Genomic DNA, 56,682 nt, shown 5'->3' with positions numbered 1-56,682 from the left:
CCCGTGACATGCCGCGTGCGGATATCGACAACCGGCTGATAGTGCAATTCGAACTCATCGGCCGCCAGCGCCTGCCGCAGATCGACTTCCAGCAGTCGCCGCGCCTGCGCCTTTTCCTGCATAGCGGGTTCAAAAAACCGGTATTGCAGGCGGCCGTCCTGCTTCGCCTGATACAAGGCGAGATCAGCGCAGCGCAGCAGATAGTCGGCGTCCTTGCCGTCACCCGGTCCCATCGCGATGCCGATGCTGACGCCGACATAGACCGTCTGCCCGTCGATCCGGTAGGGCTCGGTGATTTCCTGAATGATCCGTTCCGCGAGCCTGGCGGCATCGTCGCGACGGCGCAGGCCGGTCTGGACGATGACGAATTCATCGCCGCCGTGGCGCGAGACGATATCCCTCTCGCGCACCAGCCGGCTGAGCCGCTCGGCCACAAGCCGCAGCAACTGGTCCCCGGCCGGATGGCCCAGCGTATCGTTCACTTCCTTGAAATGGTCGAGATCGAGAATCTGAATGGCGCATGACCCGGCAGAGCCGCGGCGGCGCAAAGTATCGTTCAGCCGCTCCTGCAGCGCATTCCGGTTGACGAGCCCCGTTAAAGCATCGTGCCGCGCCATATATAGGACGCGCGCTTCGTAGCTGCGCCGCTCCGTCACATCCTGGGTAACGCCCGCCATGCGCAGCGGCTTGCCTGTCTCATCCAGTTCCGCCCTTCCGGTTATGCGCAGCCATCTTGTGCCGCCGTCCGGCAGCATCACCCTTATTTCGTTGACGAATCTTCCATCGTCTTCGCCGCGCATCACCCTGGCCGAAGACGCCATGACAGTTGCCAGATCATCCGGATGGATCGTCTTGTGGATCGTCGGCCTGTCAACGTGCGACCCGAGAGGCCGGCCGTACAATTGCTCGAAGCCGGGCGAAACATGCAGATGATCGGTTGCGATATCCCAATCCCAGGTGCCCATGGCGGCCGCAGCGATGGCGCGCGCGAAGCGCGCCTCGCTCTGGCGCAGACGCTCCTCCGACCGCCGCTGCTCCGTCACGTCGCGCTGCACGGAAATCCAGTGACGGATGGTCCCCGCATCGTCGCGGTAGGGTGTAATCAGCCAGGAGACGATATATTCGCTGCCGTCCTTGCGGTAGTTGACGGCCTCCGCCTCGAAAGGCTGGCCCGCCGTCAGGGCCGCGCGCAGCCGGTCCAGCATCGGCCGGGGCGTTTTAGGGCCTTGCAAGATGCGTGGCGACCGGCCGAGCAATTCGGCCGGCTCATAGCCACTCATGCGGGCGAAATGAGGATTGACGTATTCGATGACCGGGCCAGGGCTATCGAGTGCGGCCGCCGTGACAAGGATGGCTTCGCCGGCGGTCTCCACCACCGCCCGAAAGAAGTCATCTGACAAGCCGGACAAAATCCGTCACCCTCTCGCATAGCGCAGGCCGGCGGCGGTATCAGGCAACCGCCAGCGCACGTCACCGGCTAAAGAGATAGTATGCGCTGCAAGCCGCCTTCTGTCACATGCCCCAAGGATCCTGGCCCGAAGGCGGAGTGGCTTAATCTTGCGGCGCGCGGCCGCCCCTGCATCCCGGGCAGCGGCTCCGTAAAAGGCCGCTGCCGGGTCTCGCGGACCGTGTTACGGCTTGGTGATCAGGCCCTTGATCTCAGGATATTTGGCGGTGATCGCGTCCCAGGTGCCGTCGGCCGCGACGGCCATGATGGCGTCGGACACCTTCTTGTTCAGCGCGTCGTCGCCCTTGCGCAGGCCGCCGCCGACGCCATAGCCCAGGATGTCATTGCCCGGGCAGGTCGTCTTCACAACATAATCCGGGTTCTTGGCCAAGAAGGTCGCGAAGGTACTGATGCCTTCCTGCACATAGTCAAGCCGGCCGCTGGACAGATCGGCCAGCGCATTGTCGATCGTGTCATAGGTCTTGATCTGCACGGAAGCCGGCGCGGCCTTCATATAGGATGCGAAGATCGTCCCGGCCTGAACACCCACAACCTTGCCGTTGAAACTGGCCAGATCGCCGCAATCCACCTTGGTCGAATCGTCCTTCGACCCGATCATGACGATGGCCGAGTTATAGTAGAAATGGGTGAAGTCGATGACCTTGCGGCGTTCGCCATTGATGGTCAGCGACGCCCAGATCATATCGATCTGCTTCTGCTGCAATGCGGGAATAAGCCCATCCCAGGCGATTTCCTTCGTATTGCAGGTCGTCCCCATCTTGGCGCAGACAGCCGCCAGCATGTCGAGTTCCCAGCCGTGCCACTTGCCGTCGGCGCCCTTGGAGTAGAAGGGCGGATAGGATTCATCATCAAGCCCGACGGTGATGGAATCGGCATGGGCCTTGGACGGCATGAAGGGAATCATGGCCGTGCCGAGCAGCGGCGCAGAGAGCAGAAGAAGTCGCAGAAACCGTTTCATTCAGGAGCAACCTTGATCGTGATGAAGAAGCCGACGGGCTCATGAGGCCCACGTGAAATCGCGATGACAATCGAAAAAAGCTAGGAGCCCACTCACAAGGTAAAGCCGCAAAAAACCTCGAAAAATGACTTTTTTCCGCGCAAGAACCCGCCAATCGCCGTCTTTTCAACCGATATCGGTTGTTCGGTAGGCTTTTCGGCTTGCCGATTTAGAACGGCGGAACAGGATGATGCGGCGCGCACCCAGGCAGCCAGATCACGCGTCAATGACGGGCGCTTCACGGCCGCCGAGGCATCATGCCTGACGCGATTGATGGGTTTGACCGCCGGATTCTGCGCGTAGTCCAGCAGGATTGCCACGTTACGGCCGAGACGATGGCCGAGGCGGTCGGCCTCTCCGCCTCCGCAGTGCAGCGCCGCCTGAAACGTTTGCGGAGCGACAAGGTGATTGCCGCCGAAGTCGCGGTTCTCGATCGCAGCCAGGCGGGCCCGATGATGACCTTCATCGCGGGCGTGGAAATTGCGCGCGACAACTATGATGCGCTGCCGAAGCTGCGGCTATGGATCGGTCAGCAGGATGCGATCCAGCAGGCCTATTACGTCACCGGCCCGGTCGACGTCATCCTCATCGTGCTGGCGCAGGATATGGACAGTTTCGATTCCGTCTGCGTGCGCATGATAGAACACAACCCGCAGATCCGCCGGATCAATACGAATGTCGTGCTTAATATTGTAAAACTCGGCCTGTGCCTGCCGATCGATACGTCGGCCTGACTTTGACCGCGATCTATGCGCGTCACACCTGATTTGTGACCGACATTTTCATACCAGATCGACCCTCATATCCAATGCGATATCGATCCATGATGTCCCAAAACATTCATGGAAAAATGTTTCATTCATGAAACCTCGATTATGCCGAAAAGTTGAAGATCGGTGCCGGCTTCCCCTCATTTGGGTCCGGCCGCTCCCGGCCCCTTGGTTTTGACCCAAATCAAGGCAAATCGTGCATCTTCATGCAGACTCCGGGACGTCGACAATGCGGCTGCGTCCGTGGTTGAGTGACGTCGGCCGTTAAGGGCGCGCAAGGCGCCTGGACGCGAAGGACGTGGACAAGGCTACCAGAAACATCGGCAGACGTTCGTTCAACAGATTGCCTCAGAAATTTTGGTCTTGGAGATATGCATGCCCCCCGACACGCAATCTATCACCGCTTACGGACCGGCCCGTTCCACCATCGACGGCGCGCCTTTGTCACCTGACGAGGTGAGGCGGACGCAACGCTACTGGGATGCATCGCTTTATTTGTCCGCAGGTATGATCTACCTGCGTGAGAATGCGCTGCTCCGCGAGCCCCTGAAGTCGGAGCATATTAAAAAGCGCCTGCTCGGCCATTGGGGATCGGATGCAGGCATGAGCCTGATCTATATCCATATGAACCGGCTCATCAAAAAATACGATCTAGACACGATTTTCATTGCAGGTCCGGGACATGGCGCGCCGGCCATCATCTCCAATACCTATCTGGAAGGCTCCTATTCCGAGATCTATACGGATATCGGCCGGGATGGAGAGGGCTTGCAGCGCCTGTTTAAGCAATTCTCCTTCCCCGGCGGCATCGGCAGCCATTGCACACCGGAAACCCCCGGCTCGATCCATGAAGGCGGCGAACTCGGCTATTCCATCTCCCATGCCTATGGCGCGGCCTTCGATAACCCTGATCTGATCGTCACCGTCATGGTCGGTGACGGCGAGTCCGAGACCGGGCCGCTGGCGACCGCCTGGCATTCCAACAAATTCCTCAATCCCGTGCGCGACGGCGCGGTGCTGCCGATCCTGCATCTGAACGGCTATAAGATCGCCAATCCGACGATCCTGGCGCGCATTCCGCATGAGGAGGTCGAGCATCTGTTTCGCGGCTACGGCTATGAGCCTTATTTCATCGAGGGGTCGGACCCCGAGACCATGCATCAGGCGGTTGCCGCCACGCTGGAACATTGCGTGCAGGAAATCCGCCGCATCCAGACGGAAGCCCGCGCCAGCAGCGGTCCGCTCGAACGCCCGCGCTGGCCGATGATCGTGCTGCGCAGCCCCAAGGGCTGGACCGGTCCCAAGGAGGTCGACGGCCATAAGGTGGAAGGCTTCTGGCGCGCCCATCAGGTGCCGCTCGCGGAAGTGCATGAAAAGCCGGAACATCTGGCGCAATTGGAAGCCTGGCTGCGCAGCTACAAGCTGGAAGAGCTGTTCGACGACAACGGCAGCTTCGTCGCCGAGCTGGCCGAACTGGCGCCGGAAGGCACCCGCCGCATGGGCGCCAATCTGCATGCCAATGGCGGATTGCTACGCAAATCGCTGAAGATGCCGGATTTCCGCGACTATGCCGTCGCCGTCGAGACGCCGGGTCAGACCGAGGTCGGCCCGACCGCCGTTCTGGCAACCTTCCTGCGCGATATCGCCCGCAGCAATCCGCATAACTTCCGCGTCTTCAGCCCGGACGAAAATGCCTCAAACCGCCTGACCGCGATCTATGAGGCGACCAAGAAGGTCTGGATGGGCGAATATTTCCCGGAAGACGCCGACGGCACCGAAATCACGCAGGACGGCCGCGTGATGGAAATGCTCAGCGAACATACGCTGGAAGGCTGGCTGGAAGGCTATCTTCTCACCGGACGCCATGGCTTCTTCTCAACCTACGAAGCCTTCGTCCATGTCATCGATTCCATGTTCAACCAGCACGCCAAATGGCTGGAAAAATCGAGCGAATTGTCCTGGCGGGCGGATGTCTCCTCCCTCAATCTGCTGATCACCTCCACCGTCTGGCGGCAGGACCATAACGGCTTCACCCATCAGGATCCCGGCTTCCTGGATGTGGTGGCCAATAAAAGCCCCAGCGTGACGCGCATCTATCTGCCGCCGGATGCCAATACCCTGCTCTCGGTCGGAGACCACTGCCTGCGCAGCAAGAACTACGTCAACGTCATCGTTGCCGACAAACAGCCGCATCTCTCCTATCTCGATATCGACGCGGCCGAAAAGCATTGCACGAAGGGTGCGGGCATCTGGGAATGGGCCAGCACGGACAAGGACCATGAGCCCGATATCGTCATGGCCAGCTGCGGTGACGTGGCAACCATGGAATCCCTGGCCGCGACGGAACTGCTGCTGGGGCATTTCCCGGACCTCAAAATCCGCTTCGTCAATGTCGTCGATCTGTTCCGGCTGGTGCCCGACACCGAACATCCGCACGGCTTCTCGGACCGGGAATTCGATGCGCTGTTCACGCCGAACAAGCCGGTTATCTTCAACTTCCACGCCTATCCGTGGCTGATCCACCGGCTGACCTATCGCCGCAACAATCACGTCAATTTCCACGTGCGCGGCTATAAAGAGAAGGGCAATATCAACACGCCGATGGAACTCGCGATCCAGAATCAGGTCGACCGCTTCACGCTCGCGATCGACGCGATCGACCGTATTCCGTCGCTGAAACTGCGCGGATCGCATGCGCGCGAGACCTTGAAGGAGCAGCAGATCGACTGCCGCCGCTATGCCTATGCGGAAGGTATCGACCCGCCGGACATCGTTCACTGGACCTGGAAGGGTCAGGGCTGAACGAGCGCAAACCCAAAAAAGGCGGCCTCCGGGCCGCCTTTTTCATGCGCCTCACGCATGGCTTCTTCCAGTGGACGCCCTGACAGTGATGGTCGAGACTGCCGCCACGTTTCGGCCCTTGCCGCCCTCGTTCGAAAGGTTCCCTGATGCCCTCCTATCCCGATACCCAGCTTTTCATCGACGGTAACTGGGGCCCGGCGGCGGCCGGTGGCGTGCTGCCGGTGCTGAATCCCGCAACCGGGGAGCAGATCGGCACGCTGGCCCGCGCCGAAATCGCTGATCTCGACAAGGCCTTGGCTGCGGCGAAGCGCGGCTTTGCGGTCTGGCGTAATACCTCGGCCTATGAGCGCGCGAAGATCATGCGCAAGGCCGCCGCCCTGCTGCGCGAGCGCTCGGAAGCCATCGCGCCGCTGATGACCCTGGAACAGGGCAAGCCGGTGGCCGAAGCCCGCGTCGAAATCGCGACGGCAGCCGATATCATCGACTGGTTCGCGGGCGAAGCGCAGCGCACCTATGGCTGGACCATTCCGGCCCGCGCCGGCCATATCGCGCAGACGGCGGTGAAGGAGCCGGTCGGCATCGTCGCCGCCTTCGCGCCCTGGAACTTCCCAATCAACCAGATCGTGCGCAAAATGTCGGCCGCCCTCGCCGCCGGCTGCGCCATCCTGGCCAAAGGGCCGGAGGAAACCCCGGCCTCCCCCGCCGCACTGATCGAGGTCTTCCACGATGCCGGCGTGCCGGCAGGCGCCATCGGCCTCGTCTACGGCGACCCGGCGACCATTTCGTCCTATCTCATCCCGCACCCGCTGATCGCCAAGGTGACCTTCACGGGCTCGACCCCGGTCGGCAAGAAACTGGCGGCGATGGCGGGCGAACACATGAAGCGCGCGACCATGGAGCTCGGCGGTCATGCGCCGGCCATCGTCTTCGACGACGCCGATCTGGGAACGGCGGCAAAGCTGCTGGCGGGTGCCAAATTCCGCAATGCCGGCCAGGTCTGCATCTCCCCCACCCGCTTCCTGGTGCAGGAAACGGTCTATGACCAGTTCGTGGAGAATTTCGCCGCCGCCGCCCGCACCATCAAAGTGGGTGACGGTCTGGCCGAAGGCACCACCATGGGTCCGCTGGCCAATGCCCGCCGCGTGCAGGCCATGGAAGCCCTGGTGCAGGATGCCGTGCAGAAGGGCGCCAAGCTGGTTCTGGGCGGCGAGCGTATCGGCAATGCCGGCAATTTCTTCCAGCCGACGGTGCTGAAGGATGTGCCGCTGCACGCCCGCGCCATGACCGAGGAGCCTTTCGGCCCGGTGGCGCTGTTCCGTCCCTTCAAGGCGCTGGATGACGTGCTCGCCGAAGCGAACCGCCTGCCCTACGGCCTCGCGGCCTATGCCTATACCAGTTCGGCCGCGACCGTTCAGGCGCTGTCCACGGGGGTTGAGAGCGGCATGCTCTCCATCAACCATCACGGTCTTGGCGTGCCGGAAACCCCCTTCGGCGGCATCAAGGATTCCGGCTACGGCACGGAAGGCGGCGCGGAAGCCATTGAAGCCTATCTCAATACGAAGTTTGTCACCGTCGCCTGATCAAAACGGAGGCCGCAATTCCGATTGCGGCCTCCGTTTTGTCGCTGGAACCGGTTCCGGCTTTTGGGCCAAGCTTGGGCTGGTCACCATGAGCCCGAGCCCTTGATGTCTGATACTCCGTCTGCCTTGCCTATCGCGGCTGACCGGGGAACGGCCGGCGAGGTGTTTCGTGCCTTCTTGCGCCTCGGCATTTCGGCCTTCGGCGGGCCTGTCGCCCATCTCGGCTATTTCCGGACCGAATTCGTCATCCGCCGACGATGGATCGACGAGGACAGCTATGCTGATCTTCTCGCCCTCTGCCATTTCCTGCCCGGCCCCGCTTCATCACAGCTCGGCTTTCTGCTTGGCGTTCAGCGCGCGGGCCTGAGCGGCGGCATCGCCGCCTGGCTCGGCTTCACCCTACCTTCCGCGCTGCTCATGGTGCTTTTCGCCTTCAGCGTGACGGGACTGCACGGACCAGTTGCGTCTGGCCTGCTGCATGGACTCAAACTCACCGCCGTCGCCGTGGTGGCGCAGGCGGTCTGGGGCATGGCCCACAACCTGGCGCCGGACCGGCCACGAGCGGCCATCGCTTTGGCCGCGATGGTCTTGAGCCTGGTCGGTGGAGCGTTCAGCCTGCCGCTCATCGCCATCCTGGTCGGCGGCTTGCTCGGCATCATGATGCGACTCTCACCCGGACTGCCTTCCGCCACCCTTGGGCGCCTTCCGGTCAGGCCAGGCGGCGGAATTTTTGCCCTTATCCTCTTCGCCCTGATCTTCGCGGCAACCTGGCTGCCGCAAAGCGGACAAACCCGTTTGGCGCTATTCGGCCTGTTCTACCATGCGGGCGCGCTGGTTTTCGGCGGCGGCCATGTAGTGCTGCCGCTGTTGCAGAAGACGCTGGTACTGCCAGGATGGATCGGTAATCAGGCGTTTCTGGCGGGCTATGGCTTCGCGCAAGCGGTGCCGGGGCCACTTTTCACCTTCGCGGCCTATCTGGGCGCCGTCATCGCACCCGGTGGCGCGCGATTGGCGGGAGCTGCGATCGCGCTCATCGGGATATTCCTGCCGGGCCTGCTTCTGGTTTACGGTGTGCTGCCCTTCTGGGAAGGGCTGCGCCGCCACAACAGCACGCGTGCGGCCATGGCCGGGGCCAATGCCGCTGTGGTCGGCATCCTGGGCGCTGCGCTCTACACGCCGGTCTGGACAAGCGCGGTGCTGTCACCTGCTGATGCCGCCTGCGCCGCAGCAGGGTTTATGGCACTGGTGCGCTGGCGGATGCCGCCCTGGACGCTGGTTCTTCTACTACCCCTTGTCGGGGCAGTAGAAGGCGGATGGTCTCACCTCTAGCTCGGTCAGCCACGCTTGCTGAAATGCAAGGCATAGCGGCCGGGGCCGGTGACATAAAGCAGCAGGAAGCCGCCGGCGATGCTGACATTCTTGAAGAAATTGATTTCGTTTTCGTATCGCGCCATGCCGGTCATCGACCAGTATTTATGGCCGATAAAGCCGGTGGCCAGCGTATAGACGGCCATCAGCACGGCCAGAGGCTGGGTGAAAATACCCACGAGCACGGCAATCGAGACGAAGAATTCGATGAAGATCGCGATCAGGGCGCCGAGCGTCGGCGCCGGCATGCCGGTCGAGGCCATATAGCTGACGGTGCCTGCGAAATTCGTGATCTTGCCCCAGCCGAAAATCAGAAAAAGCAAAACCAGCATGATCCGCGCGACGAGGACGACTTCGTCCCGAAACTGATTATGTCCAGAACTGTTCATAGGGGCCGTCCTTGCGAAAAGATTGATTCGATATGATATCGATGCGGCTGGCGGCAGCATCGGCTATGCTGCCGCCTCTATGGACGGTCACGAAACGGTTGCAAAGGGATCGCATCGCCGATCCCTGTCACGCATTCCTCAGCTCTGGCCGGAAAACAGGGTGCGCGTGGCGCCCCCGACCCAGATTGTACCATCGGCGTCGCGCTCTATCTGCACGCGCCCCGTCCGGCCCAGCACGGTTCCCTGTGCTGCAATGTAGGGACCATCGACGCGGCCCGACGCGTAGAGCCATTGCGCCACAGAAGCGTTCAGGCTGCCGGTGACAGGGTCTTCGATCACCGAGCCCTGGGCATCCGTGAATAGGGCGCGCAGCTCATAGGCCGCTTCCTGGCCGATGGAATGCGGGCCGACCACACCCACGTCGATCTGCCGGGGGTGGCTGCGCTTGGGCTGCAAGGCCAGAACCGCACCGGCCGATTCCAGCATGATGCCGAGCCAGCCGGGGCCGTTGTCGATCCATGCGGCGTCCATGATGGACGCGCGGGAGATGTTGAGGAAATCCGCAGCCTCCTCCAAGTCTTGCTGGCTCGGCGGGCCGGAGCGCAGCAAGGGCGGCGCGGCAAAGGCGAGACCCCTGTCCGATTGGCGAATGGGGATCAATCCGGCCCCGCATTCCTGCACGATGCGCCCAGGCATGCGCGGCTGGCCGCCGGCTTCAAGCCAAGCGTGGCAGGTGCCGAGCGTCGGGTGGCCGGCGAAAGGCAATTCGCGCGTCAGCGTGAAAATCCGCACGCGATAGTCCGCCTCTGGCGTCGTCGGCGGCAGCAGAAACGTCGTCTCGGACAGGTTGAGCCAGCGCGTGATGCGCTGCATCGTTTCCGTATCCAGCCCTTCGGCGTCTGCAATCACGGCGAGCGGATTGCCTGAAAAATCGTCGCGGCCGAAAACGTCGACCAGGCGGAAGGGGCGGTGCATGGCGGCTCTCATAATTATCAGGTCGCCAATCTAGACGGCCGGCATCTTGCATTCCAGCCGAGGTATCGGGGACGCTGCCGTTCCCGTCCGCCAATTGCATCGGCCAAACTATCGGAGTCTCTGCGCGATGACTGAAAGCCCTGTCCCCTCGCCCGCCGTCGATCTGGTCGAACTCACGGTCGAAACGGCTCAGGCGGCCATGGCCGCCGGCACGACGACCTCGGAAGCGCTGACCCAGGCGTTTCTGGATCGCATCGCGACATACAACCCGAAATACAACGCCATCCTGTTCATGAACCCGAATGCGCTGGAAACGGCGCGCGCCATCGACCGCCGCCGCGCGGCCGGCGAAACGCTGGGGCCGCTGGCCGGCATTCCCGTCGTCGTAAAAGACCCCATGGATATGGTCGGGATCCCGACCACGGCCGGCTGGGCGCAGCTTTACAGCAAGACGGGCGGCGTCGATCTGATGCCGGCGACAGACAGCCCGGTTGTGGCCCGCATGAAGGCGGCCGATACCGTCATTCTCGGCAAGACGAATGTCCCGATCCTGAGCCATACCGGCGCGGACGCGAATGACAGTTTCGCCGGCCCGACGCTGAATGTCGCGGCCCCTGCTTTGCTGCCCGGCGGCAGCAGCACCGGGACAGCCGCCTGCGTCGCCGCCAGCCTGGCCGTGCTGGGCCTGGCCGAGGAGACCGGCGGGTCGATCCAGAACCCGGCCTCGGCCCAGGGGCTGGTCGGCATCAAGCCGAGCCATGCGCTGGTGCCCAATGCCGGCGTGGTGCCTTTGTCCGCCCATCGCGATGTCGTCGGTCCTATCGCCCGCTGCGTGCGGGACGCGGCTTTGTGCCTGGATGTGCTGGCCGGCTTCACGGCGGAAGACCCCAAGACCATCGCCGGCGTCGGCCATAAGCCGAAGGGCGGCTATACGTCGAAACTCTCCAAGGATGCTTTGCAGGGCAAGCGCATCGGTCTTTACGGCGCCGGCTGGCGCAACCAGCCGCTGTCAGACGAGGCCGCCAGCCTTTATGTCCGCGCGCAGGAGGAACTCGCCGCCCAGGGCGCCGTTCTGGTGCCCGATCCCTTCGCCGGCAGCGGCTTCGCCGAACTGCGCCGCCAGACCGTGCCGGGACAGGATTTCGACGCGCGCGGCATGGAATCCGTGCCTTACGACGTCGAGCAGTATCTGAAGCGCCTCGGCCCCGATGCCGCGCTGAAGACCTTCGCGGAATTCGCCGAAGCCACCAAGGCGGATGACGCCTTCGCCCCCGGCGGCGCGCTGCATTACATGACCTATGCGCGGCAATTCGCGGCCTGCCTCGCCAACCCCAGCCTGCCGCCCGACCTGTCGGACTTCGTGGAGGCGCGCGAAGCCTATATGGAGATTTTCACGGCGGTCTTCGCCGCCGAAAAGCTCGACGGTCTGTGCTTCCCGCAGATGCGGACGGACCTGGCCGGGCTGCATAGCGGCGGCCGGATTGATGAGACGACGGTCAGCGAAATCAATATCGCCGGCCTGCCGGGCGTCACCGTGCCGGCCGGCTTCTATGCCTCCGGCGCGCCCTTCAACCTCATCTTCGTCGGACCGAAATGGAGCGAGGCCGAACTACTGGCCCAGGCCTATGCCTATGAGCAGGCGACGCATCACCGCCGCGCGCCAACCCTGCTCTAATCTCGACCGCGGCCCCCGGCTCGCCTAAACAGGGGCCGGGGGCCCGCCATGACATCATCCGCAACCGATACCGTTCTGCGCACCATCCGCACGGAAATGCAGGGCCTGGCCGCCCTGGAAGCGGCCCTGCCGGGCGGCCTGGGGGACAGTTTCGCGGATGTCGCCAGCCTGATCGAGCAAAGCGGCTGCGTCATCGTCACCGGCATGGGCAAGTCCGGGCTCATCGGCCGTAAGATCGCGGCCACACTGGCCAGCACCGGCACGCCCAGCCATTTCGTCCATCCCGCCGAGGCCAGCCACGGCGATCTGGGCATGATCGCGCCGAATGACGTGGTTCTGGCGCTGTCCTGGTCGGGCGAGACGCCGGAACTGGCCGATATCGTGGCCTATACGCGCCGTTTCGGCATCAAGCTGATCGCCATGACCTCGCGTCCCGACAGTGCGCTCGGCCGCGCCGCCGATATTCGCCTGCTGCTGCCGGTTTCTGAGGAGGCCTGCCCGAACGGTCTGGCGCCCACCACCAGCACCACGATGCAGCTTGTGGCGGGCGACGCGCTGGCCATTCTGCTGCTGGAGCGCAGCGGTTTCACGGCGCATGACTTCCAGCGCTATCACCCGGGCGGCAAGCTCGGCGCCCGCCTGCTGACGGTGGGGCAGTTGATGCATACCGGCGACCAGCTGCCGCTGATCGCCGCCGGAGCCAGCCTCTCCGCCGGCATTGTGGAAATGACGTCCAAGCGGTTCGGCATCGCGGCCGTGGTGGACGGCGACGGCCACCTGGCCGGCGCGCTGACCGACGGCGATCTGCGCCGCGCCTTTCGGGCCGGGTTTGTCGATATGCCGGTGGAACAGGCCATGGGCCGCCGGCCGCAGATCATGCAGCCTGGCGATCTCGCCGCCCTGGCCTTGGCGCGCATGAACGAGCTGCGCATTACCTGCATTTTCGTGGTGCAGGACGAGAAGCCCATCGGGCTGGTCCATATCCACGACCTGCTCCGCGCCGGAGTCGCCTAAGGCGCAAAACTGAAAACCCGCGCGGCCTAGGCTTAGTGGGGTCGCCACCTTGCATTAGCAATTGCGACCATCGTGTAGGATATCAGCATCAGCAAAAACCAAGACGTCAGCTTTGCTGGCGACACGATGACCCATGTTTTGACCTGATCCGGATAAAGCCAGATATGCCCCGCAGTTCCGATGTTCTCACCCAGCCAGATGAACAAAGTGACCAGGGCGAAGCCTAGAAGCAGCGGCATATGTCGCTGGGTTTTCGCGATCGTAAAATAGATGGTCGTGCGCCCGAACAGCACTATCGCTGCGGCGATCAGACCATATCGAAAATCCAGAGCCCAGTGATCGGCGTAAAAATTTGCGTAACTCAGCCCAGACAGCGGAATGATCCACCCAAGCCTCGGATGCTTCGCGAAATCAAAATCGAATATGCGCCAGATTCGAAAGAGATAACTGCCGACTGCCGCATACATAAAGCCGGTGAATAGCGGGACATGGGCAACCCTGATGTAATTCACTTCGGGATAGTGCCATGAGCCGACAGAAGTCTTGAACAGCTCCATCAGCGTGCCCACGAGATGGAAGGCAAGAATGACGCCGGCCTCTTCCAGACTTTCAAGCCCACAAACCAAAAACACGATCTGGATGGCTAAGGCCGCGACGAATAATGCGTCGTAGCGTGGTAAAGCTGCCGCTGCGGGGTAGCAAAGCCGGGTCAGGACGATCAGGACAAGAAGCGCCCCGCCGAACAGGCAAGCCCAGGCTTGCTTGAGACCAAAAATCAGAAACTCATGGGCGGCAGACAAAACCATACTGTGTTCTGTGCCGTTAGCCGAGGAATAGGGCGTCGGCGCATCACCAACGCCGCTCCGATATACTGGCCCGGCCTCAGTCATGTCTCATCCCGGCTCATCCAAGCCTACATACAACCACGAAAACCCCGCACGGCCAGTGGCCGCAGCGGGGTTTTTCATCGCAACCGTGTCAGCGCCCGCGACGGGGCGCCACGACAGCCTGATTACTTAATTTTGGCTTCGCGGAACACGACATGCTTGCGGGCAACCGGATCATACTTCTTGAATTCCAGCTTGCCCGTCTGCGCGCGCGTGTTCTTCTTGGTCACATAGAAATAGCCCGTCTCCGCGGTGGAGAGGAGCTTGATCTGAACGGTGTTCGACTTCGCCATAGGTCCACTTCCCGTCGCCGCCCTTCAGACCGCCTCAACCGCCCCTGCGATATCGGTGCCCGCGACCAGCGCGTTAATTCCAAAACAGGGGCGGGACATGACCCATCGGCTCAGCGCGGTCAAGTCCAGTGTGCGCAGAGCGGACCCTATTCGCCCGAAAGTTCCCGCCGCCGCCTGTCCAATTCCTCAGTATAGCGCCGCAAAGCATGCTGTTCCGTCAGCAGGCCGATGACATGCCGATGGTCGCTGTTATCGACCACGGCCAGCGCATCGCTCTCCGACTCCTCGAAGAGCGCGATGGCGGTCTTCACGGTCATGGCCGGAGTCAGCACCGTATCCGGCACATGCAGAAGCTCGCCCACACGCTCGGCGGTGATATCGGGGCTGAAGGCTTCCGAGGTCTGCACGATGCCGGCATAGCGCCCGCTTTCATCCACCACGATGACGCGATGGGTGGAGCCCAGCGGGAAGTCGCGCCGGAAGGTATCCAGCGTGGTCGTGGTCGGGATGGTCCGCTGGTCGCGCCGCATCATGCGCCCGACGCTCAGGCTATTGACCCAGCCGATATCGACGGCGCTGCGGATGGCCTCGCCGCGCAGATGAAAGCGCCAGGTGGCGAAGGAATAGCCGAAGGTGCGGCGAGCGGTGAGCGAGGAGACGATGACGGCCGCCAGTACCGCGACGGTCAGCGGAAAGCTCTGCGTGCTTTCCAGCGCCAGGAAGCACATGGTCAGCGGCCCGCCGATGACGGCGACCGCCATGGCGCTCATGCCGATCAGCCCATAGACCACGGGCGGCAGAACCGGCCCCACGGCCAGCAGCGCCAGAACCCCGGCGAAGACCTTGCCGACCAGTGACCCCAGGAACAGGGACGCGAAGAACAAGCCGCCGCGAAAGCCGGACCCGATGGACACGGCGGAGGCGATGGATTTCAGCACCAGTCCGGTCAGGATCAGCAGCAGCGGATAGTCCATGCCCAGGCCGTCGCGCAGCGCCCCATGGCCCGAGGACAGAACCATGGGTGTCACCATGCCGCACAGACCGACGATGAGGCCGCCGACCATGGGGCGGGACCAGACTGGCAGCGGGCTGCGGCGGAACCAGCCTTCCGCGACCGTGACGCCACGCATGACGGCGATCGCGACCAGGGCGCAGATAATGCCCAGCGCCAGGATCGGCACGAATTGGACGACCGGAAAACTATCCGGCAGCAGCAGGCTGAACCCGTCGATGCCGCCATGCAGGCCGCGCTCGACGAAGACAGCGCTGAGCGACGCCACCACGACCGGCGCCAGATTGCCGATCGTGTAGGTGCCGATGACCAGTTCGATACCGTAGAAGGCGCCGGCCAGCGGCGCATTGAAGGCGGCGCCGATGGCCCCGGCCGCGCCGCAGCCGACCATCAGCCGCAAATCTGTGCGCCGCAGGCGGAAGCTGCGCCCAAGCCAGGAGGCGATGGCCGATCCCATCTGGGTATAGCCCGCTTCCAGGCCGACCGAGGCGCCGACCCCGCAGGAGAGCAGCGTCTGCGCGCAGACGATGATGCTGTCGATGACCGACATGCGGCCGCCATACAGCGCATTGGCCTCGATCGGATCGATGGCGCGATGCGGGCGCCAGCGCGCCAGCGCCAGCCCGAAGAGACCAAGAAGAAGCCCGCCCAGGCTGGGCACCAGCAATAGCCGGGGCAAGGCGATTTCGGAGGCTGAACTCAGCCGGCCGCCGCTGGGAATTTGGAATAGCGTTTCATGCAGAAGCTGGATGGTGCCGTTCATGGTGACGACGATGATGCCGGCGCCGATGCCAACGACGGCGGCCAGCACGGTCAGCCAGATTTCGTCCGCGCGGACCAGGGCCCGCAAGGTCTGCGGGGCGTGGAGAACCCAGTCTCCCCATTGTTGGCGGCGGCTGCGGCCTGGCCAGGTGCGCGTCGACATCGTCCGAAGTCCCGGGGCTCAACCATCCGCCCCGTGGGGCGGTGCCTGCCGTCATGCAAATAGAATTCCAGACCGCGGCCCGGATCGGCCGCCGCCCATTCCGCCTGCTGCCGCGGGTGACCGCGACATGCCTTCTTTGCTCATAAGTCTATGGAGGAAGTAAGACAGGGGAAGGCAATTCCGGCTGAAAATCGTCTCTAAACCGATCACGACAGAGCAAAGATTCGCAATACACGGTGCGCACAACAAAAAAGCGCAGTCGCTGGCAGCGACTGCGCTTTTCCTATTCAGGCGTTAGGAATTAGCTTTCTATAATTGCCGTGCTGCCGTGATCGACAGGACCAGGAAGACAAGAAAGATAACCAGGAAGACGAAGAACAATAGCTTCGCGATGGCAGCCGCCGCGCCTGCAACGCCGGTAAAGCCCAGCGCTGCGGCGATGATGGCAACGATCGCGAAAATGATCGCCCATTTCAGCATGACGAACACCCCTGTTTGTGATGAACAGCAGCTAGGGATTTCGCCGCTTTTCCAACGCCATCGGGGGCCTGCACGCGCCGCATTTCAGCGAAACGTGATGCCGACCGATCGCCGGTTAGACCCTCAGACGGAAGCGGCCCGAGGCACCGTCCTTGGGCAGCAGCGAGACGAGCCGCCCATTCTGCCATTGCGCCAGCGAGGTGAAGGCGCGCAGATTCTGGCCACCTGGCCCGAACAGAGCGCCCCAGCCGTTGGCGAGCGTGCCCTCAGCCAGACCCAGCCCCTGCACGACGGCCAGCACCTTGTCCTTGTCCGTCGTCTTGGCCAGGCGCAGCGTATCGAAACACAGCCCCGCCCCGGCAAAATGCGACAGGCTGAGGCCGGAACGCGGCGCGGCCCCGAATTGCTGCTCATACAGCGTCGCGACCATCGCCGCATCCGGGGCCAGGCGCGCGTCGATGCTGTACGGCGCGACGCCAATGGCGAGCGTGCCTTCCATCGCCGGCCCCACCATCATGGCGGTATCGCGTGACCCATAGGGCGAGGATGCGCCGATCATGGCGCGCGGACGCCAGCGCCGGTTTGCCAGCGCCGCATGCAGCAGAACCACGTCCTCGCTGGAGCCGAAATGGATCAGCACATCCGGCTGCATGGCGGCAAGGCGCGCGGTGACGGCGGTAAAATCGGCGTCTTCGGACTGATAGGCAATCGTCATGGGCGCGGCCATGCCGCGCCGCTGGGCGGCGGCGGCGATCAGCGGCAGCAGCGCCATGCCGCTGGCGCCATCGGAATAGAGCAGGGTTACAGACAGGGTTTCGGTGGTTCGGCCAAGGGCGGGCGCGATCAGATGTTGCGCCGCTTCCAGCGCGCGGTCGGCGGTGCCGTTCTCGGTGTCGCAGATACGCAGCAGATAGTGGAAGCCGCGCGTGGTGACCGAAGGCATGGTCGCGCTGAGTTCCCAATAGGGTACGCCCGACCCTTCGCTCGCTTCACTGGCACCGAGGCTGAGCGCGCTGTCGCCGGTGCCGAAGATCAGAACCGGCTGCTGGTCGGAAATCATACTGCGCGCGGCGGCGACGGCACGGTCCGGGTCGGCAGCATCGCCCTGCACGAGATTGATCTGCTTGCCGAAGAGCCCGCCGCCGGCATTGCAGAGGTCGGTCGCCAGTTGCACGCCGCGCAAGCATTCATTGCCGAGCGTCGCCAGCGGCCCGGTCAAGGGAAACAGCGCACCCATGACGATACGGTCGTCCGCCTTGCGCTGCGGCGTCGCGGCGCGCGTAACCTCCGGGATCGCCGTCGCGGCAAGACCGGCGGCCAATCCGCCCAAAAGACTGCGCCGCCCAGCGGCCATCAGCAAAAGCTCCCGAAACCCATCATGCGATCCATAGCGCAATGCCGCATGACTGATAGGTTGGCCTTACTACTGCCCTGGCCTTGGCGGCGGAAGGGCAGCGCTTTAACTAAATTGACCTGATCCGAAGGCATTTGCCTGCCCGACAGGTCCAATCCCGGCCGGCCCCACCCTCAGACGGACGAGACCCACTCCATGACCCTTCCGCAAACCATGCGCGCGATCCTGACCCAAGGCGCCGGCGGCCCCGAGGTGATGCAGCTGGCCGAAGCGCCGCTGCCCGCCTTGCGCCCCGGCGATATCCTGATCCGTGTCGAAGCCGCCGGCATCAACCGGCCGGACGTATTGCAGCGCCAGGGCGCCTATCCGCCGCCGGCCGATGCCAGCCCGATCCTGGGCCTGGAAGTGGCCGGCACCGTCGTGGCTCTCGGGGAAGGCACGACCGGCTTCGCGGTCGGCGACCGCGTCTGCGCGCTGGCCAATGGCGGCGGCTATGCGGAATACTGCGCCGTGCCGGCGACCCAGGCCCTGCCCTGGCCAGAAGGCTATAACGCCGTGCAGGCTGCGGCTCTGCCGGAGAATTATTTCACGGTCTGGGCCAATCTGTTCCAGATGGGCGGCCTGCATGCCGGCGAAAGCGTGCTGATCCATGGCGGATCGGGCGGCATCGGCATCACCGCCATCCAGCTCGCCGCCGAATTCGGCGCCGTGGTCTTCACGACGGTCGGCAGTGCCGACAAGGCCCGTGCGGTGGAACGCCTGGGCGCGCATGCCGCCATCGACTATCACACGGCCGATTTCGCGGATGAAATCAAACGCCTGACAGCCTATCGCGGCGTCGATGTCATTCTGGACATCGTCGGTGCCCCCTATTTCGAACGCAATATCGCCTCCCTCAAGCGTGGCGGGCGGCTGGTCTTCATCGCCTTCCTGCAAGGCGCCAAAATGGCCGAGGTCGATCTACAGCCGATCATGGTCAAGCGACTGACGGTCACCGGCTCCACCCTGCGCCCGCGTACGGTGGCCGAGAAAGCCGCCATCGCCCGCGGCCTCGCCGAGCGCGTCTGGCCGGTGCTGAACGAGGGCCGCTGCGCCCCGGTGATCGAGACCGTGTTTCCGCTGGCCGACGTCGCCCGCGCCCATGCGCTGATGGAAGGCCGCAGCCATATCGGCAAAGTTATGCTGAAAGTGGCGGACTGACCCGGCCATGCTGCTCAAAACGATTGTTCTGGGTGAAGCGGCCGACGGCCGCCCGCCCGTGATCCTGCTGCACGGATTGTTCGGTTCGGCCCGAAACTGGGGCCAGCATCAGAAGACCCTGGCGGCCGCCGGCCGTCAGGTGATTGCCATGGACCTGCGCAATCATGGCGAGAGCCCGCATGGGCCGGTCCCCTCCTACGGCACCATGGCCGAGGATGTGGCCGAGACGCTGGCCGCTATAGGCATCAACCGCTGCCGGCTGCTGGGTCATTCCATGGGCGGCAAGGTCGCCATGCGCTTGGCCCTGTCGCAGCCTGACCTGCTGGAAAGCGTGATCGTCGCCGATATCGCGCCCCGCCTTTATGTCCATGGCAATGCCGATCTGGCTGCCGCCATGCTGGCGCTACCGATTACGCCGGGCATGACGCGAGCGGAGGCGAGTGCGGCACTCGCCGACCGCATTCCGGACGCGATGATCCGGTCCTTCCTTCTTCTCAACCTGAAGCTGGGCGCAGCCCAGCCCAATGGCTGGCGTATCGGCCTGTCGGAACTGGCCGAGGCCATGCCGGTGATAGAAGGCTGGGAGCCGGTTGCCGGTCAGTATCCGGGGCCGGCGCTATTCATCACCGGCGGCCGGTCCCATTACGTGCCGGAGGATGCCAGGCCCGAGATTCGCGCGCTGTTCCCCGCCGCGCGCTTCACCGTGCTGGAGAATGCCGGCCATTGGCTGCATGTCGATGACCCGGCCGGGTTCATCGCCGCCATTTCGCCGTTTCTGGATGCAGTCTAAGGCCGGCCGAATAATGCGGCGCGCGTGACAGCAAAACGGTCGCCAAAACCACGCGGTCCCGGCGCCTGATCCAGCGGGCGCTTCAGGTCACGCGCGGCGAGGACCGCCGGCAGGCCAGCCGCGCGGGCAGCGCGCGGCACCGGCGGCGCCAGCCGCGCGTCCTTCAGCCAGGCATGGGCCTCGGCCTTCAGCGCCGACAGCACCGGCACCAGGGCGGCATCGGTCGGGCGCGCGGCCGCGTCCTCCGGGATCAGTCCCTGCTCTGCCAGCAAGTCCATCGGCCAGGGCGCAAAACTCTGCCGGGCCAAAGCGAAACGGCTGCGCAGCAGGCCGGCGGCGCCATAGGCCGCCCCGCGCAGGCGCAAGCCGTGCAGCATCTGCGGATCCGTCACCCCGAGCGCCTGCCCGGCCGCGACCGCGAGGCCCCCGGCACCGCCCAGCAGCCAATCCCGCCAGGCCTGCAAGCTCTCGAAATTGCCGTCGACCTCCGCCTCCCGCGCATCGATCATGCCGAGCAGCGTGTCGCGCTGCACCGTTCCGGCCGCGACCAAATCGAAGAGCGGCGTCGAGATTTCGCCCGGCTTGGCGTCGCCCTCCACCACTTCCCGCCACCATTGCAGGCGAATCAGCGCCAGCAGGCTCTGGCTGGTCACTTCCCGCGCACGGGCCAGTTCATGGTTGAAGGCGAAGAGGGTGATCAGCGCCTCCCGCCGCTCGGCGGGCGCGAAAAGCGTGGTCAGAAAACGGTCCGGGTCATGCCGGCGCAGCGCGGAGCCAAGGGGAGAGAGCATCGCGGCCTGATGGACCGCCGCTCGGCGAATGGCAACCGGTAGAAAGCAAGAAGCAGTGAAAGCGCGGCATCTGCGAGGCCACAACGGGTTGACGCTGCCCGGGCGCGGCATAAGGTGTGGCCCGTGTCGCAGGGCCTTCAGGCTCACCCCTCAGGCCCTCAACCCGATCAAAAAACCGAATGGAGCGCATCATGGCTTTCGAGCTTCCCGCACTGCCCTATGACGTCTCGGCCCTCGCCGGGGCCGGCATGTGCCAAGAAACCCTGGAGCTGCATCACGGCAAGCACCACCAGGCCTATGTCACCGCGCTGAACGGCTTCGTTGAGAAGAACGCCGACCTTCAGGGCAAGTCCCTAGAAGAGATCGTCGCCTTCGCCAATGGCAAGGCCGATCTGGCTCCGGTCTTCAACAATGCCGGCCAGCATTGGAACCACATCCTGTTCTGGAAGAACCTGTCCCCCAAGGGCGGCGCCCTGCCGGGCAAGCTGGAAGCCAAGATCACGACTGATTTCGGCTCGGTTCAGGCCTTCAAGGACGCTTTCAAGACCGCCGCCACCACGCAGTTCGGCTCCGGCTGGGCCTGGCTGGTTCTGGCCGCCGACGGCAAGCTGAAGGTGACGAAGACCCCGAACGGTTCCAGCCCGCTCGCCACCGGCGAAGGCAAGGTTCTGCTCGGCCTCGATGTCTGGGAGCACAGCTACTACCTAGATTTCCGCAACCGCCGCCCGGATTACGTCACCAACTACCTGGACAAGCTGGCGAATTACGAATTCGCCGAAGCCGAACTCGGCTAAGCTTTCCCTTTGGGAAACAAAAAAGCCCGGGGCGCAAACCCCGGGCTTTTTTAATGGCGAAGCGGTGAAGGGCCTCAGGAAGCCTGGGTCACGGCCGGCTTGACGTCATTGGCGGCCACCGGCTTGATGATGGCAGAAATGGTGGAGCGCATCACCATGACGCGAACATTCGGCGCAATCTCGACCTCGACCTCGTCCGAACCTTCCTTGATCTTCTGCACGACGGCCAGAATGCCGCCGGCGGTCAGAACGCGGTCGCCGCGCTTGATGGCGTTGAGGCTGGCCTTGAGCGCCTTCTGCTTCTGCTGCTGCGGGCGGATCAGGATGAAATAGAAAACGCCGAAGATCAGGACCAGCGGCGCGAACTGGGCCAGGCCCGCGAGCGAGGTGCCGCCACCGAGAGACTGGGCGAAGGCCGGGGAAATCAGGTGCATTGGGGCATCCGGTTCGGTTACTGCGTGAAGGCGATAGGCTGCGTGACGGGCTCTGGAAGGATCGCCGCAAGCGGCCTCAGGCCCAAGTGCGCGGGACCATAGGGCGCGCAGACCCGCCGTCAAGCCTTGTCACGAGCCGGGGTCTGCCCTGTTCGAAATTACCTATCTCTTTCAAGGCAGAAGCGTTGGGCTGGCGATCACGCACCCGCGCCCTGCCCCTGTTTCGTTTCGGACGGATACCCCATGGATGTTTCGCTCACCGACCTCTTGACCCGCATCGCCGATGCGCTGGACCGGCTGGCCCCAGCCGCCCCCGCGCCGCTCGACCTGTCCGTCGCCGAGGGTTTCATTTGGCAGCCGGCAGAGCGGCGGCTGGTGCCGGTGCCGCATATCGCGCGCCTGCCCATCGGGCTCATTCAGGGCGTCGATCATCAGAAGCGCATCATTCTGGAGAATACGGCCCGCTTCGCGCGCGGCCTGCCGGCCAATAACGCCATGCTGTGGGGGGCGCGCGGCATGGGCAAATCCTCCCTCGTCAAAGCCGCCCATGCCGCCGTCGCGGCACAGAGCCGCGCGGGTGGCGTCAGTCCCTTCAAGCTCATCGAAATTCACCGTGATGATTTGAAGACATTGCCGGACCTGCTGAACCTGCTGCGCGGCCGCCCCGAGCGCTCGGTCGTGCTCTGCGACGACCTCTCCTTCGAAAAGGAAGACGCGGACTACAAGGCGCTGAAATCCGTGCTGGACGGCGGCATCGAAGGCCGGCCGGACAATGTTTTGTTCTATGCCACCAGCAATCGCCGGCATCTGATGGCGCGCGACATGATCGACAATGAGCGGGCGACGGCCATCAACCCTGGCGAAGCGGTTGAGGAGAAGGTCTCGCTCTCTGACCGTTTCGGCCTCTGGATCGGCTTCCACAACTGCGACCAGCCGACCTTCTTCGCCATGATCGAGGGCTATGCGGCCGCCCTGAAACTGCCGATCGAGACCGAGGCGCTGCGCGCCGGGGCGGTGGAATGGTCCGTCACGCGCGGCGGCCGGTCCGGCCGCGTCGCCTGGCAGTATATTCAGGAAACCGCAGGCCGCCTGGGCGTGACCATTCCCGGAAATTTGGACTGACGCGTTTCAAAATTAGGCGGAATCGCGCTTCACTGGGTAGGCCCCCGGAACAAGTCCGGGGGCGACGATAAAGAGCGCTCCAGCCTTAACCTGAAACGTTTTAATGCCGAAGCAGTCTCTTAGCTCCGCTCGTCTATCGTGACGCCAAGCTGCTTCAGCTTCCGATGCAGCGCGCTGCGCTCCATGCCCACGAAGGCGGCGGTTTTGCTGATATTGCCGCCGAGGCGCAGAAGCTGGGCCTGGAGATACTGGATTTCGAACAGGTCACGCGCTTCACGCAGGGTCAGCCCCATCATATCCGCGCCCGAATCCATGCTCAGCAGCTTGGGCGCGTGCGCGCCGACTTCCGCCGGCAGCACATCCGCGCGGATCGGATCGGCCGGGCTGCCCGGCGCCATGATCAGCAGCCAGTCCATCAGATTGCGCAGCTGGCGGACATTGCCGGGCCAGTCATAGGCCTGCAAAGCCGTCACCGCGTCGGGCGCCAGCTCACGCGGCGCCATGCCCGCGTTTTCCGCTGCGCGAGCCAGGAAATACTCGGCCAGCATCGGCACGTCCTCGCGCCGCTGTCGCAAGGCCGGTACCTGCAAGGGCACCACGGCCAGCCGGTAATAGAGGTCTTCGCGAAACCGCCCGGACGCAATCTCAGCCTGCAAATCGCGATTGGTGGTCGCGATCACCCGCACGTCGACGCTGACGCGGGACGACCCGCCGACCCGCTGAAAGGCCTGATCCTGCAAGGCGCGGACGATCTTGCCCTGGGTTTCCAGCGGCATGTCGGCGACTTCATCCAGCAGCAGCGTGCCGCCATGGGCGCGTTCCAGCACGCCGGCCCGGCGCGGCTCGCGGTCCGGTCCGGTCGTCGCTTCGACGCCGAAGAGCTCATCCTCGAACCGCGCGGGATTGAGGGTCGCGCAGTTCAGCGCCACGAAGGGCTGATCCGACCGGCGGGACAGCGCATGAACCATGCGCGCGGCCACTTCCTTGCCGACGCCGGCCGGCCCGCTGATCAGCACGCGGCTGCCTGTCGGCGCCACCCGCTCGATCGCGCCGCGCAAGGCCTGCATGGGCGCGCTTTCGCCCAGCAGGCTGTTCTCGGCGCCGATGCGCAGCTTCAGCTCGGCATTTTCGGCCGCCAGACGCGCCGCTTCCAGCGCACGGCGGACCATCAGCAGCAAGCGGTCGGACTTGAAGGGCTTTTCGATGAAGTCATAGGCGCCCTTCTGGATCGCCGTGACCGCCGTCTCGATCGTGCCATGGCCGGAGATCATCATCACCGGTACGCGGGGCTCTTCGCGGCACAGCACGTCCAGAATGCCCAGACCGTCGAGGCGGGAATTGCGCAGCCAGATGTCCAGAATGACCATGCTGGGGCGACGCCCCTGGAAAGACGCTATCGCCTCGTCAGCATTCGATGCCTGGCGGGTATTATAGCCCTCGTCACGCAAAATGCCGTCGATGAGCATCCGGATGTCCGGCTCATCATCGACGATCAGAATATCAGCCGCCATTATCCCTCGCCACGATCAGCGCGCGCTACGATCAGCTCGGCTGCATCTTGTCTGGTATCCGCCGGAAGAACCAGGGTTGCCACGGCACCAGGACCGGGCTTCCGGTCCTCTAAAATAAGCTTGCCGTCGTGATCTTCCATCACCTTCTTGACGATGGCGAGACCGAGGCCGGTCCCCTTCTCCTTCGTCGTCACGTAAGGTTCGGTCAATTGGTTGCGCTCGGCCTCCGGCAGGCCGATGCCGTCGTCCGCGACGCTGATATGAACCTCGGTCCCCTGCTGCGCCACCGTCAGAATGATTTCCCCGGCGCCCTCGCGGGTTGCGATGGCATCCGCCGCATTCTGCAAAAGATTGGTGAGAGCCTGGCCGATCAGCCGCTGGTCCAGGCGCGCGGTCAGGCCGCCGGCCGGAATGTCAGCCGTGAAGCGGATATCGGGCCGCGCATGCTGTTGCAGCATCAGTGCGTCACGCGCGACCTGACCCACATCCTCGGTCCGAATCACGGGCTGCGGCATCCGCGCAAAAGCTGAGAACTCGTCCACCATCCGTCCGATATCGCCGACCTGACGCACGATAGTGTCGGCGCATTGCTGGAATGTTTCCGGGTCCGAGTGGATTTCCTTCAGGAAGCGCCGCTTCAGCCGCTCGGCCGAAAGCTGAATGGGCGTCAGCGGATTCTTGATCTCATGCGCGATGCGCCGCGCGACGTCGGACCAGGCGGCTTTGCGCTGGGCGGAGGCCAGTTCGGTGATGTCATCGAAGGTGATGACGAAACCGTCGACGCGGTCTTCCGTCATTTCGGCGCCGAGGCGCGCATTCAGCAGCCGGCGCTGGGCCGGGCCGCCGATGGCCACTTCCGCTCGGCGCGGACGGTCCGGTGTTGCCCGCACCGTCTCGATCAGATCCGCGAATTCCGGCACCACCTCTTCCAGCGGACGGCCGAGGGCCGCCATCAAATCCGTATCCAGCAGGGTGGAGGCGGCCCGGTTGGGCAATTCGATCCGGCAATTGCGGTCAAGCCCGATGACGCCGGCGGAAACCCCGCCCAGCACCGCTTCGGTAAAGCGCCGCCGCTCGTCGATCTGGCTATAGGCGCGCATCAGTTCCGTACGCTGGGCATCCAGCTGTCCGGTCATGCGGTTGAAGGCGCGGGTCAGACCGGCGACTTCATCTTCGCGCCGGCTTTCCGGCAGGCGGACGGCCAGATCGCCCGAGCGGATGCGCTCGGCCGCGCGGATCAGACGGCCGACGGGCCGCGCGATCTGATTGGCGAAGACGAGGCCGACCAGGATGGAGGCGGACAGCACCAGCAGCGCCACCATGGCGAAGATGACGACGAAGGTGATTTGCAGGCTGTGGCGGTTCGATTGCAGCCGGTGATAGGCCTGCACGGCCGCCGCCGTATTCGCCATATGCGCCAGGATCGAGGGATCGACCGGCTTCTGGATCAGCAGCATCAGCGGCGGGGTGGAGGCCAGCTGCACCAGCCCGCTGACGGTCGTGCCGTCCTTGGAGCCCAGCACCACGACATCGCCGTTATGGGCGGTGGCGATGGCCCAGGCCGGCGGCAGGCCTGTCGCGATGCCGTTCATAAAACCGGCCGAGGCGACAACCTGCCCGGTCGAGGGCTCGAAAACCACGGCCTCCGTCAGACCGCGCAGCGAGACCTGGGTTTCCAGGAACTGGCCGAAATTGGAAGCGTCACTGGTCAGGAAGGGGCCGGCACGGGCCATGTCATCCGCCATGGCGAAAGCGTCGGTGCGGATTTCGTCCTTGTGCTCGGTCAGATAGCCTTGGGCCACCTGCATGCTTTCATCGAGCGCCGTGCTGACGCGTTCGTTGAACCAGGCCTGAATGCCGAGCTGAAAAAAGATGGTCGCGAAAATCGCGACGACGATGGTGGGCGTGACGGCCACCACGCTGAACAGCAGCACCAGTTGCGCCTGCATGCGCGCGCCTGCCAGGCCGCGACGGCGATCCAGATAGACATGCACGACTCGCACCGAGACCGCGATGACGAGCAGCAGCAGAACGATGAAATTGGCCGGAACGAGCGAGATGATGGCGCGGTGGCTGAGGCCCAGCGAGGATCCGCCCGACAGCACGACGAAGGAGCCGATCGCCAGCAGAACCGCCACCATCGCCAGAAGCAGAGTGACCGTCTTGCCGAAGACGACGCGCAAAACCAGCCGCAGGCGCGGCCATCTTTTGCTTACGGGCCCCTCGTCGCCGACGAGAGGCATGGTAGCAGGCGTATTGCTGATCAGCATGGGCGGAGTTTAGCCCAATTCCTGCCGCTTGGACAAAGCGGCCGTCCCCTGCCGTTCAGGCGACGCCGCGCACGACCGGCACTTCCAGATCGCGGATCTTCTTGCGCAGCGTATTGCGATTCAGACCGAGCATGGCGGCAGCCTTGATCTGATTGCCGCGTGTCGCCAGCAAGGTCAGCTGGATCAGCGGGCGTTCCACTTCCGCGATCACGCGGTCATAGATATCGTTGCCGACCAGGCCTTCCTCATGCGCCGCCAGAAACTGCTTGATATGGCGTTCCATGGCGCGGGCCAGCGGTTCGGCGGTCTCGCCGCTGGCATCCTCGACCGTGGCAGCCGTTTCGGTCAGTTCCCGGTCCAGCGCATCCGCCGTGATCGTCTCCTCGGCATGCAGCGCCGCCAGACGGCGCATCATATTCTCAAGCTCGCGGACATTGCCTGGCCAGCGATAGGCGCGCAGGCGGTCGACCGCGCCGCTGTCCAGCGACTTGAAGGGCAGGCCGTCGCCCCGCGCTTTGTCCAGGAAATGGCGGGCCAGCAGAGGAATATCCTCCACCCGCTCGCGCAGCGGCGGCAGGCGAATGGGGACGACGTTCAGGCGATAGAACAGATCCTCGCGGAACAGGCCCTGGCGGATGGCGGCGCGCAGATCGCGATGGGTGGCCGCGATGATGCGGACATTGGCGCGCACCGGCTGGCGGCCGCCGACGGCCGTGAATTCGCCTTCCTGCAGCACCCGCAGCAGGCGGGTCTGCGCCTCCTGCGGCATGTCGCCGATTTCATCCAGAAACAGCGTGCCGCCGGCGGCCTGCTCGAAACGGCCCTGGTTGCGGCTGGTGGCGCCGGTGAAGGCGCCGCGCTCATGGCCGAAGAGCTCGCTTTCGATCAGCTCGCGTGGAATCGCCGCCATATTGATGGCGACGAAAGGCCCGCCGCGACGACGCCCATAATCATGCAGTGCGCGGGCGACCAGCTCCTTGCCAGTGCCTGATTCGCCATTGATCATGACGGTGAGGTCGGTGGTCGTGAGCCGCGCCACGGTGCGATAGATTTCCTGCATCGCGGCGCTGCGGCCGATCAGCGGCAGGCGCTCGTCCGCGTCCTTGGGCTCAGCGGGCGGCTGCTCGCCAACGGGTGCCGTCGGCGCCGCCAGCGCCCGATCCACCACCGCCAGCAATTCACGCAGGTCGAAGGGCTTGGGCAGATATTCGAAAGCCCCGCGCTGGGTCGCCTTCACCGCCGTCATCAGCGTCGATTGCGCGCTCATGACGACGACGCGCAGGTCAGGCCGCACGCGGCGGATGCGGGGGATCAGGTCCAGCCCGTTCTCATCCGGCATCATGACGTCGGTGATGACGAGATCGCCTTCCCCGTCCTCCACCCAGCGCCACAGGGTCGCGGCATTGCCGGTGGTGCGGACCTGATAGCCCGAGCGGCCAAGCGCCTGGGTCAGCACAGTCCGGATCGACCGGTCATCGTCAGCAATCAGAACGGTCGGCGTCATTACTGGGCATCCTCCTCGGCGAGCATCGGCAGATGCAGCCGGAATTCCGTGCGTCCGGGGCGGCTTTCGACTTCGATCAGACCGCCATGGTCAGCGATGATCTTCGCGACAAGGGCGAGGCCCAGGCCTTGGCCGGATGGTTTCGAGCTGACGAAGGGTTCGAACAGATGCGGGCGGATATCCTCGGGGATTCCCGGCCCGTTGTCGCGCACGACCACCAGCAGCGGCAGCTCCACGCGATTATCCGATTCAGAGGTGGGGTTCGCGAGCCGCAGCCCGTGCTGGTAGCGGGTGATGAGGGTGATTTCGCTTTCCGCCGCCCCACCCGCGATCAGCGCGTCCGCCGCGTTCTTCACCAGATTGAGCAGAACCTGCACCAATTGGTCGCGATTGCCCCAGACCGAAGGCAGCGAGGGGTCGTAGCTTTCCGAAAAACGCAGCCCATCGCCGAAGCCGCTGCGGGCCAGACGCCGCACATGCTCCAGCACGCGATGGATATTCACGGCTTCCATGGCGACCGGCTTTTCGCCGAAGACTTCCATGCGGTCGACAAGGGCGCGGATGCGGTCGGCCTCGTCGCGGATCAGCACCGCCAATTCCTGATCCGCCTCGGCGACGCTGCTTTCCAGCAGCTGCGCCGCGCCGCGAATGCCGGAGAGCGGGTTCTTGATTTCATGCGCCAGGATCGCCGCCATGCCGGTGATGCTGCGGGCCGCATTGCGCGCCGCAATCTGGCGGTCCAGCGAGCGGACGGTATTGCCATCCTGAAGCACCAGCAGAACGCTGCCGGTTTCCTCCAGCGTCGTGCCCTGAACGCTGATGCCCTTCTTGTTCAGCCGGGGGCCGTCGAAGGACAGATCGTGATCCGCGATGGAACTGGCGCCGGTGCGCAGCTGGTTCACCATCAGGAACAGCGGGCTGTCCTCGGGCAGGATATCGTCCAGAGACATCTGGGCGAGCTGCGGAAACGAAATGCCCAGAAACTGCTCGGCGGCGGAATTGGCATAGGTGAAGCGGTTGTCTTCCGACAGAACCACAACCGCGACCGGCATCGCGGCCAGAACGGAAACCGCTTCCGGCAATTGGGTCGTCGGCACGGGGTTGCGCCGCACGACCGAAAGGACCGTGCGGCGGACAGCTTTGGTGACACCGCTCATATCAGGCTGCCTCGGCAAGCATCACGGATTTATCGGGGGCCGGCGCTTCCACCCCGCGTTCGATCAGCGGGTCAAGGAAGCCGTGAATGAGGCCAATTGCGGTCACGCGGTCGGCCGCGCGCATGATCTGGGACCGGAATTCGGCCGAGCCCGGCAGGCCGCGCGAATACCAGGCGACATGCTTGCGGGCCAGGCGCAGGCCCGGAATCTCGCCGAAATGGCTGAGCATCAGCTCGTAATGGGTGAGCAATATCTGCTTCCGCTCGGCCAATCCCGGCTCGGGGATTTTCTCGCCGGTCGCCAGATATTCCGCGACATTATGCAGGAACCAGGGCCGGCCGTAGCAGCCACGGCCGATCATCACGCCGTCCGCGCCGGACTGGCGCAGGGCTTCCGCCGCGTCTTCCTCGACGACGATATCGCCATTGGCGATGACGGGCAGTTTTACCGCGTCCTTCACCTGCCGGATGAAGGCCCAATCGGCCGTTCCGGTATAGAACATCTGCCGCGTGCGGCCGTGGACGGTCAGCATGCGGATGCCGCTTTCCTCCGCGATCTTGGCCAGGCGCGGCGCATTCAGGCTGTTATGGTCCCAGCCCATGCGCATCTTCAGCGTCACCGGCACATCAACGGCGCGGGCCGTCGCTTCCAGGATGCGGGCGGCCCCGATCTCGTCCTTCATGAGCGCCGAGCCGGCCATCTGGCCGACCGCGACCTTTTTCACCGGACAGCCGAAATTGATGTCGACGATATTGGCGCCCAGCCCGACCGCGATACGCGCCGCCTCGGCCATGGCCTGCGGGTCGCAGCCCGCGAGCTGGATGGAATTGGGCGCGCCGCCCGTGCCGCCGCCATCGGCGATCTTGGCCATGCGCAAAGTTGCCTGATTTTCCCGCACCATGGCCCAGGAGGCGATCATCTCGGAGACCACCAGGCCGGCGCCGAGGTCGCGCGCCATCGTGCGGAACGGCAGGTCCGTCACGCCCGAAAGCGGTGCCAGGATAACAGGCGTCTCGATCACCGGATTGCCACGACCGCCAAGGGCAATCGGGGACAGCGTCGGGATCGGCGTTGATTGATCTGGAATCGTTCGATTGCCCATAGATTGTGCAGATACAGCACGAGCGGGTTGACGCGCAATCGGTCAGAGACGAGTTTGCGCCCTCAGCAGCCCCGCCTCCGCAATCCAAGGTGATCTATGACGACGACTTCTGGCCTTCCTTCGCTCGCAACCCGTGTCGGCACGGGTTTTGACGTGCATGTGCTGGAAACCGGGCGGCCGCTGGTGCTGTGCGGCGTCACCGTGCCGCATGAACAGGGTCTAGCCGGACATTCGGACGCCGATGTCGGCATCCACGCGCTGTGCGACGCCATCTATGGTGCGCTGGCCGAGGGCGATATCGGCCGCCACTTCCCGCCGTCGGAAATGAAGTGGAAGGACGCCGACAGCGCCCGCTTCCTGCGCCACGCCGCCGAGCGCATCGCCGCCCGTGGCGGTATTCTGGTCAATGCCGATGTCACGCTGATCTGCGAGCAGCCGAAAATCACGCCCCATGCGCCGGCCATGATCGCGCGTCTGGCGGATCTGTTGGGCGTTCCCGCCTCCCGCATGTCGGTCAAGGCGACGACGACGGAAAAACTCGGCTTCGCCGGCCGGCGCGAGGGCATCGCGGCCCAGGCCGCCGTGTCCATCCTGGTACCGTTAAGCGAGTAAGGCGGCCATCATTCCATGGGTGCCGAGACGATCCGCGATATCGACGGGCTGATCCGCGCGGGTTTCGCGACGGAAGCGGATCGCCCGGCGCTGACCGAAGTCGGCGCCCGCTACGCGATCACCCTACCCGCGCATGTCGCGGCGCTGATCGAAAGCCCGGACGACGCCATCGGCCGGCAATTCGTGCCGCATGGCGATGAGCGCATCACCGCCGCCCATGAAGACCCCGACCCGATCGGTGATGACGCGCTGTCGCCACTGCCCGGCATCGTCCACCGCTATGCCGACCGCGTGCTGCTGAAGCCGCTCCTGATCTGCCCGGTCTATTGCCGCTTCTGCTTCCGGCGCGAGCATGTAGGGCCGGATGGCGGCCTGCTGACGGAAGCGCAGCTCGACGCCGCCTTTGGTTACATCGCGGCGCATCCGGAACTGCGGGAAGTCATCCTGACCGGCGGCGACCCGTTGATGCTGTCGCCCCGCCGGATGGCGGCGATCATGCGGCGGCTGGCCGCGATCCCGCATGTGGAGACGATCCGCATCCATTCCCGCCTGCCGTTGGCCACACCCGACCGGCTGACGGAGGCGATGGCCGAGGCGCTGGATGTGGACCGCGCCGTCTGGCTGGTGGTCCACGCCAATCACGCGCGGGAATTCACCCCCGCAGGCCGCGCGGCGCTCAGGCGGGTGCAGACCCGTGGCATCCCGGTGCTCGGCCAGTCCGTGCTGTTGCGCGGCGTCAATGACAGCTCAGAGGCGCTGGAAGGCCTGTTCCGGGCCATGATCGCATCCCGCGTCAAACCCTATTACCTGCATCAGCTGGACCCCGCGCCCGGCACGGCGCGCTTCCATGTGCCGATCAGCGAGGGCCAGGCTTTGCTGCGGTCCCTGCGCGGCCGCGTCACCGGCCTCGCCTGGCCCACCTATGTGCTGGATATTCCCCGCGGCCAAGGCAAGGTGCCGATCGGCCCCGGCTATCTGGACGACGAAAACACGGTGCGCGACCCCGCGGGTATCACCCATAGGCTGGGCGCAGCCCGCGCAAGCTTGCCCGGAGATGGCGGAGCGGTTACAAGCCCCGCCTCTAATCCCGACGATATTGAGAAGTCCGATGAAGCAGCAGGCGAACCTTATCCGCGCCGGCCAGGTGATCGAGCATGAAGGCCGTCGTTGGACGGTTCTGAAGCAGCAGATCATTACCCCTGGCAAAGGCGGCGCTTTTATTCAGGTCGAAATGCGCGACCTGAAGACCGGCAACAAGACGAACGAGCGCTGGCGCACCGCCGATACGGTCGAACGCCTGATGACCGATAACAAAGATTACATCTACTCCTATACCGATGGGGACAATCTTGTTCTCATGGACAAGGAGACCTACGAGCAGACGATGATCCCGGCCGAGCTGCTGGGCGATGCGGTCGCCTTCCTGCAGGACAATATGCAGGTCGAGCTTGATCTGGTCGAAGGCGAGGCCGTCGGCATTCATCTGCCGTCCTCCGTCATTCTCGAAATCGTCGAAGCCGATCCCGTCGTGAAGGGCCAGACCGCCGCCAGCTCCTACAAGCCGGCGATCCTGTCCAACGGCGTGAAGACCATGGTTCCGCCCTTCATTGAGACCGGGGAGCGCATCGTGGTGCGCACCGACGACGCGTCCTATGTCGAGCGGGCGAAAAGCTGACGGTCTGACAATCCCATGGCCGCACGCCTCTCAGCCCATCTGACCATTATGGCCAATGCCGCCCAAAAGGCGGCCAAGCAGCTTCTGCGCGACTTCAGCGAAGTCGAGCAGTTGCAGGTCAGCATCAAGGGTCCGTCCGACTTCGTCACCCAGGCCGATATCCGGGCCGAAGCGACGATCAAGCAGGAGCTGACCAAAGCCCGCCCCGGCTATGCCTTCCTCATGGAAGAATCCGGCGCCTCGGGCGGCGACAACTGGACCTGGCGCTGGGTGGTGGACCCCTTGGACGGCACCACCAACTTCCTGCACGGCATGCCGCATTGGGCGATTTCGATCGCGCTGGAGCGCCGCCTGCCGGATGGCACGATCGAGATCAATGCCGGTCTCATCTACGCGCCCTGCACGGACGAGATGTTCTGGGCCGAAAAGGGCTCGGGCGCTTTCGTGAACGAGCGCCGCCTGCGCGTGGCCGCCCGTCGCGACTTCTCCCAGGCGGTCTTCGCGACCGGCATTCCCTTCGCGGTGACCAGTCCGCGACAGCGCCTGTCCTTCGCCCGCACGCTCAGCACCCTGATGCCGCAGGTGGCGGGTATCCGCCGCTTCGGCGCCGCCTCGCTCGACCTCGCCTGGGTCGCGGCCGGCCGTTTCGACGGCTACTGGGAAATCGGCGTGAAGCCCTGGGATATCGCGGCGGGCATTCTGATCGTGCGCGAGGCCGGCGGCTATGTGACGACGCCGAGCGGCGGCGACCAGATCGCCGACGACCTGGTGGCCGCCAATCCGACGCTGCATCCGAAGCTGCTGGAAGCCGTGGCCGACGGGGTCAGCGCCGCCGGCGGCTGAATTTTCCCGAAGTTTTGTTTCGCCTGATACAACGGCCGCCCCTCACCGGGCGGCCGTTGTCGTTTCAGGCCGCCACGGCCCGGCGATGGGCGCTGGTCGCCAGCACCGTCGCGACCAGGCCGAAGACCGCCGCGAAGGACAACCACAGGCCGGGCATGGCGCGATCGCCGGTCGCATGAATCAGGATCGTGCATGTGGCCGGCGTGAAGCCGCCGAAAATGGCCGTCGCCAGGCTATAGGCGATCGAGAAGCCCGATGTGCGGACCTTTTCCGGCATGATCTCCACCAGAAACGGCACCGCCGCTCCGTTATACATACCGAAAATGAAGGAGAACCACAGCTCCGCCACCAGCAGATGGCTGAAGCTGGTGGAATGGGTCAGCCACAGCATGATGGGATAGGCCGTTACGATGGCCAGGACCGTGACCGCGATCAAAGGCCGCCGCCGCCCAAAGATATCCGAAATATAGCCGCCAATCGGCAGCCAGATGAAATTGGAGACGGCGATGCAGAGCGTGACGATCATGACGTCCAGCTCGTTCAGATGCAGCTCGCGCTTGCCGAAGGTCGGGGTATAGGCGGTGATCAAGTAGAAGCTGACCGTCGTCATGGTGATCAGCATCATGCCGACCAGGATCATCGGCCATTGCGCCGCGACCGATGTCCAGATCTCGCCCATGCTGGGGCGGTGACGGCGCCGGGCGAAGGCCTCCGTCTCCTGCAACGAGCTGCGCAGGAAGAATAGGAAGGGAATGATGGCGCAGCCGAGCAGCAGCGGTATCCGCCATGCCCAGGCGGACAAGGCGCCCAGAGGCAAAGCCAGGCTCAGCACGACGCCGATAATGGCCGCAACGGCCACCGCCACCTGCTGGCTGCCGGACTGCCAGGCGCAGAAAAACCCTTTCCGGTTCGGCGGCGCGATTTCGGCCAGGTAGACGGAGACGCCGCCGAGCTCGACCCCGGCCGACAGGCCCTGGACGAGCCTGCCCAGGATGACGATCAGGGGGGCGGCGATGCCGATCGTTTCAAAACTGGGCGTTACCGCCACCATCAGCAGACCGATCGCCATCAGAAACAGGGTCAGGATCAAACCCTTCCGCCGCCCGTGATGGTCGATATAGGCGCCGAGGATGATGGCCCCCAAGGGGCGCATGAGGAAGCCGACGCCGAAGGTTCCCAGCGTCAGCATCAGGGATGCAAAATCGCTTTTCGCTGGAAAAAACGCCCGGCCGATATAGGGCGCGTAATAGGCGAAGATCATGAAATCATACATTTCGAGGAAATTGCCGCTGGTGACGCGGATGACCGCACCCAGCTTCGAGCCGGACTGCACGGCCAAGGCCTGATCGGCTTCCCGATTGAGTGTCACCATGTTCGGCAGTCCTCCCTCGAACGTCCCACGACTCATTTCCGCCCCGGTGTGACTCGGGGCGGATGTGGACTTTCATCATCAACCTATGCCGAAATCGAACGCAGCGCCACGCACCCCCCTCCCCGTCAGGATGAAACTACCGTAGACCGCTGGGGACATGCGCCGCACACGCCCTTTCCTGTTCGCCACTCTCGTCCTGGCCGCACCCTTGCCGGCAGCCGTTCAGGCGGCTGCACAGGTGACGGTCGACCCTAACGCGTTGAACAAGCTGGGTAGCCCCAGCCTGCCTGCGCCGCCGCCGGCCCAAGGCGCCTCGCCCGCGACGCCGAGCCATCGCGTCTGGCATCGGCCGCGCCATCACACGGCCAGTACGGGCCATAAAACCCATTCGGCGCCCGAAGGCACGGCCGCCGGCACAACGCCGCCTTTGCCGGCCACACCGCCCCCCGCCCCGGCCAAGCCCGAGGCTGGCGCCAAGCCGGCCGTCATTCTGCCGCCGGCCGCGACCAAGACCGAGAACCGCGCGAATCTCGGCAGTTCGTTCGAAGCCGTACCGGTTCTGCCGGGGGCCATCCCGGCCATGCCGGCCCCGCCCAAGATCACCGTCGAAACGCCCGCACCCAAAAAACCCAAGCCGCCGAAGGTTGCACCGAGCGCCGCTTCGCCTGCCGCACCCGTGCCCGTCCCGCCTCCGCCGAGCGAAGCACCGCCACCGGCCGACCTTTCCCCCGCGACACCGGCACCGGTAGCAGCTGCCCCTCAGCCTGCCGCACCTCCGGTCACGGCACCAAAACCGCCAGTCGCGCCCGCCGCCCCCGCGCCGGCCCCGATCAAGACGCCGGCCTCCAGCCAGAATAGTCTGCCGCCGGGCGCTGACCTGCTGACGCTGCCCTATACGGGCCAGGACACCGACGCTTCCGGCGCCGTTCCGGCCCTGATCCGGGATTTCGTGACCCGTCACGGCACCAGCGTGCTGTATGTCGTGCGTGCCTATGCCAGCCAGCCGAAGGGCGACGATGACCCGTCCACCCCGCGCCGCCTGGCGCTGATGCGGGCCCAGGGCGTGGCAGCCGCCCTACAGGACGCCGGCGTCGACCCGATCCATATCCGCCTGCTGGCGCTGGGCAATTCTGGCGGCAATGCCGGCAATGCGCCCACCGAGCGCGTCGATCTCATCGCCATGCCGCCCGCCACCGGGCATAGTGCTTCCCCATCCTCACCGTGAGCAGGTCCTCGCCTCCATGACACGGCCGACCACCTACCTCATTCGCATGCTGATCTTCCTGGCCGCCGTCATCGCGGTCGGGATCTTCCTGATCCCGAAGATCAAGATCTTCTTCGCCAGCAATCCGGCGCTGAACAGCTTCATCTTTTTCGTGATGCTGCTGGGCGTGATCTGGAATCTGCGGCAGGTGCTGCGGCTGGAACCCGAAGTGCGCTGGGTCGGCGATTATCAGCGCACCCGCCAGAAGCTGACGGGCATCACGCCGCCGAAGCTCCTTGCCCCCATGGCCCGCATGCTGGCCGCCCGCGCGGATGCCACGGGGCGCGAAAGCCGCGTCTCCATCTCGGCCCAGGCCATGCGCAGCCTGCTGGACGGCATCGGCAGCCGACTGGACGAAAGCCGAGAAATCTCGCGCTACGCCACGGCATTGATGATCTTCCTCGGTCTGCTCGGCACCTTCTGGGGCCTGCTGCGCACCGTCAGCGCGGTCGCCGACGTCATCCAGGGCATGAGCGTGGGCTCGGGCGATATCAACGCGGTCTTCGACCAGCTGAAATCGGGCCTGGCGGGGCCGCTGGCCGGCATGTCCACCGCCTTTTCCTCCTCCATGTTCGGCCTTGCCGGCGCGTTGGTGCTGGGCTTCCTCGATCTTCAGGCGGGCCAGGCGCAGAACCGCTTCTATAACGAGCTGGAAGACTGGCTGGCCGGCTTCACCCGGCTGTCCTCCGGCGTGCTGGGCGGCGAAGGCGAAGGCGGCAATGTGCCCGCCTATGTGCAGGCGCTACTGGAACAGACGGCTGAGAATATGGAAGGGCTGCAAACGGTTCTGGCGCGCGGCGAGGAAGGTCGCGGACAGACCGCCCAGGTGCTGGGCACGCTGGCCGACCGGCTGAATACCTTCACGGATACCATGCGCGCCAATCAGCAGCTGATGCTGCGCATCGCCGAAAGCCAGCAGGCGCTGGCCCCGGCTTTGCAGCGGCTGGGCGATTCCCGCGACAATCGCGCGTCCGACGAAATCGCCCATGCCCATCTCCGCAATATCGAACATGCGCTGCAGCGCATGATCACCGAATCCGAACAGGGCCGCGTTCAGACGACCTCGGAACTGCGCAACGAATTGCGCGTGCTGGCGCGAACGGTCGCCGCCCTCGGCGACGGAGCGCGCTGAGCCATGGCGGGCCGCCGCCGGCGCCAAAATAACGGTCTCGATGCCTGGCCGGGTTATGTGGATGCGCTGTCCACGCTGCTTATGGTCACGATCTTCGTGCTGCTGGTCTTCGTGCTGGCGCAGGGGCTGCTGTCGGTCACGCTCACCAGCAAGGACCGCGCACTGGAACGGCTGAACCAGCAGATCGCGCAGCTGACGGATATGCTGTCGCTGGAGAAAGGCCGCGCCGCCGACCTGCAGAACAATGTCGCGGGGCTCGCGCATGATCTGGGCGACGTCACCACCGCGCGCGACGCGCTGGCGAAGCAGCTGGCGACCGCACAGGCGCAGCTGTCCCAGGACAGCGCGCAGGTAACGGCGCTGACCGCCCAGCGCGACAAGCTCGCCGCCCAGCTCTCCGACAGTACCGAACAGTCGCAATCCGCCAGTTCGCGCCTGAATGACATGCAGGGCCAACTGACCCAGCAGACATCGGCGACGGCCGACGCCCAGACGCAGCTCGCGACCCTGCGGGCGGCTTTGGCAGATACCCAGCAAAAACTGCAGGCGGACCAGGCGCAACTGGCCCAGGCAAGCGCCGCCGCTGCCGCCGCGAAAAGCACCAGCGACAGCTCCACCACGCGCGTGACGCAGTTGCAGAGCCAACTCGCGGCCATGGAGACCCGCGCCAAGACGGCGGAAGCCAGTCTGGCGACCGACGCCACGCAGCTTGCCCAGGATAAGGCGCAGATCGCGCAGCAGGCGGGACAGGTATCGGCTGGCGATACGGCGCTGACGCAGCAAAAGCAGCAGACGGACGCGGCCAATGCGCAACTGGCGCTGCTCACCCAGCAGATGACCGCCCTTCGCGCCCAGCTGGACGCGATTTCGGCCGCCCTGCAATTGCAGGAATCCCAGGGTCGGGACAAGGACGCGCAGATCGCCGATCTCGGCCGAAAGCTCAATCTGGCGCTCGCCGCCAAAGTGCAGGAACTACAGCGCTACCGCAGCGATTTCTTCGGTGAATTGCGGCAGGTTTTGCAGAACCAGCCCAATATCAAGATCGTCGGCGACCGCTTCGTCTTTCAGAGCGACGTTCTGTTTCCGTCCAACAGCGCTGATCTGACCTCGGACGGTCAGGTGCAGATCGATAAGATCGGCCAGGCCATCAAGTCGATCGCCAAGGAAATTCCGGCCAATATTACCTGGGTCCTGCGCGTGGACGGACATGCCGACAGCATTCCCATCACCGGCGGGCCATTCAAGGACAACTGGCAATTATCCTCGGCCCGCGCGATTGCGGTGGTGCAACTACTGATTCTGGACGGCGTGCCGGCGAACCATCTGGTTGCGGCCGCTTTCGGCGACACGCAGCCGATCGATCCGGGCAATAGCCCGACGGCGCTGGCCCGCAACCGCCGCATCGAATTCCGCCTAACCGACCGCTGAGCTCGATGCTGGATCAACCGCAGGCACCGCAGGAATGGAGCATCGGCCGGCAGCGCATCCTGCAGGCCGACTGTCTGACTGCATTGGCCGAACTGCCGCCCGAAAGTGTCGATATCTGCGTCACTTCGCCGCCGTACAATATCGGCATCGCCTATCGCAGCTATCAGGACAAGCTGCCGCGCGAGACCTATCTGGACTGGATGGCTGAGGTCGGCCTTGCCATCGAGCGCGTGCTGAAACCCGACGGCTCCTTCTTCCTCAATGTCGGCAGCACCGGCAATGACCCCTGGATCGCGAGCGATGTCGCGGACGCCATGACGCGCGAGATGGTGTTGCAGAACCATATCGTCTGGGTGAAGTCGCTGAGCGTCGGTGATGACACAATCGGCCATTTCAAGCCCATCACCAGCAGCCGCTTCCTGAACAACAATCACGAATCCATCTACCATTTCACCAAGGACGGTCATGTCGCGGTGGACCGCCTGGCGGTCGGCGTGCCGTTCAAGGACAAGTCCAATATCGCGCGCTGGGGCCATGCCCGCGACCGGCGTTGCGCCGGCAATGTCTGGTATCTGCCCTATAAGACTGTGAAGTCGCGCGCCCAGAAATTCGACCATCCGGCTGGCTTTCCGGTGGAACTGCCGATGCGCTGCATCAAGCTGGCCGGTATCGAAGACCCCGTCGTGCTCGACCCCTTTCTGGGGGCCGGCACAACCCTGGTCGCGGCCGAGCAATTGGGCGCGCGCGGAATAGGGATCGAGATCGACGCGGACTACGCCGCCCGCGCGGCGGAACGGCTGCGGCAGGCTATGGCGGCGACTTAACGCACGTAGACGCGGATCTGTTCGGCCGGCGCGTCGGCCGAGACCAGCGCGCCCAGCGTGACGCGCGATGACGGCACGCCCGCGCCTTGCACGGTATCGGCCACTTCCGCCGCCTGTGCCGTCAGCGCCTTGGCCGCCGTGATCTGCGTCAGCGGCGTGCCGGTCTGCGGCACGGTGGAGACGATATCGAACGCGACATCGGGCTTCACCGCTTCCGCATCGCGCACCGCACCGGTCAGCGCCGAAAGATAGTCGGCGGCCGAAGTGCCGGCCGGGATCGTCACCAGCGGCAAAAGGCCTGTCTGATCCTGCGTCACCGCGATGGTCGCGGCCGAGGGCTTCGGCGGCTTGGCGGCCAGCAGGCCCCGTCCGGGCGGAGCGCAGGACACCACCAGCAAAGCCGCCGCGCCGAGTGCCAAATAGCTTTTCATGGAAACCGCCTTCACGCGACGCTCATGCTGGTAAAATCGTCCAGCCCCGTCTGCCGGGCCGTCGACCGCTGCTCGGCGCGCAGAATGGCGCGCAGATCAGCCAGGGCCGTGGCGAAATCTTGATTGATGACGATGTAATTAAACTCGCCGGCATGCTCCATCTCGCCGGCCGTCGAGGCCATGCGGCGGGCGATCTCGGCCTCGCTATCCTCGCCGCGCAGGCGCAGACGCTGCTCGAGCTCAGCCAGCGAGGGCGGCAGCAGAAAGACGCCGACGACATCGGGACCGATGGCCTCGCGCATCTGGCGGAAACCCTGCCAGTCGATGGTGAAGACCATGTCGCGACCGGCCGAAAGGGCGGCCTCCACCGGCTCACGCGGCGTGCCGTACAGCGTCTCCCGGCCGAAGACATGCGCCCATTCCAGCAGGCCGCCAGTCTCGCGCAGTTGCTCGAATTCGTCCTTCGCGCGGAAATAGTAATGCTTGCCCTCGACCTCGCCCGGCCGGGGGCCGCGCGTGGTGATGCTGATGGACAGCGCCAGATCGGGCTCCTCGGCCAGCAATGCGCGCGTCAGGCTGCTTTTGCCGGTGCCCGAGGGTGCGGCGATGACGAAGCAGAGGCCGCGGCGGCGGATGAGCGGCTCGGGCATGTGTGTCTTGGTCATTCGACGTTCTGAACCTGTTCGCGCAGCTGTTCGATGACGGCCTTGAGGGAGAGGCCGATTGCCGTCAAGGGCACCGAGGCCGACTTGCTGCAAAGCGTATTCGCTTCGCGATTGAATTCCTGCATCAGGAAATCCAGTTTGCGGCCGACCAGGGTGCCTTCCGCCAGCAGCGCCCGCGCCGCGTCGATATGGCTGGCGAGGCGGTCCAGCTCCTCCCGCACGTCCGACCGGCTGGCAAGCAGAGCCACTTCCTGAGCGATGCGCTCTTCCGGCAGGGTCAGGCCTTCGGCCAGCAAAGCGCGGACGCTGTCCAGCATGCGGGCGCGCTGCAAGGCGGGCTGCCCCTCGGCCGCCGTCTCCGCCTCGGCCCGCAGGCGCGCGATATCGTCCAGAAAACCCATCAGCACGGCATGAAGCCGGGCCCCCTCCTCCAGCCGCGCGCGTTCCAGCTGCGCCAGCGCTTCGGCAAAGCCCGCGACGATGGCCGCCTTCAGCTCGGGCGTCGGCGCCAGCGGGCCAGTGCTTTGGGTGGCCCGCAGCACGCCGGGCAGGCCCAGCAGCAATTCGGCGCGCGGCGGCGGCGCGCCGGGGATACGGCTTGCGACCGCCTGCGCCAGTGTCAGCACGCGATCCAGCGCTTCGGCATCCACACCGGCCGCACCCTGATCCTCGGCCTTGACCGATAGATTGGCATTGATGCTGCCGCGCCGCAGGCGCTTGGTCAGCACCGTCCGCAATTCGGCCTCCACCGCGTCCCAGCCGGAGGGCATGCGAAAGCGCAATTCCAGCCCCTTGCTATTGACGCTGCGAATGTCCCAGGCCCAGGCGATAGCGGCACCGTCACCGCCCAGGGTATTGGCGGCCGCACCGAATCCGGTCATCGAGGCCAGGGTCTGCTTATCTTCCATCCGCGTGCTTCTAGAGTGTGATCGTGCCAGATAGAAGCGGTTTCGCGGCAGACAGACCCGCGGCGACATCCCGCTTGGGCCCATCCAAGCTGTCGTCAAAGGATCGGATATGGCGTTTCGACGGATCCTCATTACCGGCGCTTCCTCTGGCATCGGCCGCGCTTTGGCGTGGGCTTTGGCCGCGCCTGGCGTGACCCTGCATCTCGGCGGCCGTGATGCCGAACGGCTGGAGGAGACGGCGCGGGAATGCCGGTCGCGCGGCGGCGAGGCGCTACCCCGCGTGCTCTCGGTCACCGACGCGACTGGCATGGAGGACTGGATCGGCGGCGCCGGCACGCTCGATCTGGTCATCGCCAATGCCGGCATTTCCGGCGGCACCTCGGACACGATGGAGAGCGAGGCGCAGACGCGGGCCATTTTCGCGACCAATCTGGATGGGATGTTCAATACCGTACTGCCGGCGATGCGCGCGATGGCGGCGCAGCCGGCGGACGCGCGCGGGGTGCGGGGGCAGATCGCGGTGGTCGCCTCTATCGCGGCCTTCATTCCCGGTCCCGGCGCGCCGGCCTATTGCGCGTCCAAGGCGGCGGTCGACGCTTGGGTGGTGGGCGCCGCGCCCTCGGCCCGCATGCAAGGGATTGCGCTGACCAGCCTGTGTCCAGGCTTCATCACCTCGCCCATGACAGCGGTGAACGATTTTCCCATGCCCGGCATCATGAGCGCGGAACGCGCCGCCGGGCTGATGCTGCGCGGTATCCGGCGCAAGCGGACGAGGGTGATTTTTCCGTTGTGGTTCGGCATGGCCGCGCGCTTCACGGCGCTGCTGCCGGTCTCCTGGCGGGAAGCCGCCGCCCGCCGCCTACCGGCAAAGAAGGCGCTGTGACGCCATCGCCGAAGCCGAGATAGAGGCCGGTCGAGGGGTTCCGCATGAAAAAGTCCGGGAATGGCTGGCGCAACGTGCCAAGGGGCCAAAGTCGCACCCTTAATTTGATCGGGTTGCTGGCTCAAAGCGTCTGGACCCTCGGGTCAAGCCTGAGGGTGGCAAAAAATTAGGTATTTCCTCGAAAAATCGTCATCCTCGGGCTTGACCCGAGGATCCATTCACGCCGCAAACGACGCCGCCGGTTGAGGTGATGAGTGTTCCCAACACGGCCTTGTCACGCATCACGGCAGGCAAAAGCCGCTATCTCTGATCCGGCCCCGCCAAGGAACGAGAGAGCATGAACGCCCCGCCCATTGCCTATGTCTTTTCCGTTCTGCTGCTGGTGGCAGCCGGGCTGATCGTCAAAGCCACCGGCGCCGCCGCCTTCGGCATCGCGCTGGCCGTCATCCTCGTGCTCGGCGCCGTCACCATCCCGTCCTGGCTGAAGATGACCGACCAATGGAACCGCGCCATTATCCTGCGCCTCGGCCGCTATCGCGGCCTTGGCGGCCCTGGCCTTTTCACCCTCGTGCCTTTCCTGGAAAGCATCGCGACCGTCGTCGATCTGCGCATCCGCACCACGGAAATCCGCGCCGAGGAAGCTCTGACGCGCGACACCGTTTCCATCGCCATGGATGCCATCGTCTTCTGGCGCGTGGTGGACCCGATGCGCGCCGCCACCGAAATCGAGCATTACCGGCTGGCGGTGGAGCGCGTGGCCCAGACCAGCCTGCGCGAGACCATCGGCAGCCACGACCTCACCCAGCTTCTGTCCGACCGCAAGACGGCAGACGAGGAATTGCGGGTCAGCATCAGCACCAAGACCGGCGCCTGGGGCGTGGAAGTGACTTCGGTCGAGATCAAGGATATCGCCATCCCCTCGTCCCTCCAGGACGCGATGAGCCGGCAGGCCCAGGCTGAACGCGAAAAGCAGGCGCGCGAGACGCTGGCCTCCGCCGAAATCGCCATTGCCGAGAAGGTGCGGGAAGCCGCCCTGATTTACGCTTCCGATCCGGTGGCCTTGCAACTGCGGCAGATGAATCTCGTCTACGAAATGAACAAGGATCGCGGCGCCACCATCATCATCCCCAGCGACCTCGCCAGCAGCCTGGGCGGCATCGCCGCCGCAGTTGCCCATAGGGGCGGAAATGGTATGAACAATCCCGGACAAGGCCCGGAACGGGCCGCGCAAGAAGAGGATCGTTCATGACTGGAAATGCGTCTTTTTTCACCCAGGCAGAGCCCATTCGCTACGAGGGTCGTGACAGCCGCAACCCGCTAGCCTTCCGTTGGTACGACAAGAACCGCGTCGTTTTGGGCAAGACCATGGAAGAGCAGCTGCGCTTCGCCATCGCCTATTGGCATTCGCTCGCCTGGCCGGGCGGCGATCCCTTCGGCGGCGAAACCTTCCAGCGCCCCTGGATGCACGGGTCCGACGACATGGCGCTCGCCCGCCACAAGGCCGAGGTCGGTTTCGACCTGTTCCGCCTGCTGGACGTGCCCTTCTTCTGCTTCCATGACCGTGACGTCGCGCCCGAGGGGGCCACGCTGGCCGAGAGCAACCGCAATCTTGATGTGATTGCCGATATCTTTGCCGAGAAGATGGCGACGGATAAGGTGAAGGTTCTGTGGGGTACGGCGAACCTCTTTTCCAATCGCCGCTTCATGGCGGGTGCGGCCACCAATCCAGACCCGGACGTCTTCATCTATGCCGCCGGCCAGGTGAAGCACGCCATGGACGTGACCAAGCGCCTGGACGGCGCCAATTACGTGCTGTGGGGCGGCCGTGAGGGCTATGAGACGCTGCTCAACACCGATCTGCGCCAGGAGACCGAGCAACTGGGCCGCTTCGTCTCCATGGTCGTCGATTACAAGCACAAGATCGGCTTCAAGGGCGCCATTCTGGTGGAGCCGAAGCCGCAGGAACCGACCAAGCATCAGTATGATTACGATGTCGCAACCGTCTACGGATTCCTGAAGCGCTTCGGCCTGGAAAAGGAAGTCCAGGTCAATATCGAGGACAATCACGCCACACTCGCCGGTCATACCTACGAGCATGAGATCGCGACTGCGGTGGCACTCGGCATCATGGGCTCGCTCGACGTCAATCGCGGCGATCGGCAGTCCGGCTGGGATACGGATCAATTCCCGAACGAGCCGACGGGCATGGCGCTCGGCTTCTATCACCTGCTAAAGGGCGGCGGTTTCAAAACAGGCGGCTGCAATTTCGACGCCAAGATCCGCCGTCAGTCACTCGAGGCCGACGATCTGTTGATCGGTCATGTCGGCGGCATGGATGTCTGCGCCCGCGCGCTGCTGATGGCCGCCGAGATGATCGAAGACGGCGTGCTGCCGCAATTCGTCGCCGACCGCTACAGCGGCTGGCAGACGCCGGACAATCAGGCCATCCTGAAAGGCGAGCGCAGCCTGGAAGACCTTGCCAAAGTCGTAGACCAAAAGGGCATCAACCCAATGCCGCGTTCGGGCCGTCAGGAATATCTGGAAAATCTCGTCAATCGCTATCTATAGTCGCCGCCGCCGGGGCGGCGTCATGCGCTGCCTCGGCGCTTCCTCCACCGCGCGGCTTTGGACTAGCGATGCAGTGTATCGAGACGATTGCAGAATTCCGCGCCGCACGACGCAAAATTCCGTATCTGGGCCTGGTGCCGACAATGGGCTTTCTGCATGACGGGCATTTAAGCCTCGTCAAGCGCGCGAAAGCCGAATGCGGTGCCGTCGCCGTCACTATCTTCGTCAATCCCATGCAATTCGGCGCGCAGGAAGACCTGGAACGCTATCCGCGCGATATGCCGCGCGATTTGGCCTTGTTGGACGACGCCGGCGTCGATCTTGTCTTCGCGCCGACGCCCGCGATCATCTATCAGGCGGGCTTCGCGACGCGCATCGATGTCGGCGCGATCGGCACGGTGCTGGAAGGGGCTTCCCGGCCCGGCCATTTCGCGGGCGTCGCGACAGTTCTGATGAAGCTGCTGAATATCGTGCAGCCCGACCGCGCCTATTATGGGCAGAAGGACGGTCAGCAATGCGCCGTCATCCGTCAATTGATGCGCGATCTGGATTCGCCGGTCGATATGATCGTGGCCGAAACCGTCCGCGCGGCGGATGGATTGGCCTTGTCCAGCCGCAATGTCTATCTGAGCGACGCTGAGCGCGAAGCAGCCCCGGTACTCTACCGCGCCTTGCAGGCCGCCCAGACGATGTTCGACCAAGGTGAACGATCAGCCGAGTCTTTGCGCGCCGTCATGCGCGCTGTCATCGCCGGCGAGCCGTTGGCCATGCTGGACTATGTCAGCGTCGCCGATTTCGACGATCTCTCCGAATGCGATCGGATCGAAGAACCCGCTATGGCCTCCATCGCGCTCTATCTCGGACAGACCAGACTGATCGACAATCTTGTTCTGAATGCCGAAGCGACCATCGCCTGACATGTCAGGGCGCGTCGACCATAACGATATCGCAATCCTCCAGCGCCGTCAGAATCAGGCTGTCCTCGTCGGAGACCGCAATGCCGTCACGCGCGTCCGCGTGAACACCATTGATCAGAACCGAACCGCTGGCCGGCACAAGATAAAGATGCCGGTTCGGGTCGGGTCGGTATTCCACGCTCTGGCCGGCTGACAGCGTCACCCCCAGAACGCGGGCACCGCTGCGCAGCGGTGCCGCGTCACGATCCTGCTGGCAGCCGCTGGCGAAGACCACGAACTGTCCGGCGCGGTCGATATTGGGAAAGCGAAGTCCGGTCCATTCCGGACGGCCGCCGCTCTGCTCCGGTTTGATCCAGATCTGAAACAGATGCGCTGGCACGCCTTCGGCATTGTATTCGGAATGGCGGATGCCGCTGCCGGCGCTTAGCACCTGCACGGACCCGGCTTCCATCCGCACGCGATTGCCCAGGTTGTCGTCATGAATGATGGCGCCCTGACGGACATAGGTGATGATATCGACATTCGCATGCGGGTGAGCCGGAAAGCCTGATCCCGGCGCGATTTCGTTATCGTTCCAGGCGCGCAGCGCGCCCCAGCAATCGCGCTCCGCCTCCTCGTAATCGGCGAACGAAAAATGGTGGCGGCTTTTGAGCCATCCGTGATGCCCGCCGCCCAAGGTCCTGTACGGCCTCATGTCGATCATGGCGTTTCTCCCAGTCACAAATATGCCACTGGAATCGGCCCGATCTCAAAACAAAAAGGCCGGTCTTGCGACCGGCCCTTGAGAATTCACACGCTCTTGAAGAGTCTTTCGAACTCTTCCGAAGGTTAGGCGAGGTAAGCGGGACGCTGGCTCGGCATCACTTCGTCATTGCGGGCCAGATAGGTCGGGCGCTGGCTCGGCATCACCACGCTGTTGCGGGCGAGGTAGGCAGGGCGCTGCTGCGGCGAGACCTGCTCGTTACGAGCCAGGTAAGCCGGGCGCTGGCTTGGCATCACTTCGCCGTTACGCGCCAGATAAGCGGGGCGCTGCTGCGGGGAAACCTGCTCGTTGCGGGCGAGGTAGCCAGCCGTCTGGTTCGGCATGACAACCTGCTGGTTCTGGCCGGCGGCCGGGTTCTTGCCGGAAACGTCGTTCGCCATCGCGGCACCGGTCAGACCCAGCGTCACAGCAGCCACTGCAGCCATCAGGATCGTTTTCATCGTAAGCTCCAAATCTGTTTGCGTTAATCCAGTTACGGATCGCAGCTGCGATGGGTTTCAGTCATCGCGTTCTGTTGTGATGGAGATACGACTAGGCGCGGCGTTACAGAACTGACGGCATCTGCATGGTATTCATGCTCAAAAAGTTTTAATTGCCGGACAATGACACTCACTTATGCGTGATATTACATTAAATCATAGCTGGATACGCCCGCCCTGCATGGGTTGTGGCACCCCCGTGGTCATCGGCAGGCTCAACGGCAGACCGCGTTTTACCCGCATGGCGAGATAGGCGAAGCACTGCGCCTCCAAAAAATCTCCATTCCAACCCACTGATTCGACAGGGTTTACTGGAACGCCCAGCGCTTGTCTTAATGCCGCCATGATCGCCGGATTATGCCGGCCGCCGCCGGTAATCAGCCATTGCTGTGGCACCTCCGGCAGTCGTGTCGCGGCGACGGCGCGCGCCGTGAAAGCGGCAAGCGTTGCGGCACCGTGACCGGCAGACATGCCGCGAATGTCATCCAGCAATGCATGGAACGAGAGCCTGTCTAAAGATTTGGGAAGCTCCCTTTCGAAATAGGAATGGCTCAACCAGCGGGTGAGCAGGCTTTCATCGATTTTACCGCTGGCCGCGAGTGCGCCATCGGCGTCGAAAGCCTGCCCCGTGTGCTGCCGCACCCAATCATCGAGCAGCGCATTGCCCGGTCCGGTATCGCAGGCGGCAATCAGGCCATCCGCGCCGAGATAGGTGACGTTGGAGACGCCGCCGATATTGAGGATGGCCAGCGGCTTCGGCAAAGCCTCAGCAAGCCCCGCGTGAAACAGCGGCACCAAGGGCGCGCCCTCCCCGCCTGCTGCAACATCGGCCGAGCGGAAATCATAGGCGACCGGGGCACCGAGCGCCTGCGCCAGCCAGGCGGCGTCGCCGATCTGCCAGGTCCGCCTATGGTTCGGGTCATGCAGGATGGTCTGGCCGTGAAAGCCGATCAGGTCATAGGGTGCGTCCAGCGCGCGCACGGCGTCCGCATGCACTTCCGTCAGCCGGCGGGTGACGGCCAGCAATTGCGGGTCATCGGCGGCAAGCTGCGGCGCGCGGTCCAGAATTTCGCGAATCGCCGCCCGCAAAGCCGGCTCATACGGCACCGTCAACGCGGGTCCGAAAGCCCCCACCTGCTCGCCATCGGTCTCCAGCCACGCGGCATCCACCCCGTCCAGGGAGGTTCCGCTCATCAGACCAATCACACGCAGCATTCCGCCCGCTCCTGTCTCGTGCTAGCCCAAGGCCCCGATCTTCTAAGTTACGCATGGATAGGCTCGATGACGAAAAGCGGATTCCTGACGGAAGCCAAGGCACGCGGCTTTGTCTTTCAATGCACGGACGAGGCGGCGCTGGACGAGGCGCTGCTGGCCAATGCCGTCGCGGGTTATATCGGCTTCGATCCGACCGGCAATAGCCTGCATGTCGGCCATATGGTGCAGATCATGCTGCTGCGCCTGCTGCAGAAGCATGGGCACAAGACCGTGGCGCTGCTGGGTGGCGGCACCGCCAAGATCGGCGACCCCTCCTTCCGCGAGGAAGCGCGGCAGCTGATGACGGATGAGACGATTGCCGAGAATATCGCCGGCATCCGCCGCAATATCGAACCCTTCCTGACCTTCGGCGACGGCCCCGCCGACGCCGTTATGGCCAATAACGCCGATTGGCTGGACAAGCTCGGCTATATCGAACTGCTGCGCGAAATCGGGCCGCATTTCAGCATCAGCCGCATGCTGGCCTTCGACAGCGTAAAGTCCCGCCTGGACCGCGAACAGGGGCTGACCTTCCTGGAGTTCAACTATTCCATCCTGCAAAGCTACGATTTCCGGGAGCTGAACCGCCGCTATGGCGTCAATCTACAGATGGGCGGGTCCGACCAATGGGGCAACATCGTCTCGGGCGTCGATCTGGTGCGCCGCACCGATGCCAAGACCGTCTATGGCCTGACCGCGCCGCTGATCACCACGGCCTCTGGCGCCAAGATGGGCAAAACCGCCAAGGGCGCCATGTGGCTGACGGCCGAGCGCCTGTCGCCCTTCGACTACTGGCAATTCTGGCGGAATACGGAAGACGCCGATGTCGGCCGCTTTCTGAAGCTGTTTACCGATCTGCCGCTGGATGAGATCGCCCGGCTGGAAGCGCTGGGCGGCGCTGAGATCAACGAGGCCAAGAAGATTCTGGCGACCGAGGCGACCAGCCTTTGCCATGGCCGCGCGGCGGCGGAAGCCGCCGCCGAGACGGCACGGCGGGCCTTCGAGGAAGGCGCCGCCGTCGATACGCTGCCCACGGTCACCGTGCCGGCAGCCGATCTGACGGCCGGCATTCCCGCCTTCGCCCTTCTGGTCCAGGCCGGCATGGCCGCGACCAATGGCGAGGCGCGGCGCCTGATCCGTGGCGGCGGCGCGCGGCTGAATGACGTGGCCTTCACGGAAGAAGCGCAGATGGTGACGGCAGCCGATCTGCGCGACGGCGCGCTGAAACTCTCAGCGGGCAAGAAGCAGCACAAGCTCATCAAACCGGAAGCCTGATCCATGACGCAGGACGAAATCACCGCCTGGGCGCTCGCCAATGGCTGGCAGATGATTGCTGGCAATCTCAGCCTGACCAAGCCGCCCGCGCATAAGGAGGCGATCGTCCGCATCGTCTTGAAGACGACGGTCGCCAATCTGGAAGTGAAGAAGCTCGCTGGCAATAAATGGGACAAGATCGCGGGGGCGGCCTATGCCGCGATCACGCCGGACGAGGAAGACGGCCCGCCGCGCGGCCTGGGCTTTGAGAGCATCCCCAGTTTCTCCATGCTCATGCAGTCCAACAAGGACGCGCAGATGTTCGCGAAGCTGAAATAGACCACGCCATCGAGCCTGAAGTGAGCGTCCCTCCGCCTGTGCGGCACCGGGGGGAAGATGGCCCAGGATCAGTGATGAACCATGCGTTCTCGTTGCTCAGACATGCACCGGAACCGGTGTTTTGATGCGCGTAATATTCCAGAGCATGACGCCGGACAGCACGAAGAGCAGCGCGGCGACAGCGCTATTGGCGATGAAATCTGCGCGGAAGGCATAGAGCCAGGCACTCACCATGCCGCCCACGGCCGCTCCGGTCTGATAAAGCGCATTGAGGATGGCATTGAGGCTGCCCCGCTGCGCGGCGCCGACCAACAGCATGGCGCCGCCAAGCATCAAGGCCATCATGAGATCACGACCGAAGGCAAAAGCGGCGTAGGCGCCCGCCTGGAAGAAAGGCAGGCCTGTCCCGAAGGGGACAATGAGAACGACGACGGCCAGGGCGATCGCGGCCGTGGCGCAGAGGCCGAGGGGATTTCGAAACAGCTGGCCCAGCCGGCTCGACAGGAATGCGCCGAACAGACCGCCGATCTCGCCCAACAGCAGCATGGTGCCGATCGTGCCAACGCTGTGCTTCGCCAGCCCATGCTGGATCACCCAGCTTGGGTAGAGGCCCATGAAGGTCACGACCGCCGCCGCCCAGCAGAAATAGGCGGGCAGCAGAAGCCGGGTGCTGGCATCCAGCGACAAGGACAGAAGCCGATCCTTATAGGTCCGCCGCGTCACAGGCCCCTTGGCCAAAGCGGCCGGATCGGTCGCGGGAAGCGTGGACGCGGCCAAGGCCAATACGAGGCAAATAAAGGCCAGCAGGATCAGCGGTAACTGCCACGCCACCAGACCACCCAGGAAAACCCCGATCGACATCGCCATCAGGAAAGCGACGGGCGCCGCTGTCGTGACATAGGCTGTCACCCTGATTCGGTTCGGCGCCGGGATGTAGTCGGCAATCGCCGCGAAGACGGAGGCACCGATCATAGGCATGAAGAGGCCTGTGACCGCGCGGCCCACAATGATTGGAAAGGCCGAACCCGATAGGGCTGTCGCCGTCAGCACGACGGCACAGCCCGCGCCACCCGTCATGATGAATGTCTTCCGGCCAAGCCGATCAATGAACGGCCCCAGGGCAAGATTACTGGCCAGGGCAACGACCGGAAATGCGGCCAGAACCATCGCAGCCTCGGACGCGGACAGGCCGATATCGCGTTGGATGAAGGGCAGCAGGGGCAGCATCATCGCGACGTTGAAATTGATCACGAAAAAGGCCGTCCAGAGAATCGCCAAGACCAGCATTGCATTGCCCTCAAATCCAAAGGGAGCTTGGAGCGGCCGCGCAGAGGCCGCAAGAGTTATATAGAACAAAATAGGAACATGCTGTAGCCTCGCGCCATGGCCTATGTCGAGCTTCAGGTGACGTCGAACTATTCCTTCCTGCGTGGCGCAAGCCATGTGGAGGAACTGGTCGCGGCCGCCAAGGCGCAAGGCTACACGTCCCTTGCGCTGACCGACCGCAATACCGTCGCCGGCATGGTGCGCGCCTATCTGGCGGCAAAGGATGCCAAGATCGGCATAACGCTCATTCCCGGCTGCCGGCTGGATTTCACCGACGCCCCCTCCCTTCTCGTCTACCCAAAGGATCGCATCGGCTGGTCGCATCTGTGCCAGTTGCTGACGCAGGGGAAAGCGCGGGGGTTCGAGGCGACCGAGCGCGCCGGCACCTGCCATCTGCACCGAGCCGACCTGGACGATTTTGCCGAAGGGCTGATCGGGATCTCTCTGGCCGAGGCAGATGCGCCGGATATGCCGGATCATCTCGCCTGGCTGCGACAGCGTTTCGGGAAAGACGTCTATCTCAGCCTGTCGCCACGCCGTCTGCCGGGCGAGGCCGCGCGGCTGCATCGCCTGGCGACGGCGGGCCGCGCCGCCGGCATTCCGCTGATCGCGACCGGCGACGTGCTGTATCACGCCCCCGAACGCCGGGTTTTGCAGGATGTGGTGACGGCCATCCGCACGCATCGGCAGATCGACGAGGTCGGTTTCCTGCGGGAACGCTATGCCGACCGTCACCTGCGCCCGCCGCAGGAGATGGCGCGGCTGATGCGCGCCTATCCCGAAGCGATCCGCAATAGCGAAATCGTGGCAAAGGCGGCAACATTCGACCTCACACAGATCAAATACCAATATCCGACCGAAACGACGGTGCCGGGCGAAAGCGCGCAGGACACGCTCACCCGGCTTGTCTGGACGGAAGGCATTCCATCCCGCTACCCGCTGGGCGCGTCTGACGCCATCATCAAACAGGTCGAGCATGAACTCGCACTCATCAAGAAATTTGACTACGCACCGTATTTCCTGACAGTGCATACAATCGTCCGTTATGCCCGCAGCCAGGAGATTCTCTGCCAGGGACGCGGATCGGCCGCCAATTCCGTCGTCTGCTATGTGCTGCGCATTACCGAAATCGATCCTATCGACAGCAATCTTCTCTTTGAACGCTTTCTGTCCGCCGCACGGCACGAACCGCCCGATATCGACGTGGATTTCGAGCATGAGAAGCGCGAAGACGTCATTCAATGGGTCTATAAACACTACGGACGGAAAAGGGCCGCGCTGTGCGCCACCGTCATGCGCTATCGCACGCGCGGCGCGGTGCGCGATGTCGGAAAAGCGCTGGGCCTGACAGAGGATGTGACGGCGGCACTGGCCGGCCAGACCTGGGGCTGGTCCAATGAGGGCATCACGGATGACGAGATCGCCGGCATCAATGTCAATGCACAGGATGATCGCATCCGCCTGACGCTTGAACTGTCAAAACAGCTGATCAATTTCCCCCGCCAGCTGGGCACGCATCCCGGCGGCTTCGTGCTGACGGAAAACACGCTGGCCGATCTTGTCCCTGTCGCCCCGGCCGCAATGCAGGATCGTCAGGTCATCGAATGGGACAAGGACGATATAAACGCGCTGCAATTCATGAAGGTCGATGTGCTGGGCCTGGGCATGCTGGGTTGCATGCGCCGCGCCTTCGCGCTTCTGGACGAGCATCACGGCAGAAAGATTTCGCTCGATTCGATTCCCAAGGAGGACCGCGCAACCTATGCGATGATTTCCAAGGCCGATACGCTCGGCACGTTCCAGATCGAAAGCCGGGCGCAGATGTCCATGCTGCCGCGCCTGCGGCCGCAAACCTTCTATGATCTCGTCATTCAGGTCGCGATCGTGCGGCCGGGCCCCATTCAGGGCGATATGGTGCATCCTTATCTGTTGCGGCGGAAAGAAAGGGCCGAAAATCCGGACAAATGCTTCGTCCCCTTCCCCGCATTGCAACCTGTTCTGGGCAAGACGCTGGGCGTGCCGCTGTTTCAGGAACAGGCCATGCAGATTGCCATCCATTGCGCGGGATTCACGCCGACGGAAGCCGACCAGCTGCGCCGCTCTATGGCAACCTTCAAGACCACGGGCGGTGTGTCCAAATTTCGCGACAAGCTGATCCAGGGCATGCTGGAACGGGAGTACCCGCAGGACTTCGCAGAAAACACCATCCGCCAGATCGAAGGTTTCGGCTCCTACGGCTTTCCCGAAAGCCACGCGGCAAGTTTTGCCTTGATCGCCTATGCCAGTGCCTGGATGAAGTGTCATCACCCGGATGTCTTTGCCGCCGCCCTGCTCAACAGCCAGCCCATGGGCTTCTATGCCCCGGCGCAGATCGTGGAGGATGCGCGGGCGCATGGCGTCGAAATCCGCCCGGTCTCGGTCCTGCGGTCACGCTGGGACTGCACGCTGGAATCAACCAACGCGCCGCGCCATGCGCTGCGCCTCGGCCTGCGCATGGCCAAGGGCCTGGGCAATGCCGATGCGGCGCATCTTGTCACCGTCCGCGACGCTGGCCCCTTCGCCACGCTTGAAGACTTGGCCGACCGCACGGCGCTCAGCCGCACCGCGCTGGAGCATCTGGCCGCCGCCGATGCCTTTCATGATGTCGGGCTGGACCGCCGGCAGGCGCTTTGGACCATTCGCGGCCTCGCGGATGCCGGCCTGCCGCTTTTCGCGGAACGCGCCGCGGGCGCAGGCGAACCCACGGTCGTGCTGACCCCGATGACCGAACCCCGCGCGGTGGTGGAGGATTACCGCAGCACCGGCCTGTCGCTCCGCGCGCATCCGGTCTCCTTCATGCGCGGCGATCTCACGCGCCGGGGCATGCGTCCCTGCGCCGATCTGCGGCAGGTGCGGGACGGTCGCCGCGTGACGCTGGCCGGCCTCATCCTGGTGCGCCAGCGGCCCGGCTCGGCCAAGGGCGTGATCTTCGTGACCATTGAGGATGAGACGGGTTTCGCCAATGTCGTCGTCTGGCCCAATATTTTTGAGACCAACCGCCCGGTCATCCTGGGCGCCCGCATGCTGGCCGTTCATGGCCGCGTGCAGAAGGAAGGCGAGGTCATCCATCTCATCGCTGACAAGGTCGAAAACCTGACCCCGTTGCTCGACCGGCTCAGCCTTCGCGACGATCATTTCCCCCTGCAAACAGGACGGGGCGACGAAGCCAAACATGGCGGCGGTCCGGACCATCGCAGCGTCAACAGCGGCACGCGCCCGGGGCTGCGCGTGCCGACGCGGGATTTTCGCTGACAGGCCCCGCCCCATCCATGCATAGGGCCTTTGCAGAAAGGCCGCAGTGTCACAGAAATTTCTGCCGCAAGCCCGACACGATCCCGGCGTCATTTGCCTTGTCCGTCCGCTGCCGCAGGAGCCGCTTTTGCCCGCCCGTTTTGCCTCCATCGTGCCCGTCCTGCTCGGTGTCCTGATCGCGGAAGTCGCGCTCGGGATGATGACGACGCTCATTCCCATCGACCTCGCCGCGCATGGCCTGAAAGCCAATGCCATCGGCCTCGTCGGCTCGGGCTATTTCGTGGGCTTCCTGATCGGCACGCTGACCTGCGCGCGGCTGGTGCGGGCAGTGGGCCATATCCGCGCCTTCGCGGTTTTCCTGGCGCTGTCGGCCGATTGCGCGCTGCTGATGACGCTGACGCATGACCCCATGCTCTGGACGGCGCTGCGCCTGGTCATGGGCTGGCAGATGTCCGGCATGTTCCTGGTCGCGGAAAGCTGGCTGAACGACAAGACGGATAACGCGACGCGCGGACGCACCTTCGGCGCTTATCTGCTGATCTCCTGGGGCGGCGCGGCTTTGGGGCCGCTGGCCTATGCCTGCCTGAAGACCGCCGACCGCTCGCTGATCCTGGTCGGCGTTGGCTTCGCAACGGCCCTGCTGCCGATGGCGCTGACCCCCGTTTCCAACCCGCCCCTGGGCGAGCGCAAACGCATCGGCCTGATGCGGCTGTTCAATATCTCCCCCATGGGCACGACCTGCGTGCTGTCCTCGGGCTTCGTCAACGGATCCTTCTATACGCTGGCACCGGTCTATCTGGAGCGGCACGGCTTTTCCGCGAGCCAGATCCCGACCTTCCTCTCGGCCTCGCTGATCGCCGCCCTGCTGGTGCAATATCCGGTCGGCATGGCGGCAGACCGCTACGGCCGGCGGCCGATTACCGTCGTGGCGCTGGGCCTGGCCGTGCTCGTCAGCCTGCTTTTCGCGCTGCTCGGCAGCTCGGCCTTCTGGGTTCTGGTCGCGCTGGGCGCCGTGCTGGCCGGCGTGACCGCCCCGCTGTATGGCCTCGGCGCCGGGCAGACCAATGACCGTGTCGCGCGGTCGGATTACGTGGCGGCCAGCGGTGGGCTGCTCTTCGCCTGGGCGGTCGGTGCCAGCGCCGGGCCGCTGCTGGCCGGTGTCGTCATGACCCATGCCGGCGCCAATGCGCTGTTCTATTTCCTGGCGCTGTTCCTGGCGGTGCTGTCAGGCTTCACGCTGTTCCGCATGCGCCGCCGCGCCGGCGTCGAGACGGAAAGCGCCTTCATCCCGGGCCGCGCCGCGCCGACGCAGGTTCCTGCCCTCGACGAACCGCCGCTCGCCACCGGCGAAACCGCCTCTCAGGAAGACGGCGTCGCCGTCGAGTCCGAGGAAGCCAAGGGGCGTGGCAGCAGCACATAAAGCTGCCCGGTCGCGTTCATCGCACCGGCACCGACGGACGCCTGCGCCCCCGACCCGAAGAACAGGTCGGCGCGCAGCGGTCCGGTAATGGCCGAGCCCAGATCCTGCGCCACCGTCATCTGCTCCAGCGGCGCGTGGGTGACAGGGTCGGTCGTCACCATCCAGACCGGCGCGCCCAGCGGCAGATAGCGGCGGTCGATGGCGATGGAACTGCCCGGCGTCAGGCTGACACCGAGCGCACCCGGCGGCCCGGCGGCATCCGGCAATTGCGGGGCGGTGCGAAAGAAGACGTAGGATGGATTGCTGTCCATGATCGCGCGGGCGCGTTCCGGGTGGGCTTCCAGCCAGGCGCGGATGCTCTGCTCCGTCA

General features: G+C 64.4%; 50 protein-coding genes and 1 pseudogene (2 of these 51 running past the window's edge). 26 read left to right on the top strand and 25 right to left on the bottom strand.

What is annotated here, in order from left to right:
* Both ASILVAE211_RS02150 and ASILVAE211_RS02145 read right to left on the bottom strand, forming a co-directional pair.
* Positions 1-1,400, bottom strand: the 5' portion of a protein-coding gene (locus ASILVAE211_RS02150) for a putative bifunctional diguanylate cyclase/phosphodiesterase (protein ID WP_227319628.1). The gene continues 661 nt to the left of window position 1, outside the view; 1,400 of the gene's 2,061 nt are visible here — the first part of the coding sequence; it begins with the start codon at positions 1,398-1,400; its stop codon lies off the left edge, out of view.
* Between the two features lie 231 nt (positions 1,401-1,631).
* A complete protein-coding gene (locus ASILVAE211_RS02145; protein WP_227319627.1) occupies positions 1,632-2,426 on the bottom strand; it encodes a transporter substrate-binding domain-containing protein in 795 nt (264 codons plus the stop codon).
* Between the two features lie 296 nt (positions 2,427-2,722).
* Between ASILVAE211_RS02145 and ASILVAE211_RS02140 the strand changes: the two genes are divergently transcribed.
* From ASILVAE211_RS02140 to chrA, 4 genes are all read left to right on the top strand, one after another.
* The gene (locus ASILVAE211_RS02140) at positions 2,723-3,199 is read left to right on the top strand and encodes an Lrp/AsnC family transcriptional regulator (RefSeq protein ID WP_227319626.1); all 477 of its coding nucleotides are present in this window, start codon (positions 2,723-2,725) and stop codon (positions 3,197-3,199) included.
* A 411-nt stretch (positions 3,200-3,610) separates the two neighbouring features.
* Positions 3,611-6,037: a phosphoketolase family protein gene (locus tag ASILVAE211_RS02135; protein WP_227319625.1), complete on the top strand. Its 2,427-nt coding sequence runs from the start codon at positions 3,611-3,613 to the stop codon at positions 6,035-6,037.
* A gap of 146 nt (positions 6,038-6,183) precedes the next feature.
* Entirely contained in the window at positions 6,184-7,617 is a 1,434-nt protein-coding gene (locus tag ASILVAE211_RS02130; RefSeq protein WP_227319624.1) for an NAD-dependent succinate-semialdehyde dehydrogenase, read from the top strand.
* A gap of 105 nt (positions 7,618-7,722) precedes the next feature.
* On the top strand, positions 7,723-8,946 hold the full coding sequence (chrA, locus tag ASILVAE211_RS02125; protein ID WP_227319623.1) for a chromate efflux transporter: 1,224 nt from the start codon (positions 7,723-7,725) through the stop codon (positions 8,944-8,946).
* Between the two features lie 5 nt (positions 8,947-8,951).
* Here chrA and ASILVAE211_RS02120 read toward each other — a convergent pair whose 3' ends face one another.
* Both ASILVAE211_RS02120 and ASILVAE211_RS02115 read right to left on the bottom strand, forming a co-directional pair.
* Positions 8,952-9,434: a DoxX family protein gene (locus ASILVAE211_RS02120; protein WP_227319622.1), complete on the bottom strand. Its 483-nt coding sequence runs from the start codon at positions 9,432-9,434 to the stop codon at positions 8,952-8,954.
* A 78-nt stretch (positions 9,435-9,512) separates the two neighbouring features.
* Positions 9,513-10,349 carry a PhzF family phenazine biosynthesis protein gene (locus ASILVAE211_RS02115; protein ID WP_227319621.1) on the bottom strand — a complete coding sequence of 279 codons (837 nt, stop codon included), beginning with the start codon at positions 10,347-10,349 and terminating at the stop codon, positions 9,513-9,515.
* Between the two features lie 127 nt (positions 10,350-10,476).
* Between ASILVAE211_RS02115 and ASILVAE211_RS02110 the strand changes: the two genes are divergently transcribed.
* Both ASILVAE211_RS02110 and ASILVAE211_RS02105 read left to right on the top strand, forming a co-directional pair.
* The gene (locus ASILVAE211_RS02110; RefSeq protein ID WP_227319620.1) at positions 10,477-12,024 is read left to right on the top strand and encodes an amidase; all 1,548 of its coding nucleotides are present in this window, start codon (positions 10,477-10,479) and stop codon (positions 12,022-12,024) included.
* Positions 12,025-12,072: 48 nt separating this feature from the next.
* A complete protein-coding gene (locus ASILVAE211_RS02105; RefSeq protein ID WP_227319619.1) occupies positions 12,073-13,038 on the top strand; it encodes a KpsF/GutQ family sugar-phosphate isomerase in 966 nt (321 codons plus the stop codon).
* A 32-nt stretch (positions 13,039-13,070) separates the two neighbouring features.
* Here ASILVAE211_RS02105 and ASILVAE211_RS02100 read toward each other — a convergent pair whose 3' ends face one another.
* From ASILVAE211_RS02100 to ASILVAE211_RS02080, 5 genes are all read right to left on the bottom strand, one after another.
* Positions 13,071-13,928 carry a DUF817 domain-containing protein gene (locus tag ASILVAE211_RS02100; RefSeq protein ID WP_227319618.1) on the bottom strand — a complete coding sequence of 286 codons (858 nt, stop codon included), beginning with the start codon at positions 13,926-13,928 and terminating at the stop codon, positions 13,071-13,073.
* Between the two features lie 122 nt (positions 13,929-14,050).
* Positions 14,051-14,218 carry a 50S ribosomal protein L33 gene (gene rpmG / locus ASILVAE211_RS02095; protein WP_227306051.1) on the bottom strand — a complete coding sequence of 56 codons (168 nt, stop codon included), beginning with the start codon at positions 14,216-14,218 and terminating at the stop codon, positions 14,051-14,053.
* A 146-nt stretch (positions 14,219-14,364) separates the two neighbouring features.
* Positions 14,365-16,155 (bottom strand): chloride channel protein, encoded by a 1,791-nt coding sequence (locus ASILVAE211_RS02090; RefSeq protein ID WP_227319617.1) that lies wholly within the window; start codon positions 16,153-16,155, stop codon positions 14,365-14,367.
* Between the two features lie 309 nt (positions 16,156-16,464).
* Entirely contained in the window at positions 16,465-16,635 is a 171-nt protein-coding gene (locus tag ASILVAE211_RS02085; protein ID WP_227319616.1) for a DUF1328 family protein, read from the bottom strand.
* Between the two features lie 115 nt (positions 16,636-16,750).
* Positions 16,751-17,989, bottom strand: a complete 1,239-nt coding sequence (locus ASILVAE211_RS02080) for an ABC transporter substrate-binding protein (protein ID WP_227319615.1) — start codon at positions 17,987-17,989, stop codon at positions 16,751-16,753.
* A 195-nt stretch (positions 17,990-18,184) separates the two neighbouring features.
* Between ASILVAE211_RS02080 and ASILVAE211_RS02075 the strand changes: the two genes are divergently transcribed.
* Positions 18,185-19,189 carry an NAD(P)H-quinone oxidoreductase gene (locus ASILVAE211_RS02075; protein ID WP_227319614.1) on the top strand — a complete coding sequence of 335 codons (1,005 nt, stop codon included), beginning with the start codon at positions 18,185-18,187 and terminating at the stop codon, positions 19,187-19,189.
* A 7-nt stretch (positions 19,190-19,196) separates the two neighbouring features.
* Positions 19,197-19,979, top strand: coding sequence for an alpha/beta fold hydrolase (locus ASILVAE211_RS02070; RefSeq protein ID WP_227319613.1), 783 nt, complete (start codon positions 19,197-19,199; stop codon positions 19,977-19,979).
* On the opposite strand, the gene ASILVAE211_RS02065 is transcribed toward ASILVAE211_RS02070, so the two are convergent.
* Positions 19,976-20,770, bottom strand: a complete 795-nt coding sequence (locus ASILVAE211_RS02065; RefSeq protein ID WP_227319612.1) for a squalene/phytoene synthase family protein — start codon at positions 20,768-20,770, stop codon at positions 19,976-19,978. The genes ASILVAE211_RS02070 and ASILVAE211_RS02065 overlap by 4 nt on opposite strands.
* 191 nt (positions 20,771-20,961) lie before the next feature.
* Between ASILVAE211_RS02065 and ASILVAE211_RS02060 the strand changes: the two genes are divergently transcribed.
* A complete protein-coding gene (locus tag ASILVAE211_RS02060; RefSeq protein ID WP_227319611.1) occupies positions 20,962-21,564 on the top strand; it encodes a superoxide dismutase in 603 nt (200 codons plus the stop codon).
* A gap of 74 nt (positions 21,565-21,638) precedes the next feature.
* On the opposite strand, the gene yajC is transcribed toward ASILVAE211_RS02060, so the two are convergent.
* Positions 21,639-21,998 (bottom strand): preprotein translocase subunit YajC, encoded by a 360-nt coding sequence (gene yajC / locus ASILVAE211_RS02055; protein ID WP_227319610.1) that lies wholly within the window; start codon positions 21,996-21,998, stop codon positions 21,639-21,641.
* A 243-nt stretch (positions 21,999-22,241) separates the two neighbouring features.
* Here yajC and ASILVAE211_RS02050 point away from each other — a divergent pair, with 243 nt between their 5' ends.
* A complete protein-coding gene (locus tag ASILVAE211_RS02050; RefSeq protein ID WP_227319609.1) occupies positions 22,242-23,120 on the top strand; it encodes an ATP-binding protein in 879 nt (292 codons plus the stop codon).
* A gap of 119 nt (positions 23,121-23,239) precedes the next feature.
* On the opposite strand, the gene ntrX is transcribed toward ASILVAE211_RS02050, so the two are convergent.
* The 5 genes from ntrX to dusB form a co-directional block, all read right to left on the bottom strand.
* Positions 23,240-24,631 carry a nitrogen assimilation response regulator NtrX gene (gene ntrX / locus ASILVAE211_RS02045; protein ID WP_227319608.1) on the bottom strand — a complete coding sequence of 464 codons (1,392 nt, stop codon included), beginning with the start codon at positions 24,629-24,631 and terminating at the stop codon, positions 23,240-23,242.
* Positions 24,631-26,874: a sensor histidine kinase NtrY-like gene (locus ASILVAE211_RS02040; RefSeq protein ID WP_227320117.1), complete on the bottom strand. Its 2,244-nt coding sequence runs from the start codon at positions 26,872-26,874 to the stop codon at positions 24,631-24,633. Before ASILVAE211_RS02040 ends, ntrX begins: the two co-directional genes overlap by 1 nt.
* A gap of 82 nt (positions 26,875-26,956) precedes the next feature.
* Positions 26,957-28,405, bottom strand: a complete 1,449-nt coding sequence (ntrC, locus tag ASILVAE211_RS02035) for a nitrogen regulation protein NR(I) (protein ID WP_227319607.1) — start codon at positions 28,403-28,405, stop codon at positions 26,957-26,959.
* A complete protein-coding gene (locus ASILVAE211_RS02030; RefSeq protein ID WP_406566003.1) occupies positions 28,405-29,562 on the bottom strand; it encodes a two-component system sensor histidine kinase NtrB in 1,158 nt (385 codons plus the stop codon). The genes ntrC and ASILVAE211_RS02030 overlap by 1 nt, the downstream gene beginning before the upstream one ends.
* Position 29,563: 1 nt before the next feature.
* On the bottom strand, positions 29,564-30,664 hold the full coding sequence (gene dusB / locus ASILVAE211_RS02025; RefSeq protein WP_227319606.1) for a tRNA dihydrouridine synthase DusB: 1,101 nt from the start codon (positions 30,662-30,664) through the stop codon (positions 29,564-29,566).
* Between the two features lie 120 nt (positions 30,665-30,784).
* Between dusB and ispF the strand changes: the two are divergent.
* The 4 genes and pseudogenes from ispF to ASILVAE211_RS02005 form a co-directional block, all read left to right on the top strand.
* A pseudogene (gene ispF, locus ASILVAE211_RS02020) lies at positions 30,785-31,276 on the top strand (2-C-methyl-D-erythritol 2,4-cyclodiphosphate synthase); the annotation flags it as partial.
* A 15-nt stretch (positions 31,277-31,291) separates the two neighbouring features.
* Positions 31,292-32,434, top strand: coding sequence for a lysine-2,3-aminomutase-like protein (locus tag ASILVAE211_RS02015; RefSeq protein ID WP_227319604.1), 1,143 nt, complete (start codon positions 31,292-31,294; stop codon positions 32,432-32,434).
* Positions 32,385-32,951 carry an elongation factor P gene (efp, locus tag ASILVAE211_RS02010; protein WP_227319603.1) on the top strand — a complete coding sequence of 189 codons (567 nt, stop codon included), beginning with the start codon at positions 32,385-32,387 and terminating at the stop codon, positions 32,949-32,951. The genes ASILVAE211_RS02015 and efp overlap by 50 nt, the downstream gene beginning before the upstream one ends.
* Before the next feature lie 15 nt (positions 32,952-32,966).
* Positions 32,967-33,794, top strand: coding sequence for an inositol monophosphatase family protein (locus ASILVAE211_RS02005; RefSeq protein ID WP_227319602.1), 828 nt, complete (start codon positions 32,967-32,969; stop codon positions 33,792-33,794).
* A gap of 64 nt (positions 33,795-33,858) precedes the next feature.
* Here the strand turns inward: ASILVAE211_RS02005 and tcuC are convergent, their stop codons facing one another.
* Positions 33,859-35,166 (bottom strand): MFS transporter, encoded by a 1,308-nt coding sequence (gene tcuC / locus ASILVAE211_RS02000; protein ID WP_227319601.1) that lies wholly within the window; start codon positions 35,164-35,166, stop codon positions 33,859-33,861.
* A 157-nt stretch (positions 35,167-35,323) separates the two neighbouring features.
* On the opposite strand from tcuC, the gene ASILVAE211_RS01995 reads away from it, so the two are divergent.
* Genes ASILVAE211_RS01995 through ASILVAE211_RS01980 form a run of 4 tightly spaced genes read left to right on the top strand, consistent with a single transcriptional unit; the run spans position 35,324 to position 39,814 of the window.
* Complete coding sequence (locus ASILVAE211_RS01995) at positions 35,324-36,391, top strand: hypothetical protein (RefSeq protein WP_227320139.1); 1,068 nt, start codon at positions 35,324-35,326, stop codon at positions 36,389-36,391.
* A gap of 16 nt (positions 36,392-36,407) precedes the next feature.
* On the top strand, positions 36,408-37,562 hold the full coding sequence (locus ASILVAE211_RS01990) for a flagellar motor protein MotA (RefSeq protein WP_227319600.1): 1,155 nt from the start codon (positions 36,408-36,410) through the stop codon (positions 37,560-37,562).
* A gap of 3 nt (positions 37,563-37,565) precedes the next feature.
* Positions 37,566-38,990 carry a peptidoglycan -binding protein gene (locus ASILVAE211_RS01985; RefSeq protein WP_227319599.1) on the top strand — a complete coding sequence of 475 codons (1,425 nt, stop codon included), beginning with the start codon at positions 37,566-37,568 and terminating at the stop codon, positions 38,988-38,990.
* 5 nt (positions 38,991-38,995) lie between these two features.
* Positions 38,996-39,814 carry a DNA-methyltransferase gene (locus ASILVAE211_RS01980; protein WP_227319598.1) on the top strand — a complete coding sequence of 273 codons (819 nt, stop codon included), beginning with the start codon at positions 38,996-38,998 and terminating at the stop codon, positions 39,812-39,814.
* On the opposite strand, the gene ASILVAE211_RS01975 is transcribed toward ASILVAE211_RS01980, so the two are convergent.
* From ASILVAE211_RS01975 to ASILVAE211_RS01965, 3 genes are read right to left on the bottom strand one after another with little or no spacing between them, the layout of a single operon-like run.
* Complete coding sequence (locus ASILVAE211_RS01975) at positions 39,811-40,245, bottom strand: hypothetical protein (protein WP_227319597.1); 435 nt, start codon at positions 40,243-40,245, stop codon at positions 39,811-39,813. The genes ASILVAE211_RS01980 and ASILVAE211_RS01975 overlap by 4 nt on opposite strands.
* An 11-nt stretch (positions 40,246-40,256) precedes the next feature.
* Positions 40,257-40,910 (bottom strand): guanylate kinase, encoded by a 654-nt coding sequence (gene gmk / locus ASILVAE211_RS01970; protein ID WP_227319596.1) that lies wholly within the window; start codon positions 40,908-40,910, stop codon positions 40,257-40,259.
* Positions 40,907-41,818 (bottom strand): YicC/YloC family endoribonuclease, encoded by a 912-nt coding sequence (locus ASILVAE211_RS01965; RefSeq protein WP_227319595.1) that lies wholly within the window; start codon positions 41,816-41,818, stop codon positions 40,907-40,909. Before ASILVAE211_RS01965 ends, gmk begins: the two co-directional genes overlap by 4 nt.
* Positions 41,819-41,927: 109 nt before the next feature.
* Here ASILVAE211_RS01965 and ASILVAE211_RS01960 point away from each other — a divergent pair, with 109 nt between their 5' ends.
* From ASILVAE211_RS01960 to panC, 4 genes are all read left to right on the top strand, one after another.
* The gene (locus tag ASILVAE211_RS01960) at positions 41,928-42,701 is read left to right on the top strand and encodes an SDR family NAD(P)-dependent oxidoreductase (protein WP_227319594.1); all 774 of its coding nucleotides are present in this window, start codon (positions 41,928-41,930) and stop codon (positions 42,699-42,701) included.
* Between the two features lie 337 nt (positions 42,702-43,038).
* Positions 43,039-43,950, top strand: coding sequence for a slipin family protein (locus ASILVAE211_RS01955; protein ID WP_227319593.1), 912 nt, complete (start codon positions 43,039-43,041; stop codon positions 43,948-43,950).
* On the top strand, positions 43,947-45,269 hold the full coding sequence (gene xylA, locus ASILVAE211_RS01950) for a xylose isomerase (protein WP_227319592.1): 1,323 nt from the start codon (positions 43,947-43,949) through the stop codon (positions 45,267-45,269). Before ASILVAE211_RS01955 ends, xylA begins: the two co-directional genes overlap by 4 nt.
* Positions 45,270-45,337: 68 nt before the next feature.
* Positions 45,338-46,186, top strand: coding sequence for a pantoate--beta-alanine ligase (gene panC / locus ASILVAE211_RS01945; protein WP_227319591.1), 849 nt, complete (start codon positions 45,338-45,340; stop codon positions 46,184-46,186).
* Between the two features lie 4 nt (positions 46,187-46,190).
* Here panC and ASILVAE211_RS01940 read toward each other — a convergent pair whose 3' ends face one another.
* From ASILVAE211_RS01940 to ASILVAE211_RS01930, 3 genes are all read right to left on the bottom strand, one after another.
* Positions 46,191-46,889 carry a pirin family protein gene (locus ASILVAE211_RS01940; protein WP_227319590.1) on the bottom strand — a complete coding sequence of 233 codons (699 nt, stop codon included), beginning with the start codon at positions 46,887-46,889 and terminating at the stop codon, positions 46,191-46,193.
* Positions 46,890-47,014: 125 nt separating this feature from the next.
* Positions 47,015-47,389, bottom strand: coding sequence for a hypothetical protein (locus tag ASILVAE211_RS01935; RefSeq protein WP_227319589.1), 375 nt, complete (start codon positions 47,387-47,389; stop codon positions 47,015-47,017).
* Positions 47,390-47,584: 195 nt separating this feature from the next.
* Complete coding sequence (locus ASILVAE211_RS01930) at positions 47,585-48,640, bottom strand: anhydro-N-acetylmuramic acid kinase (protein ID WP_227320115.1); 1,056 nt, start codon at positions 48,638-48,640, stop codon at positions 47,585-47,587.
* A gap of 69 nt (positions 48,641-48,709) precedes the next feature.
* Here ASILVAE211_RS01930 and tyrS point away from each other — a divergent pair, with 69 nt between their 5' ends.
* Both tyrS and ASILVAE211_RS01920 read left to right on the top strand, forming a co-directional pair.
* A complete protein-coding gene (tyrS, locus tag ASILVAE211_RS01925) occupies positions 48,710-49,957 on the top strand; it encodes a tyrosine--tRNA ligase (protein ID WP_227319588.1) in 1,248 nt (415 codons plus the stop codon).
* Between the two features lie 3 nt (positions 49,958-49,960).
* Positions 49,961-50,275, top strand: a complete 315-nt coding sequence (locus ASILVAE211_RS01920; RefSeq protein WP_227319587.1) for a hypothetical protein — start codon at positions 49,961-49,963, stop codon at positions 50,273-50,275.
* Positions 50,276-50,371: 96 nt separating this feature from the next.
* Here the strand turns inward: ASILVAE211_RS01920 and ASILVAE211_RS01915 are convergent, their stop codons facing one another.
* Entirely contained in the window at positions 50,372-51,562 is a 1,191-nt protein-coding gene (locus tag ASILVAE211_RS01915; RefSeq protein WP_227319586.1) for an MFS transporter, read from the bottom strand.
* A gap of 96 nt (positions 51,563-51,658) precedes the next feature.
* On the opposite strand from ASILVAE211_RS01915, the gene ASILVAE211_RS01910 reads away from it, so the two are divergent.
* Together ASILVAE211_RS01910 and ASILVAE211_RS01905 are read left to right on the top strand one after the other, a co-directional pair.
* Complete coding sequence (locus tag ASILVAE211_RS01910; RefSeq protein WP_227319585.1) at positions 51,659-54,892, top strand: error-prone DNA polymerase; 3,234 nt, start codon at positions 51,659-51,661, stop codon at positions 54,890-54,892.
* A 46-nt stretch (positions 54,893-54,938) separates the two neighbouring features.
* A complete protein-coding gene (locus ASILVAE211_RS01905) occupies positions 54,939-56,312 on the top strand; it encodes an MFS transporter (protein WP_227319584.1) in 1,374 nt (457 codons plus the stop codon).
* Here ASILVAE211_RS01905 and mltA read toward each other — a convergent pair.
* Positions 56,252-56,682: the 3' portion of a murein transglycosylase A gene (gene mltA / locus ASILVAE211_RS01900; RefSeq protein ID WP_227319583.1), read on the bottom strand. It continues 799 nt past the right edge of the window; 431 of the gene's 1,230 nt are visible here — the last part of the coding sequence; its start codon lies beyond the right edge, outside the window; its stop codon occupies positions 56,252-56,254. The two genes, ASILVAE211_RS01905 and mltA, sit on opposite strands and share 61 nt — an antisense overlap.

This window comes from Acidisoma silvae (assembly GCF_020618775.1).
Classification (GTDB): domain Bacteria; phylum Pseudomonadota; class Alphaproteobacteria; order Acetobacterales; family Acetobacteraceae; genus Acidisoma; species Acidisoma silvae.
Note: the sequence above shows the minus strand (reverse complement) of the source record. Positions and strands in the feature narration are given on the sequence as shown.

Bases quoted from the DNA above. Each gene is read 5' to 3' on its own strand.
- chrA (WP_227319623.1), top strand. From the start codon at position 7,723: ATGTCTGATACTCCGTCTGCCTTGCCTATCGCGGCTGACCGGGGAACG.
- ASILVAE211_RS02100 (WP_227319618.1), bottom strand. From the start codon at position 13,928: ATGACTGAGGCCGGGCCAGTATATCGGAGCGGCGTTGGTGATGCGCCG.
- ASILVAE211_RS02015 (WP_227319604.1), top strand. From the start codon at position 31,292: ATGGGTGCCGAGACGATCCGCGATATCGACGGGCTGATCCGCGCGGGT.
- ASILVAE211_RS01985 (WP_227319599.1), top strand. From the start codon at position 37,566: ATGGCGGGCCGCCGCCGGCGCCAAAATAACGGTCTCGATGCCTGGCCG.
- ASILVAE211_RS02070 (WP_227319613.1), top strand. From the start codon at position 19,197: ATGCTGCTCAAAACGATTGTTCTGGGTGAAGCGGCCGACGGCCGCCCG.
- ASILVAE211_RS01920 (WP_227319587.1), top strand. From the start codon at position 49,961: ATGACGCAGGACGAAATCACCGCCTGGGCGCTCGCCAATGGCTGGCAG.
- ASILVAE211_RS02030 (WP_406566003.1), bottom strand. From the start codon at position 29,562: ATGAGCGGTGTCACCAAAGCTGTCCGCCGCACGGTCCTTTCGGTCGTG.
- ASILVAE211_RS01960 (WP_227319594.1), top strand. From the start codon at position 41,928: ATGGCGTTTCGACGGATCCTCATTACCGGCGCTTCCTCTGGCATCGGC.
- tcuC (WP_227319601.1), bottom strand. From the start codon at position 35,166: ATGGTGACACTCAATCGGGAAGCCGATCAGGCCTTGGCCGTGCAGTCC.
- gmk (WP_227319596.1), bottom strand. From the start codon at position 40,910: ATGACCAAGACACACATGCCCGAGCCGCTCATCCGCCGCCGCGGCCTC.
- ASILVAE211_RS01975 (WP_227319597.1), bottom strand. From the start codon at position 40,245: ATGAAAAGCTATTTGGCACTCGGCGCGGCGGCTTTGCTGGTGGTGTCC.
- ASILVAE211_RS02140 (WP_227319626.1), top strand. From the start codon at position 2,723: ATGCCTGACGCGATTGATGGGTTTGACCGCCGGATTCTGCGCGTAGTC.
- ASILVAE211_RS02130 (WP_227319624.1), top strand. From the start codon at position 6,184: ATGCCCTCCTATCCCGATACCCAGCTTTTCATCGACGGTAACTGGGGC.
- ASILVAE211_RS01955 (WP_227319593.1), top strand. From the start codon at position 43,039: ATGAACGCCCCGCCCATTGCCTATGTCTTTTCCGTTCTGCTGCTGGTG.
- ASILVAE211_RS02065 (WP_227319612.1), bottom strand. From the start codon at position 20,770: ATGCTCTCTCCCCTTGGCTCCGCGCTGCGCCGGCATGACCCGGACCGT.
- ASILVAE211_RS02105 (WP_227319619.1), top strand. From the start codon at position 12,073: ATGACATCATCCGCAACCGATACCGTTCTGCGCACCATCCGCACGGAA.
- ASILVAE211_RS02110 (WP_227319620.1), top strand. From the start codon at position 10,477: ATGACTGAAAGCCCTGTCCCCTCGCCCGCCGTCGATCTGGTCGAACTC.
- ntrX (WP_227319608.1), bottom strand. From the start codon at position 24,631: ATGGCGGCTGATATTCTGATCGTCGATGATGAGCCGGACATCCGGATG.
- ASILVAE211_RS01910 (WP_227319585.1), top strand. From the start codon at position 51,659: ATGGCCTATGTCGAGCTTCAGGTGACGTCGAACTATTCCTTCCTGCGT.
- panC (WP_227319591.1), top strand. From the start codon at position 45,338: ATGCAGTGTATCGAGACGATTGCAGAATTCCGCGCCGCACGACGCAAA.
- ASILVAE211_RS01935 (WP_227319589.1), bottom strand. From the start codon at position 47,389: ATGAAAACGATCCTGATGGCTGCAGTGGCTGCTGTGACGCTGGGTCTG.
- ASILVAE211_RS01965 (WP_227319595.1), bottom strand. From the start codon at position 41,818: ATGGAAGATAAGCAGACCCTGGCCTCGATGACCGGATTCGGTGCGGCC.
- ASILVAE211_RS02060 (WP_227319611.1), top strand. From the start codon at position 20,962: ATGGCTTTCGAGCTTCCCGCACTGCCCTATGACGTCTCGGCCCTCGCC.
- ASILVAE211_RS02115 (WP_227319621.1), bottom strand. From the start codon at position 10,349: ATGCACCGCCCCTTCCGCCTGGTCGACGTTTTCGGCCGCGACGATTTT.
- ASILVAE211_RS01995 (WP_227320139.1), top strand. From the start codon at position 35,324: ATGCGCCGCACACGCCCTTTCCTGTTCGCCACTCTCGTCCTGGCCGCA.
- dusB (WP_227319606.1), bottom strand. From the start codon at position 30,664: ATGGGCAATCGAACGATTCCAGATCAATCAACGCCGATCCCGACGCTG.
- ASILVAE211_RS02005 (WP_227319602.1), top strand. From the start codon at position 32,967: ATGGCCGCACGCCTCTCAGCCCATCTGACCATTATGGCCAATGCCGCC.
- ASILVAE211_RS01915 (WP_227319586.1), bottom strand. From the start codon at position 51,562: ATGCTGGTCTTGGCGATTCTCTGGACGGCCTTTTTCGTGATCAATTTC.
- ASILVAE211_RS02080 (WP_227319615.1), bottom strand. From the start codon at position 17,989: ATGGCCGCTGGGCGGCGCAGTCTTTTGGGCGGATTGGCCGCCGGTCTT.
- ASILVAE211_RS02040 (WP_227320117.1), bottom strand. From the start codon at position 26,874: ATGCCTCTCGTCGGCGACGAGGGGCCCGTAAGCAAAAGATGGCCGCGC.
- rpmG (WP_227306051.1), bottom strand. From the start codon at position 14,218: ATGGCGAAGTCGAACACCGTTCAGATCAAGCTCCTCTCCACCGCGGAG.
- ASILVAE211_RS02050 (WP_227319609.1), top strand. From the start codon at position 22,242: ATGGATGTTTCGCTCACCGACCTCTTGACCCGCATCGCCGATGCGCTG.
- ASILVAE211_RS02075 (WP_227319614.1), top strand. From the start codon at position 18,185: ATGACCCTTCCGCAAACCATGCGCGCGATCCTGACCCAAGGCGCCGGC.
- xylA (WP_227319592.1), top strand. From the start codon at position 43,947: ATGACTGGAAATGCGTCTTTTTTCACCCAGGCAGAGCCCATTCGCTAC.
- ASILVAE211_RS01990 (WP_227319600.1), top strand. From the start codon at position 36,408: ATGACACGGCCGACCACCTACCTCATTCGCATGCTGATCTTCCTGGCC.
- ASILVAE211_RS02090 (WP_227319617.1), bottom strand. From the start codon at position 16,155: ATGTCGACGCGCACCTGGCCAGGCCGCAGCCGCCGCCAACAATGGGGA.
- yajC (WP_227319610.1), bottom strand. From the start codon at position 21,998: ATGCACCTGATTTCCCCGGCCTTCGCCCAGTCTCTCGGTGGCGGCACC.
- ASILVAE211_RS02085 (WP_227319616.1), bottom strand. From the start codon at position 16,635: ATGCTGAAATGGGCGATCATTTTCGCGATCGTTGCCATCATCGCCGCA.
- ASILVAE211_RS02120 (WP_227319622.1), bottom strand. From the start codon at position 9,434: ATGCTGCCGCCAGCCGCATCGATATCATATCGAATCAATCTTTTCGCA.
- ASILVAE211_RS01980 (WP_227319598.1), top strand. From the start codon at position 38,996: ATGCTGGATCAACCGCAGGCACCGCAGGAATGGAGCATCGGCCGGCAG.
- ntrC (WP_227319607.1), bottom strand. From the start codon at position 28,405: ATGACGCCGACCGTTCTGATTGCTGACGATGACCGGTCGATCCGGACT.
- ASILVAE211_RS02145 (WP_227319627.1), bottom strand. From the start codon at position 2,426: ATGAAACGGTTTCTGCGACTTCTTCTGCTCTCTGCGCCGCTGCTCGGC.
- efp (WP_227319603.1), top strand. From the start codon at position 32,385: ATGAAGCAGCAGGCGAACCTTATCCGCGCCGGCCAGGTGATCGAGCAT.
- ASILVAE211_RS01940 (WP_227319590.1), bottom strand. From the start codon at position 46,889: ATGATCGACATGAGGCCGTACAGGACCTTGGGCGGCGGGCATCACGGA.
- tyrS (WP_227319588.1), top strand. From the start codon at position 48,710: ATGACGAAAAGCGGATTCCTGACGGAAGCCAAGGCACGCGGCTTTGTC.
- ASILVAE211_RS02135 (WP_227319625.1), top strand. From the start codon at position 3,611: ATGCCCCCCGACACGCAATCTATCACCGCTTACGGACCGGCCCGTTCC.